The sequence below is a fragment of the Arthrobacter sp. SRS-W-1-2016 genome (assembly GCF_002009585.1).
Taxonomy (GTDB): domain Bacteria; phylum Actinomycetota; class Actinomycetes; order Actinomycetales; family Micrococcaceae; genus Arthrobacter; species Arthrobacter bambusae_A.
The window spans coordinates 1-55759 of record NZ_MTPV01000051.1; the positions used below are offsets into that span (position 1 = coordinate 1).

General features: G+C 64.6%; 54 protein-coding genes, 1 pseudogene and 2 riboswitches (1 of these 57 cut by a window edge). Of the genes and pseudogenes, 33 read left to right on the forward strand and 22 right to left on the reverse strand.

Annotated elements, in window-relative coordinates; translation table 11 throughout:
• Positions 1-231: 231 nt before the first annotated feature.
• A riboswitch (glycine riboswitch) is annotated at positions 232-331 on the reverse strand.
• Between the two features lie 153 nt (positions 332-484).
• Positions 485-1243 (reverse strand): IclR family transcriptional regulator, encoded by a 759-nt coding sequence (locus tag BMF89_RS12480; protein ID WP_078107429.1) that lies wholly within the window; start codon positions 1241-1243, stop codon positions 485-487.
• A 171-nt stretch (positions 1244-1414) separates the two neighbouring features.
• Between BMF89_RS12480 and BMF89_RS12485 the strand changes: the two genes are divergently transcribed.
• From BMF89_RS12485 to BMF89_RS12510, 6 genes are all read left to right on the forward strand, one after another.
• A complete protein-coding gene (locus BMF89_RS12485) occupies positions 1415-2170 on the forward strand; it encodes an MIP/aquaporin family protein (RefSeq protein ID WP_078107430.1) in 756 nt (251 codons plus the stop codon).
• Positions 2167-3159 carry a dihydroxyacetone kinase subunit DhaK gene (gene dhaK, locus BMF89_RS12490; RefSeq protein ID WP_078107431.1) on the forward strand — a complete coding sequence of 331 codons (993 nt, stop codon included), beginning with the start codon at positions 2167-2169 and terminating at the stop codon, positions 3157-3159. The genes BMF89_RS12485 and dhaK overlap by 4 nt, the downstream gene beginning before the upstream one ends.
• A 1-nt stretch (position 3160) precedes the next feature.
• A complete protein-coding gene (dhaL, locus tag BMF89_RS12495) occupies positions 3161-3808 on the forward strand; it encodes a dihydroxyacetone kinase subunit DhaL (protein WP_078107432.1) in 648 nt (215 codons plus the stop codon).
• Positions 3805-4524 carry an HPr family phosphocarrier protein gene (locus BMF89_RS12500; RefSeq protein ID WP_078107433.1) on the forward strand — a complete coding sequence of 240 codons (720 nt, stop codon included), beginning with the start codon at positions 3805-3807 and terminating at the stop codon, positions 4522-4524. Before dhaL ends, BMF89_RS12500 begins: the two co-directional genes overlap by 4 nt.
• Before the next feature lie 65 nt (positions 4525-4589).
• Positions 4590-5597 carry a dihydroxyacetone kinase subunit DhaK gene (locus BMF89_RS12505; RefSeq protein WP_078107434.1) on the forward strand — a complete coding sequence of 336 codons (1008 nt, stop codon included), beginning with the start codon at positions 4590-4592 and terminating at the stop codon, positions 5595-5597.
• A gap of 25 nt (positions 5598-5622) precedes the next feature.
• A complete protein-coding gene (locus tag BMF89_RS12510) occupies positions 5623-6270 on the forward strand; it encodes a DAK2 domain-containing protein (protein ID WP_078107435.1) in 648 nt (215 codons plus the stop codon).
• A 44-nt stretch (positions 6271-6314) separates the two neighbouring features.
• Here the strand turns inward: BMF89_RS12510 and trmB are convergent, their stop codons facing one another.
• On the reverse strand, positions 6315-7238 hold the full coding sequence (gene trmB / locus BMF89_RS12515; protein WP_078107436.1) for a tRNA (guanosine(46)-N7)-methyltransferase TrmB: 924 nt from the start codon (positions 7236-7238) through the stop codon (positions 6315-6317).
• Between the two features lie 102 nt (positions 7239-7340).
• Here trmB and BMF89_RS12520 point away from each other — a divergent pair, with 102 nt between their 5' ends.
• From BMF89_RS12520 to BMF89_RS12550, 7 genes are all read left to right on the forward strand, one after another.
• Positions 7341-8627, forward strand: a complete 1287-nt coding sequence (locus BMF89_RS12520; RefSeq protein WP_078107505.1) for an MFS transporter — start codon at positions 7341-7343, stop codon at positions 8625-8627.
• A 99-nt stretch (positions 8628-8726) separates the two neighbouring features.
• Positions 8727-9698: an Lrp/AsnC family transcriptional regulator gene (locus BMF89_RS12525; protein ID WP_078107437.1), complete on the forward strand. Its 972-nt coding sequence runs from the start codon at positions 8727-8729 to the stop codon at positions 9696-9698.
• Between the two features lie 214 nt (positions 9699-9912).
• Positions 9913-11343, forward strand: coding sequence for an amidase family protein (locus BMF89_RS12530; RefSeq protein ID WP_078107438.1), 1431 nt, complete (start codon positions 9913-9915; stop codon positions 11341-11343).
• On the forward strand, positions 11340-11654 hold the full coding sequence (locus tag BMF89_RS12535) for a hypothetical protein (RefSeq protein ID WP_078107439.1): 315 nt from the start codon (positions 11340-11342) through the stop codon (positions 11652-11654). Before BMF89_RS12530 ends, BMF89_RS12535 begins: the two co-directional genes overlap by 4 nt.
• Entirely contained in the window at positions 11654-13132 is a 1479-nt protein-coding gene (locus tag BMF89_RS12540; protein ID WP_253190807.1) for a sodium:solute symporter family protein, read from the forward strand. Before BMF89_RS12535 ends, BMF89_RS12540 begins: the two co-directional genes overlap by 1 nt.
• Positions 13129-14373: a CoA transferase gene (locus tag BMF89_RS12545; RefSeq protein ID WP_078107441.1), complete on the forward strand. Its 1245-nt coding sequence runs from the start codon at positions 13129-13131 to the stop codon at positions 14371-14373. Before BMF89_RS12540 ends, BMF89_RS12545 begins: the two co-directional genes overlap by 4 nt.
• Positions 14370-15839: a carboxyl transferase domain-containing protein gene (locus BMF89_RS12550; protein WP_078107442.1), complete on the forward strand. Its 1470-nt coding sequence runs from the start codon at positions 14370-14372 to the stop codon at positions 15837-15839. Before BMF89_RS12545 ends, BMF89_RS12550 begins: the two co-directional genes overlap by 4 nt.
• Before the next feature lie 82 nt (positions 15840-15921).
• On the opposite strand, the gene BMF89_RS12555 is transcribed toward BMF89_RS12550, so the two are convergent.
• Positions 15922-17214 carry an MFS transporter gene (locus BMF89_RS12555; protein WP_078107443.1) on the reverse strand — a complete coding sequence of 431 codons (1293 nt, stop codon included), beginning with the start codon at positions 17212-17214 and terminating at the stop codon, positions 15922-15924.
• A 27-nt stretch (positions 17215-17241) separates the two neighbouring features.
• A complete protein-coding gene (locus BMF89_RS12560; RefSeq protein WP_078107444.1) occupies positions 17242-18462 on the reverse strand; it encodes a M20 family metallopeptidase in 1221 nt (406 codons plus the stop codon).
• A 143-nt stretch (positions 18463-18605) separates the two neighbouring features.
• On the opposite strand from BMF89_RS12560, the gene BMF89_RS12565 reads away from it, so the two are divergent.
• The gene (locus tag BMF89_RS12565) at positions 18606-19652 is read left to right on the forward strand and encodes an Lrp/AsnC family transcriptional regulator (protein WP_078107445.1); all 1047 of its coding nucleotides are present in this window, start codon (positions 18606-18608) and stop codon (positions 19650-19652) included.
• Here BMF89_RS12565 and BMF89_RS12570 read toward each other — a convergent pair.
• On the reverse strand, positions 19649-20800 hold the full coding sequence (locus tag BMF89_RS12570; protein WP_078107446.1) for an alkaline phosphatase family protein: 1152 nt from the start codon (positions 20798-20800) through the stop codon (positions 19649-19651). The two genes, BMF89_RS12565 and BMF89_RS12570, sit on opposite strands and share 4 nt — an antisense overlap.
• Positions 20797-22062: an alkaline phosphatase family protein gene (locus BMF89_RS12575; protein ID WP_078107447.1), complete on the reverse strand. Its 1266-nt coding sequence runs from the start codon at positions 22060-22062 to the stop codon at positions 20797-20799. Before BMF89_RS12575 ends, BMF89_RS12570 begins: the two co-directional genes overlap by 4 nt.
• Before the next feature lie 152 nt (positions 22063-22214).
• On the opposite strand from BMF89_RS12575, the gene BMF89_RS12580 reads away from it, so the two are divergent.
• Positions 22215-23729 carry an MFS transporter gene (locus BMF89_RS12580; protein WP_078107506.1) on the forward strand — a complete coding sequence of 505 codons (1515 nt, stop codon included), beginning with the start codon at positions 22215-22217 and terminating at the stop codon, positions 23727-23729.
• Here the strand turns inward: BMF89_RS12580 and BMF89_RS12585 are convergent.
• Positions 23726-24448, reverse strand: coding sequence for a class I SAM-dependent methyltransferase (locus tag BMF89_RS12585; protein WP_078107448.1), 723 nt, complete (start codon positions 24446-24448; stop codon positions 23726-23728). The genes BMF89_RS12580 and BMF89_RS12585 overlap by 4 nt on opposite strands.
• A gap of 417 nt (positions 24449-24865) precedes the next feature.
• On the opposite strand from BMF89_RS12585, the gene BMF89_RS12590 reads away from it, so the two are divergent.
• Positions 24866-26599 (forward strand): DEAD/DEAH box helicase, encoded by a 1734-nt coding sequence (locus BMF89_RS12590; RefSeq protein WP_078107449.1) that lies wholly within the window; start codon positions 24866-24868, stop codon positions 26597-26599.
• 159 nt (positions 26600-26758) lie between these two features.
• Here the strand turns inward: BMF89_RS12590 and BMF89_RS12595 are convergent, their stop codons facing one another.
• The 5 genes from BMF89_RS12595 to BMF89_RS12615 all read right to left on the reverse strand — a co-directional run bounded on the left by BMF89_RS12595 (position 26759) and on the right by BMF89_RS12615 (position 30151).
• Positions 26759-27409, reverse strand: coding sequence for an MBL fold metallo-hydrolase (locus BMF89_RS12595; protein WP_078107450.1), 651 nt, complete (start codon positions 27407-27409; stop codon positions 26759-26761).
• A 36-nt stretch (positions 27410-27445) separates the two neighbouring features.
• Positions 27446-28465 carry an aldo/keto reductase gene (locus tag BMF89_RS12600; RefSeq protein WP_078107451.1) on the reverse strand — a complete coding sequence of 340 codons (1020 nt, stop codon included), beginning with the start codon at positions 28463-28465 and terminating at the stop codon, positions 27446-27448.
• A gap of 69 nt (positions 28466-28534) precedes the next feature.
• Positions 28535-28900 (reverse strand): multidrug efflux SMR transporter, encoded by a 366-nt coding sequence (locus tag BMF89_RS12605; RefSeq protein ID WP_078107452.1) that lies wholly within the window; start codon positions 28898-28900, stop codon positions 28535-28537.
• Positions 28901-28902: 2 nt separating this feature from the next.
• Positions 28903-29217: a multidrug efflux SMR transporter gene (locus BMF89_RS12610; protein WP_078107453.1), complete on the reverse strand. Its 315-nt coding sequence runs from the start codon at positions 29215-29217 to the stop codon at positions 28903-28905.
• Positions 29218-29226: 9 nt separating this feature from the next.
• A riboswitch (guanidine-III (ykkC-III) riboswitch) is annotated at positions 29227-29292 on the reverse strand.
• Positions 29293-29491: 199 nt separating this feature from the next.
• Positions 29492-30151, reverse strand: a complete 660-nt coding sequence (locus tag BMF89_RS12615; RefSeq protein ID WP_078107454.1) for a HutD family protein — start codon at positions 30149-30151, stop codon at positions 29492-29494.
• 133 nt (positions 30152-30284) lie between these two features.
• On the opposite strand from BMF89_RS12615, the gene BMF89_RS12620 reads away from it, so the two are divergent.
• From BMF89_RS12620 to poxB, 7 genes are all read left to right on the forward strand, one after another.
• Entirely contained in the window at positions 30285-30881 is a 597-nt protein-coding gene (locus BMF89_RS12620) for a phosphoribosylanthranilate isomerase (protein WP_078107455.1), read from the forward strand.
• Between the two features lie 102 nt (positions 30882-30983).
• Entirely contained in the window at positions 30984-31334 is a 351-nt protein-coding gene (locus BMF89_RS12625) for a metalloregulator ArsR/SmtB family transcription factor (protein ID WP_078107456.1), read from the forward strand.
• The gene (locus tag BMF89_RS12630) at positions 31331-31792 is read left to right on the forward strand and encodes an SRPBCC domain-containing protein (RefSeq protein WP_078107457.1); all 462 of its coding nucleotides are present in this window, start codon (positions 31331-31333) and stop codon (positions 31790-31792) included. The genes BMF89_RS12625 and BMF89_RS12630 overlap by 4 nt, the downstream gene beginning before the upstream one ends.
• A gap of 138 nt (positions 31793-31930) precedes the next feature.
• Complete coding sequence (locus BMF89_RS12635; RefSeq protein ID WP_253190808.1) at positions 31931-32407, forward strand: hypothetical protein; 477 nt, start codon at positions 31931-31933, stop codon at positions 32405-32407.
• A 65-nt stretch (positions 32408-32472) separates the two neighbouring features.
• Entirely contained in the window at positions 32473-33549 is a 1077-nt protein-coding gene (locus tag BMF89_RS12640; protein ID WP_078107459.1) for an ATP-dependent DNA ligase, read from the forward strand.
• Between the two features lie 64 nt (positions 33550-33613).
• On the forward strand, positions 33614-34015 hold the full coding sequence (locus tag BMF89_RS12645; RefSeq protein WP_078107460.1) for a YccF domain-containing protein: 402 nt from the start codon (positions 33614-33616) through the stop codon (positions 34013-34015).
• Between the two features lie 102 nt (positions 34016-34117).
• Positions 34118-35854 (forward strand): ubiquinone-dependent pyruvate dehydrogenase, encoded by a 1737-nt coding sequence (gene poxB / locus BMF89_RS12650; RefSeq protein WP_078107461.1) that lies wholly within the window; start codon positions 34118-34120, stop codon positions 35852-35854.
• A gap of 16 nt (positions 35855-35870) precedes the next feature.
• Here poxB and BMF89_RS12655 read toward each other — a convergent pair whose 3' ends face one another.
• The 5 genes and pseudogenes from BMF89_RS12655 to BMF89_RS12675 all read right to left on the reverse strand — a co-directional run bounded on the left by BMF89_RS12655 (position 35871) and on the right by BMF89_RS12675 (position 39985).
• On the reverse strand, positions 35871-37583 hold the full coding sequence (locus tag BMF89_RS12655; protein ID WP_078107462.1) for a sialidase family protein: 1713 nt from the start codon (positions 37581-37583) through the stop codon (positions 35871-35873).
• Positions 37584-37626: 43 nt separating this feature from the next.
• Positions 37627-37761, reverse strand: a pseudogene (locus BMF89_RS12660) (ATP-binding cassette domain-containing protein); the annotation flags it as partial.
• 94 nt (positions 37762-37855) lie between these two features.
• Entirely contained in the window at positions 37856-38635 is a 780-nt protein-coding gene (locus BMF89_RS12665; protein ID WP_078107463.1) for a 2-phosphosulfolactate phosphatase, read from the reverse strand.
• Positions 38632-39501 carry a DUF4031 domain-containing protein gene (locus tag BMF89_RS12670; protein WP_078107464.1) on the reverse strand — a complete coding sequence of 290 codons (870 nt, stop codon included), beginning with the start codon at positions 39499-39501 and terminating at the stop codon, positions 38632-38634. The genes BMF89_RS12665 and BMF89_RS12670 overlap by 4 nt, the downstream gene beginning before the upstream one ends.
• 16 nt (positions 39502-39517) lie before the next feature.
• The gene (locus BMF89_RS12675) at positions 39518-39985 is read right to left on the reverse strand and encodes an SRPBCC family protein (protein ID WP_078107465.1); all 468 of its coding nucleotides are present in this window, start codon (positions 39983-39985) and stop codon (positions 39518-39520) included.
• A 242-nt stretch (positions 39986-40227) separates the two neighbouring features.
• On the opposite strand from BMF89_RS12675, the gene clpB reads away from it, so the two are divergent.
• Complete coding sequence (gene clpB, locus BMF89_RS12680) at positions 40228-42897, forward strand: ATP-dependent chaperone ClpB (protein WP_078107466.1); 2670 nt, start codon at positions 40228-40230, stop codon at positions 42895-42897.
• Here clpB and BMF89_RS12685 read toward each other — a convergent pair whose 3' ends face one another.
• Positions 42898-43518 carry a septum formation family protein gene (locus BMF89_RS12685; protein WP_078107467.1) on the reverse strand — a complete coding sequence of 207 codons (621 nt, stop codon included), beginning with the start codon at positions 43516-43518 and terminating at the stop codon, positions 42898-42900.
• Positions 43519-43739: 221 nt separating this feature from the next.
• Here BMF89_RS12685 and BMF89_RS12690 point away from each other — a divergent pair, with 221 nt between their 5' ends.
• Entirely contained in the window at positions 43740-43973 is a 234-nt protein-coding gene (locus tag BMF89_RS12690; RefSeq protein WP_028265518.1) for a DUF3073 domain-containing protein, read from the forward strand.
• A gap of 155 nt (positions 43974-44128) precedes the next feature.
• Here BMF89_RS12690 and BMF89_RS12695 read toward each other — a convergent pair whose 3' ends face one another.
• Entirely contained in the window at positions 44129-44755 is a 627-nt protein-coding gene (locus BMF89_RS12695) for a GntR family transcriptional regulator (protein WP_171983477.1), read from the reverse strand.
• A 112-nt stretch (positions 44756-44867) separates the two neighbouring features.
• On the opposite strand from BMF89_RS12695, the gene BMF89_RS12700 reads away from it, so the two are divergent.
• The 7 genes from BMF89_RS12700 to BMF89_RS12730 all read left to right on the forward strand — a co-directional run bounded on the left by BMF89_RS12700 (position 44868) and on the right by BMF89_RS12730 (position 50875).
• The gene (locus BMF89_RS12700; protein WP_078107469.1) at positions 44868-45902 is read left to right on the forward strand and encodes a succinylglutamate desuccinylase/aspartoacylase family protein; all 1035 of its coding nucleotides are present in this window, start codon (positions 44868-44870) and stop codon (positions 45900-45902) included.
• Positions 45874-46833: an ABC transporter substrate-binding protein gene (locus tag BMF89_RS12705; RefSeq protein ID WP_078107470.1), complete on the forward strand. Its 960-nt coding sequence runs from the start codon at positions 45874-45876 to the stop codon at positions 46831-46833. The genes BMF89_RS12700 and BMF89_RS12705 overlap by 29 nt, the downstream gene beginning before the upstream one ends.
• Complete coding sequence (locus BMF89_RS12710; protein WP_078107471.1) at positions 46830-47786, forward strand: amino acid ABC transporter permease; 957 nt, start codon at positions 46830-46832, stop codon at positions 47784-47786. Before BMF89_RS12705 ends, BMF89_RS12710 begins: the two co-directional genes overlap by 4 nt.
• Positions 47783-48583 carry an amino acid ABC transporter ATP-binding protein gene (locus tag BMF89_RS12715; RefSeq protein ID WP_078107472.1) on the forward strand — a complete coding sequence of 267 codons (801 nt, stop codon included), beginning with the start codon at positions 47783-47785 and terminating at the stop codon, positions 48581-48583. Before BMF89_RS12710 ends, BMF89_RS12715 begins: the two co-directional genes overlap by 4 nt.
• Positions 48584-48647: 64 nt before the next feature.
• The gene (locus tag BMF89_RS12720; protein ID WP_078107473.1) at positions 48648-48977 is read left to right on the forward strand and encodes a metalloregulator ArsR/SmtB family transcription factor; all 330 of its coding nucleotides are present in this window, start codon (positions 48648-48650) and stop codon (positions 48975-48977) included.
• Positions 48974-49954, forward strand: a complete 981-nt coding sequence (locus BMF89_RS12725; RefSeq protein ID WP_078107474.1) for a TIGR03086 family metal-binding protein — start codon at positions 48974-48976, stop codon at positions 49952-49954. Before BMF89_RS12720 ends, BMF89_RS12725 begins: the two co-directional genes overlap by 4 nt.
• Before the next feature lie 135 nt (positions 49955-50089).
• Entirely contained in the window at positions 50090-50875 is a 786-nt protein-coding gene (locus BMF89_RS12730) for a VOC family protein (RefSeq protein ID WP_171983478.1), read from the forward strand.
• 71 nt (positions 50876-50946) lie between these two features.
• Here BMF89_RS12730 and purM read toward each other — a convergent pair whose 3' ends face one another.
• The 3 genes from purM to BMF89_RS12745 all read right to left on the reverse strand — a co-directional run bounded on the left by purM (position 50947) and on the right by BMF89_RS12745 (position 54169).
• Positions 50947-52107, reverse strand: a complete 1161-nt coding sequence (purM, locus tag BMF89_RS12735; protein ID WP_078107475.1) for a phosphoribosylformylglycinamidine cyclo-ligase — start codon at positions 52105-52107, stop codon at positions 50947-50949.
• On the reverse strand, positions 52104-53723 hold the full coding sequence (gene purF / locus BMF89_RS12740; RefSeq protein ID WP_078107476.1) for an amidophosphoribosyltransferase: 1620 nt from the start codon (positions 53721-53723) through the stop codon (positions 52104-52106). Before purF ends, purM begins: the two co-directional genes overlap by 4 nt.
• A 62-nt stretch (positions 53724-53785) precedes the next feature.
• On the reverse strand, positions 53786-54169 hold the full coding sequence (locus BMF89_RS12745; RefSeq protein ID WP_253190809.1) for a hypothetical protein: 384 nt from the start codon (positions 54167-54169) through the stop codon (positions 53786-53788).
• 136 nt (positions 54170-54305) lie between these two features.
• Here BMF89_RS12745 and BMF89_RS12750 point away from each other — a divergent pair, with 136 nt between their 5' ends.
• Positions 54306-55759, forward strand: partial view of an amino acid permease gene (locus BMF89_RS12750; protein WP_078107477.1) — the 5' portion only. The gene runs 91 nt beyond the window's last position; the window shows 1454 of its 1545 coding nt (coding positions 1-1454); the start codon lies at positions 54306-54308; its stop codon lies off the right edge, out of view.

Here is a 55759-nt window from a genome sequence, read left to right on the forward strand (position 1 = left end):
GGGCTTGCGTTCGACCGGGACGGCTTTGTTGCGCTGTTCAACGCGCAGCAGCTTACGGCCTTCAGGTGCCAGGGTCATGAGGAACTCCATAATTCAGGTGGCGCGGACGCACCACGATGATTCGGTTCCTCCCCGCTCTGTATTGGACCTGAGAGTTTCCGCGTCCCGCCTCGCGGCTGGACGCTTGCACCGTCGGTGAGCCCGGTTGCCCGGACTGCTTTCCAGAGTCGCCTTGCCGCGGCGGTACATGGGCCTGAGAGATTCCTGGGGAGGATTTGCTCCTACGGCGCCTGCTGAAAATGTACCGGCAGGGCTCTCCCGCCGCAGATCATAAGCACATGCCGCCTTTCGGTGACACGTCTCACATGGTATCCGGTGCCTGTGCGGTGCGCAAAGGGCGGCTGTCGCAACTGTCGTGGGCTCCGCTGCGGCCCTCTGGCCCGGACCGCGGCTTTTCATACGGAACTCGGCTCCTGCGCAACGTCTAGCGGACACCCTGGGAGGACCACACGGAAGCCCCGAGTTCCCGTGAAATTGTCCACGCGGCGTCGCGGAGTTCGCGGACGGTGGCCTCGCTTGCTGGCCACTCGCTCGCGGAGAGCACTACCGACAAAACGGCGATGACGGACCCGCTTTCATCGTAGACGGGGGCCGCGATGGACGCCTCGCCAATCACCGCTTCCTCGTATTCCAATCCGAGCGCGTTCTTGCGCACTTCCTCAAGCTGGGATCGGAGGACGGCGGGGTCGGTGATCGTTTCGCCGGTAAATTCGGCCAGGGGCTTGCTGAGCACGTCATTTTCGAACTCGGGGTTGTAGGCGAGCAGTACTTTTCCGAGAGCAGAGGCGTGGGCGGGTAGGTTGAGTCCTGTTTCCGGCATTTGCTCTGTGCCATCGGGGCGGCGGTCGTGATGAATGATCAAAACCTCGCCGAGAAGGTTCACGCCCAGTCGCGTCGCGTAACCGGTCCGTCGAGACAACTCGTGCATCCACCGCATCGCGCGAGCCCGGACGTCAAGGGTATCGAGGTAGACGCTGGAAAGTTTCAGCAGCGCGGGCCCGAGCATGTAGCGGTTTCCGGAGCTTTCCTGGGCGACCAGCCCGTGTGCCTGTAGCGATTTCACGAGTCCGTGGACTGTGGAAGGCGGAAGTTCCAACGCGGCGGCCAGTTCGGAGATTCCAAGGCGTCTGGCGCCTTGAAGGAGCCCGAGGATTTTGGCCGCTCGGTCAATCGACTGGATCACAGCTCCACCACTCTCGCATCATCGGTTGCCTTGTCGGGCCAACAAGTTAATTTAGCCCCTTGACAGTCGGGAACCCTAAACGGCATGATTCGATATTAACGAACGTAAGTCGACAATGTCGAATCTGATCGTCGTCCAATATCACCCCACCGTTCAAAGGAGAACTTCGTTATGGACGAAAACCGCATGTGGCAGCGGCTTGCTGCCGAGTTCCTGGGGACCGCGTTCCTCGTGTTCGTAGGCGTAGGATCCGTGCCCGCCCTCGCCATGGCCCGCGGCACTGCGCCGTTCACCGGCTCCGAGCTGGGCGTCATCTCGCTGTCGTTTGGCGCAGTTGTCATTGGTACCGTCTACGTCTTCGGTTACATATCCGGAAATCACATCAACCCCGCAGTGACAGTGGCGCTTGCCGCAACAGGAAAGTTCCCGTGGCGCGATGTGCCGGGATATCTCGCAGCCCAGGTAATCGGCGCCGTTGCAGGCTCATTCGCCATCATCGGTGTACTCGGCCAGCGCGCCAGCGAACTGGGCCTCGGAGTGGCCTCTTATGGCGAGATTCCCGTCTGGCAGGCCTTCACTGCTGAGTTCATCGGTACTTTCCTGCTCGTCTTCACGGTATTCGGCGTGATCCACCGCAAGGCAGCACCGGGCTTTGCCGGGATTGTCATCGGATTCATCGTGTTCGCCGCGATCATCCCCGTCGCGCCCGCCACGGGGGCATCGATCAACCCCGCTAGGACCACAGGGCCGATGCTCGTGCAGTTCCTAATGGGCGGAACCATTCACTGGGAGCAATGGCCTGTTTATGTTGCCGCGGAACTTGCAGCAGGCATCGCCGCGGGAGCATTGTTCGGGCTCATCTCGCGCACGCAGGCTGACCGCACCTCGCTGACCGTTGCTCTGACCGAACAGGAAACCCGGGCATGAAGAAGCTGATGAACTCCCCGCAGACCCTGCTGGCGGACGCACTGCGCGGTGTCGCCGCCGCGCACGGCCAACTGTCAGTGGACTTCGAGAACCGCATCGTTTTCAGCACCGAACCACGGGAGGGACGCGTCGCACTGGTCTCCGGAGGTGGCTCGGGCCATGAACCGCTGCACAGCGGGTTCGTAGGCCCAGGAATGCTGGATGCCGCGTGTGCCGGTGAGATCTTTACATCACCGACTCCAGACCAGATTCTGGCAGCCGCCACCAGGGTGAACACAGGGGCTGGTGTGCTCTTCGTGGTCAAAAACTACACCGGCGACCTGCTCAACTTTGAAATGGCGGCCGAACTTGCCCGGGAGCAGGGGATCGACGTTGCTTCGGTTGTCGTCGCCGACGACGTAGCGGTTGAGGACTCGACGTGGACAGCGGGCCGACGTGGCGTGGGCACCACGCTGATACTGGAAAAGGTTGCCGGTGCCGCCGCGGCCCGCGGCTGGTCGCTTGAGAAGGTACATGCGCTCGCCAAACGGATCGCCGACGCGGGACGTTCCATGGGAGCGGCGCTTACCAGCTGCATTGTTCCTGCCGTAGGCAAGCCCAGCTTCGATCTCCCCGAGGACGAAATGGAACTTGGCGTCGGTATCCACGGCGAGCCAGGACGCAAGCGTGTACCGATGATGTCGGCCGCGGAGCTGTCCCACGCGTTTGTCGAGTCGATCACCACCGACTATGACTTCAGCGGCAAACCGGTCATCGCTCTGCTGACCGGCCTGGGAGGAACCCCGCTGATCGAACTCTACGCAATGTTCGCCGAGGTCTCCGACCGCCTTAACGAGCTCAACATCACGATAGCCCGTTCATTGGTTGGCAATTACGTCACCAGCCTCGACATGCGGGGCTGTTCCCTGACTCTGGTCGGTGCAGACAACGAAATTCTCGACCTCTGGGACGCGCCGGTGAACACCCCCGCCCTTCGCTGGAACGATTGACATGCCAGAAACGCTCACGATCGATGCGCTGCAGAAGTGGCTGCACCGCTTCGCGTCCGAAATCACAAGAGAAGCGGACTGGCTGACCGAACTGGACTCGGCGATTGGAGATGCCGACCACGGGACCAACATGGTCCGAGGCACAGCCGCAGTGGTCACCAAGCTCGATGGCGGTATGACAGGCACCGTACAGGAACTGCTTAAGGCCGTCGGCATGACCCTGGTATCCACCGTGGGTGGAGCCAGCGGATCCCTGTACGGCACCTTCTTCATTGAAATGGCCCGAAACAGCCCCTCGGATGCGCAATTGAACGGATCTGAATTGGAGAGCGCGCTGCATGCCGGCGTCAACGGCATCATTGCACGGGGACACGCAACGGTTGGCGACAAGACCATGATTGACGCCCTCGAACCGGCCGTCACGGCACTGTCCGAGTCCTTGGCTGACGGCCAGCAACTGCAGTGCTCAATTGCGGCCGCCGCCGCTGCGGCGACGACCGGCCGGGATTCCACCAAACCGCTCGTCGCACGCAAAGGCCGGGCGTCCTACCTCGGTGAGCGCAGCGCCGGACACATCGATCCGGGAGCCGCGTCAGCGGCCATCCTGCTTGCAACGCTGGCCGCCAGCATCGGGGAAGGAACCCCATGATCGGCATCGTACTCGTCTCACACAGTGAAGCCCTCGCAAATGCCGCGATGGATCTCGCCCTGCAAATGGTTCACGGCGTGCAACCTCCCATCCGGATCGCCGCGGGCGTGGCCGGAGGCTTCGGCACCGACGCAACAGCAATCGCGTCCGCAATCGATGACCTCGCCACTACTGAGGGTGTGCTCGTGATCACCGACCTCGGATCAGCGATCCTTAGCTCATCCCTGGCATTGGAGATCCGCAGCAGCACCTACGAGGTCTTGATCAGCGACGGCCCCTTCGTCGAAGCAACTACGGTGGCAGTGGTCAGCGCAACGGCAGGCAGTTCGCTGGCCGACGTTGCCGCTGAAGCGAGCAACGCCCTCGGCGCAAAGAAGACCCAGACCGCGACCGGAGCAGGCGCTTCAGTCGCGGAAGACACCGATCCGGAGAACCCCGCCGCCAGCGCAGAGGAACGTCTGATTAATCCGATGGGCCTGCACACCCGCCCGGCAGCCCTGCTCGTGCAGACGGCCGGGGAGTTCAGTGCCGACATCGAACTCACAAACACCACCGCCGGGCGGGGACCGGTCAGCGCATCCAGTGTGATCGGTCTCCTGTCCCTCGCAGCGAGCAAGAACGATCAGCTCCGCATTGATGCCAACGGCCCCGACGCCAGCCGGGCCGTGAACGCCGTAAAGCAGCTCGTCCTCCAAGGGTTCGGCGAGCTTTCCTAGCCTCCATCCCCAACGCTTTCATCCCCCTCTTTCCGCTGTCCTATCTACAGAACCGGAGTACTTCCATGCCCACAGCCGTGCGTCGACACATCATCAATAACCCCCACCGCGTCATCGACGAAGCCCTGGACGGTTTCGCCCTGACCTATACGGATCTCGTGACATTCAACAACGAACACAACCTGATCTCCCGCAAAACCCTGACACCCGGCAAGGCCGGAATTGTCTCAGGAGGAGGCTCCGGCCACGAGCCACTGCACGCCGGATTCGTCGGAAGCGGCATGCTCGACGTGGCCGTCTGCGGCGCGGTGTTTGCCAGCCCCACCGCAGACCAGGTGCATGCGGGCACCAAGCTCGCCAACACAGGCGCGGGCGTCGTGCAAATCGTCAAGAACTACACCGGTGATGTACTCAACTTCCAGATCGCCGCATCCTTGGCCGATGACGACGGCGTCCCTGTAGAGCAGGTCCTGGTTGACGACGACCTTGCCTCCGACAACGGCAACGACGGCCCCGGACGCCGCGGCACCGCCGCAGTGGTCACCGTCGAGAAGGTATGCGGCGCCCTTGCCGAGCGGGGCGCCGGTGTTTCCACGATCGCCACACGCGGCCGCGACGTCGTAGCGCGTTCCCGCAGCCTGGCGATCGCCCTGGATGCGGGTACGCACCCCGGGGAGTCCGTTGCAGCGTTTGAGCTGGAACCACACGAGGTGGAATACGGGGTGGGCATCCATGGCGAACGCGGCACCGGCCGCATCGCCTATGCACCCGCCGACGATCTGGTCGAACAGCTCGTGACCCCGCTGGTTTCCAGCCTGCAGGTCAAACGCGGCCAGTCGGTGATCGCAATCGTGAACGGCCTCGGCGGGGCGCACCCGCTCGAGCTATCCATCGCAGCCCGCAACGTACACAACCTTCTGAACAGTCGTGGCATCAGCATCGCGCGTTCCTTGGTCGGCACGTACGTGTCTTCCCTGAACATGCACGGCCTGTCCGTCACCCTGACCGTCGCCGATGACGAGCTGATCGGCCTGTGGGACGCCGCAGTCCGCACGCCGGCCCTCTCTTGGTAACAACACAACAACCGAAGGAAAGACCATGACCAACCTCATCGACGGCAGCACCGCACTGGCGTGGTTCACCGCGTTCAGCGAACGATTTTCCTCGACTCAGGCTTATCTGACGGAGCTTGACCGCCTCGCCGGTGATGGCGACTTCGGCGTGAACATCGGCGCCGCCCTGGAACGCACGCAAGCGCGTTTGCCTCCCGCCGCGGAAGCGACCTGCACCAGTGTGTTCGAGGCCGCAAGCCGTGGCTTTATGGCCACCGGCGGCACCAGCGGACCGCTGTTCGGGATGTGGTTCCGTGACATTGCGAAAGGCACCAAGAATGACGCGGCAGCAGTCATTGACATCGCCCAAAGCATCGCCGCGGGCCTGTCGACCATCAAGAAACTCGGCGGCGCTCGGGTCGGTGACAACACAATGATCGACGCATTGGAACCGGCCTCCATTGCCCTCACCGCAGGGGCCGAGCTCGGCAGTACGCTAGGCGAGGCGCTTCTTGAAGCAGCCCTGGCTGCCCGGGCCGGTGCCGAGTCCACCGCCAACCTCATCGCCGCGCGCGGCAGGGCCACTTACGTGGGCGAACTCGCGCGAGGGGTGCTCGACCCCGGCGCGGTCACCATCGCACTGTTCTTTGAGGCCGGCGCGGACACCATCGGCGCCGGCCGGGCCACCAGCTAACCATCGCCGGGATGCTATGCACACGATGTGTGGAGGAGATGCTGCTAGATCCTGCGATAGCTAAGGTCGAAGATCATGCGTCCGGCCTCGTGGGCCTTGTTCTCGAAGCTGGTGCGGATGCGGCCATCGAAGCGCGGAGCCCATCCGCCCACGTGATCCACTCCCTCGTTGGGGCCGGTGTGCTCGGTGCTGACCGGTGCCCGTCCTTCCTTGACTGGTGCCCCGCCAACCATGGATTCGACTCCCGATTCCCACACTTGGGTGAGGGGGCTCTCTGCGCCGGTTCGCTCGCCGTCGTGCACGTTCTCAAACTCGGTAGAGCCGGCAAGGACCTCGCGGACGTGGATGGCGTAGTTGGACCAATCTGTGGCGATCCGCCACAGGCCACCCTTCTCGAGGGACCGCGCAGCGAGTTCGGCGAACGCGGGCTGGATAAGGCGGCGTTTGTGGTGCCGGGATTTGTGCCACGGGTCCGGGAAGAAGACCCAGAGCTCGCTGACTGAGCCTGCGGGGAGCATGGTGGCCAGGACCTCGGGGGCGTTGGCCTCCACGACGCGGACGTTGCTGAGTCCGCGGCTGTTGATCTTGATCATGGTGTTGGCCAGCCCGGGGGTATAGACCTCAACGGCGAGGAAGTCCTTGTCCGGGTTCTCCTCCGCGGCGTGGCATACGGCATCGCCGAGTCCCGAACCGATTTCGACGATCAGCGGCGCCTTGCGCCCGAACTCCGCTTCGGCGTCGAACACGTAGTCCGGGTGCACTGAAGTGTTGGCAACGTGCCGCGGAACCTGGATGGCCCAGCGGTCCGAGTGTTCCTCCCACGCGGCCTGGCGGCGGCCCTGAAGCCGCGTCCCGCGGCGCACGAAACTGACCGGCCGGCCGCCGTACGTGCCGAAGGAGGCCTGGCTGCCGGGGGTCACGGGGCGCGAAGACTGCGGTGTTTCAGGGGTTTCTGGGGTTTCACTCATCTCCTCCAGAATACCGTTGCGGCACCTAACGTCCGCGGCGGACCCTGGGTGCGCTCCCGTCATGAGCCGCCCCGGTATGAGCATGACTGCCAGAATGGGTTGGTGACCCCCGCTTCAAGCGCCCCCAAGAACACCAAGCCGCACCCCGGCGTCCCCGAGATCCTGATCGACGCCGAGATCGACGAGCTTCCCGCGCCCGAGCCCACTCTCGTCAAGACGCGGGGCGGACTCGTCTTCCTGGGGATCTGCCTGGTGCTCATCGGCCTGAATCTGCGGACGGTTTTTTCGAGTTTTTCGGCAGTCCTTCCGGAAGTCACCGCCGACGCCGGGTTGCCGGGCTGGGCGGTGGTTGTCCTCACCACTGTGCCGGTGACATTGCTGGGTGTCTTCGCGCCGCTGGCGCCGATCCTGGCCCGCCGGTTCGGTGCCGAGAGGGTGTTGCTCGGCGCGATGGTAGTGCTCACGGCGGGACTGCTGATCCGTCCCGTGGATCTCGCCGGCGCCGGGCACTTGCCGGCCCTCCTTGCCGGTACCGCGGCGTGCGGCGCCGCGATCGCGCTCTGCAACGTGCTGCTGCCCGGCGTGGTCAAGCGTGATTTCCCGCACCGGCTCGGGCTCATGGGCGGTCTGTATACGACGGCGATTTGCGCGTCAGCAGCGCTTGGCGCCGGTTTCACCTATCCCGTCTTCACGGCGACCGGCAACTGGACCTCGGCGCTGTGGTTCTGGGCGCTGCCCGCCGCCGTCGTACTTTTGCTTTTCCTCCCTCTGGCGATCCGCCAGCATCCCGTCCGGCACAACGCCGCCGACGGCGGTGCGAACGTCTGGCGTTCCGCCGTCGCCTGGCAAGTCACCATCTTCATGGCGTTGCAGGCGATGATGTCCTTCAGCGTGTTCGCCTGGCTGGCGCCCATTCTGCGTGATCGCGGGATCGACGGCGGGACGGCCGGCCTGATCGTGTCCGTGTCGATCGTGTTGCAGATGCTTGGTTCGTTCATCGCTCCGGGGCTCGCAGCCCGGTTCAAGGATCAGCGCGTCATCAACACCGTGGTGGCGCTCATGACCGGCGGCGGCTTCGCCTTGAGCATCTTCGGACCGACGGACCTGATTTGGGTGTGGACCGGACTGCTGGGCCTGGGCCAGGGGAGCCTCACGGCTGTGGCGTTGACCATGATCATGTTGCGGACCCGTGATTCGCATACCGCGGCGCACCTTTCGGGCATGATGCAGGGCGTCGGCTATGGCTTGGGCTCCACGGGAACCCTGATGGTCGGCCAGTTGCACCAAGCGACCGGTGGCTTCGCGGCTGCCGGCATCCTATTCCTCGTGGTGGGATCCCTGGCGGCCTTCTTCGGCTTTCGCGCGGGCCGGAACCGCTACGTCGGCTAGCCCAACTGACTCGCAGTTGTTGTCGTTTTCGGGCCTCTAAACGACAACAACTGCGAGTTCGTTGGGGAGGGAACGCAGCGAGGCGGCATAATCGGGTACATGGTCATGCTGGCACCCTCGCGCGAGCTGGACGGGCTCGATCGGCGGATTGTCGGCGCTCTCCAGGTCAACGGCCGCGCTTCCTGGCGGCGCATCGCCGAAGTCCTGGGCGAACCCTTCAGCACCGTGACCCGCCGTGGCATCGCATTGTTGGATTCGAGCATCGTGCGCGTGGCCGGCCTGGTGACGCTCGGCCCGACCCACCTTGTCGAGGTTCACTGTGAGCCCTCGCGGTTGGTCGCCATCGCGGAGGAGCTTTCCCGCGACCTGGACGCCATCTTCGTCTATGCGCTCACCGGTCCCACCCGGCTCCTGTTCGAAGTACAGGCCCGTCCGGGACGCCTCTCGAGCCTTGTACTGGAGGAACTACCAGCCCTCGACGGCGTGGTGCAAGTGAGCGCTTCGCCCGTCATGGAGTATTTCCGCACGGTGGCTGAATGGCACCCGGGCCCGGTCACCGCCGAGGAAACTGCCGCACTCCAGGAAATGCCGCCTCCACCGTCCCGGCCGAGTGCGAGTGGAGCGCTCGACGACGTCGACTCCCACCTTGTGCGGATCCTCGTGGCTGACGGTCGCGTTCCAGTCACCGAGCTGGGGGAGGCCGTAGGACTTTCCGCGCCTGCCGTGCGCCGACGGCTCAACACCCTTCTCGAGGAGGGCACGCTGAGTGTCCGGGCGATCGTTGAGCCCTCGGACATCGGCCTTCCGATCGAAGCCGTGGTCTGGGTCCGCACCGCCCCGTCCGACGCCGTCGAGGTTGGCCGACTGCTCGCTGAAGCGCCCGGGGTCCGCTACGCGGTCATGGCAATGGGCGAATTCCAGCTCATGGCCAACGTCACGCTCGCCAGCTTGAACGAACTGCGCGATTTCCTCACGTCATCTCCGTGGGCTGCGCGTGCCCTGGCCGTGCGCAGTTCGCTCGTGGTGCGAGCGTACAAGCGCGGTGGCGTGCGCATGCCCGCCCTCGGGTAAGGCTTCCTGAGGCTTTCCAGGGATTTCCCGGCCGTTTGTTCCTTTGGCGCGCCCATTCCCGGTTACCTCCTGCCCTGGTCCGGGTTTCGTGCACGCCAAGAAACTTTGCGCACACCCCTAGTCAAATGTGATCCATCGCACTATCGTGGTTCATTAATTCCACTTGAGGCAAAGAAATGACTCAAAAGGAAACTAGATGAAAGCAAGATGAATCATGACAAACGATTTGATTTACCGTGGAGCCGTGGAGCTCGCTGGGCTCCTGCGCTCGCGGCAGGTGTCCGCCACCGAGGTCCTCGAGGCGCACCTGGACCAGATCGACAAGCTCAACCCGCTGATCAACGCAGTGGTGACCCTCGATGAAGAGGACGCCAGGGCGGCGGCCGCGGAAGCCGATCGGAAGATTGTGGCCGGAGAGCCGGTGGGGCCGCTCCACGGGCTGCCCATTAGCTTCAAGGACGCGGCGAACACCGCGGGGATGCGCACCACCTTCGGCCACCCGCAATTCCGGGACCACGTTCCGACAGAAAACGATCTGCACGTCCAGCGCATCCTCGACGCCGGAGCCGTTCGGGTGGGCAAGACCAATGTCCCCGAGTTCGCCGCCGGATCCCACACCTTCAACCGTGTCTTCGGTGCAACGCGCAATCCCTACGACCCCGGCAAGTCCGCCGGCGGCAGCAGCGGCGGTGCCGCGGCGGCCCTGGCAGCGGGCTTCCAGCCGATCGCCGACGGAAGCGACATGGGCGGCTCCCTCCGCAACCCGGCGTCGTTCTGCAATGTCGTAGGCCTTCGCCCAACGCCCGGCATGGTCCCCAATGCGGATGGCAACAACGTCTTTTTCCCGCTCGGTGTGGCCGGACCCATGGGCCGCACGGCGGCAGACGCTGCGCTCCTGTTTGAAGTCATGACCGGCGTGTCGTCAGCGGATCCGCACTCGGTGTTCTTGCCGGATCCCGAATGCCCTTCGACCGAACCGTCCCCCACGGATTTCGCCGGCCTGCGTATCGCGTTCGCCCCGAGCCTCGGCGGCCGGATTCCGGTGAGCCGGGAGGTACTCGACGTCATTGAACCGCAAGCGGCCGTCCTCGCTGCCCTCGGTGCCCATGTCGAACTGGACTGCCCGGACCTCGACGGTTCCGAGCAAGTGTTCCGCGTACTGCGTGCGGCCTCTTTCGATTCGATGTGGGGCGAACAGCTTGCCGCGGAACCCGATGCCTTCAACCATTTCCTCGCCGGCAACATCCGCGAAGGTGCCCTGCTCACAGGCCGCGACGTAGTCCGCGCGGAGGAAGGAATGACCCGCCTGATTCGCAAGGCGGCCGGATTCTTTGAGCGTTACGACCTGGTTATTGCCCCTGCGTCCCAGGTTGTCCCGTTCGACGTCGATCTCGAATACCCCACCGAGATCGAGGGGCAACGGCTCCAGAACTATCTCGACTGGATGCGTGCCCCGTACCTGTTCACCCCGCTGGGCCTCCCTGCCCTGTCGGTTCCGGCCGGATTCACCCCGGCCGGACTTCCCGTAGGCCTCCAGATGGTCGGAGCGCGTGGCAGCGACGCCCGCCTCCTCCACCTGGCTTCCGCTTTCGAGAAGATCTCTTCCTGCTCATCCGTTCGCCCCCAAGGAGCTGCAGTTCTATGAGCACTACCCTGGCATCCCCCAAGAGACTGACCATTGCCTCCGTCCCCATCGTGGGCATGATCATCACACCGTTCCTCCCCTTCGTATCCACACCAACGCTCTGGCTTGGCCTTCCGTCGGCGATCGTCTGGATGGGCCTCATGATCGTCGCTACGATCGTCGCCCTGCAGATTATCGAGCGCACGTACCTTCGCGAAGGCGGTGCCGAACTCGATCGGCTCGAGGCTGAGCGAAGCGCCTTTGAATTCGCTGCCGTGACGAACAGCGCTACCAACAGCCCGGCCACCATCACCGAAAGGCAGGGCCACTGATGCTTACAGTCGCCATCATCATCGGAATTGTCGGCATCGGCGCGCTCGGTATCGTAGGCCGCCGGCGCCAGACTGAACTCTCCAGTTGGACCGTCGGCAAGCGGGATTTGCCCCGTTGGACCAGCTGGTTCCTCCAGGCAGGCGAGTCGCTGACCACCTTCAGCTTCCTCGGCCTCGCCGGAATCGCTTTCGGAGGCGGCGTTGCCGCGCTCTTCGCTGTCGCCTACCTGACCATCAACTGCATCGTCCAATATTTCGTGATTCCCCGGCAGCGGGAGCTCGGCGCAAACCGCGGCTACCTGACCATGGCGGACTTCTTCAAGGACCGGTTCAACAGCAAGGCCTTGGGCAAAACCGTGGCCCTCGTCGGAGCGGTCTTCCTCATCCCGTACCTGCAACTGCAGATCACCGGGCTCGGTTTGATCGTCCAGCTCGCGACGGGCAGTGAATCGGCCCGCGGCTACAGCATGGCCGTGGCAAGCGCGCTGGTGGTGGTCTTCGTGATCTGGGCGGGGATCCGTGGGCTGGCCAAGGTGGCTGTTTTCAAGGACTTCGCCATGCTGGCTGCCCTGGTCATCGTGTTGGCCGGTGTGGTGGCCGGGATTGGCGGCATCCCGGATATCTTCGCCAAGGTCATGGATACCGCCCCGAGCTACCTCACCATCAGCCGTCCGGGATTCGACGCGACCTTCTGGGTGACCTCGGTCATCGTGACCAGCATCGGCGCCGGGCTCAACACCTTCCCGCACTTGTGGCCGCCGGTCCTCGCCGCGAAAAGCGGTGCCGTGCTGCGGGACAACGTCAAATGGCTTGCGGTCTACCAGTTTCTCCTGCTCATCCCGATCACCGCCGGAATTGCCGCCACCTTGGTCCTCGATCCGAAGACCAAGAGCAACTTTGTCCTCTTGGGCATCGCCCAGCACACCTTGCCAGAGCCCCTGATCGCGATCATTGCCATCGGCGGCGCGGCGGCCGCCATGGTTCCCGCAGGCGCGATCGCCATGGGCATTTCCTCGCTTGTCTCGAACAACCTGCTGTTCGTGAAGAACCCCAAGCTGCGGTTCCGGATCAATCACGTGGTGGTCGCGATCGCCGTCGGACTGGCGCTGGCCTTCGGGCTCGCCAAATCGGACATCGGAGCGCTGCTCCTGCTCACGTACGGCGGCCTCACCCAGCTCGCACCCGCCGTCGCCATCGCGATCGGCCGCAAAGTGCGCATCGGTGCCGTTCCGGTCAACTTGGGGATCATCGTCGGCACGCTCACGGTAGCCGTCATTACCTTCGGCAACATCCCTACGGGCGGCGTGGATTCCGGCCTTATTTCCCTCGCCCCGAACCTTGCGGTGCTTGCCGTCGCTGAACTTATCCGCCGTCGTCGCGTTCCGCAGGCAACAGCCCAGCCAGCGGAGAACACGGGGCAACCCTCGGCGGAGCAACAGCCGGTAGCGGGGCACAGCACCGTAGGAGCCGAAGCATGACGCGGGCCGAGCTCCCCCACCACAAGGAACACCACCAGGGACCGCTGGCCGGCACGCTCGTCGTCGACCTCTCCCGCGCCCTTGCCGGTCCGCACGCCGGCATGATGCTCGGTGACCTCGGCGCCCGCGTCATCAAGGTGGAGAATCCCGACGGCGGAGATGACACCCGCGGCTGGGGGCCGCCGTTCGTCGACACCCCTGAGGGTCGCGAGTCCACGTACTTCCTTTCGTGCAACCGGAATAAGGAGTCCATCCGGCTCGACCTCAAGTCGGCGGAAGGCAAGGCTGCGTTGCGGGAACTGCTGCGGCGGGCGGACGTCCTCGTGGAGAACTTCCGACCGGGAACCCTGGACCGCCTGGGCTTCGACCCGGCGAGCCTCGAAGAGTTGAATCCGCGGCTGGTGGTTCTCGCCATCAGTGGCTTCGGCCACGACGGGCCGGAGGGGCATCGGGCCGGTTACGACCAGATTGCCCAAGGCGAAGCAGGGCTGATGTCCCTGACAGGGGCAGGTCCGGGGGACCCACAGCGGGTAGGCGTGCCGATTGGGGATGTCCTGGCGGGAATCCATGGAGCCTACGGTGTGCTGGCGGCTCTGTTGGAACGCGAGCGGACGGGCCGAGGCCAAATAGTACGCACCTCGCTGTTGTCCTCGATCGTCAGCGTGCTCGCTTTCCAAGGCACGCGCTGGACAGTGGGTGGCGAGGTTCCGCAAGCCCAAGGCAACCATCACCCGTCGATCGCGCCGTATGGCTTGTTCCGCTGCATGGGAGGCTCGGTGCAGATTGCCGTGGGATCCGAAGGCTTGTGGCGGCGTTTCGCGGAGGAGTTCGGCTTCAGCACCGAGGACGAACGCTGGCGGGACAACCAGTCCCGCGTTGCCCACAGGGCCGCGCTGATCGAAGCCATCGAATCCGCGTTCTCAGGGTCCGACGCCGAAGAGCTGCTCGCGCGGCTTGAAGCGGCCGGGGTGCCGGGAGGCAAGGTCCGCTCCCTCGACGAAGTCTTTGCCTGGGAACAGGCTCGAAGCCAGCACTTGGCGGTTGAACTCCAGCACCCCACGCTGGGACGTATCGAGGTCCCCGGATCGCCGCTGCGCTTCTTCCGGCCGGACGGCACCGAGACCACCAGGTTGCGGCACTCTGCGCCGCCGAGGCTCGGAGAGCACGACGACGCCGTCCGCGCATGGCTTGACGGGGCCGCGTTGCTCGGCGCGGCATCAATTGGCTCGGGGGCGTCATGACGGCGGTGACTGAGGCCGCCCGGCCCTCGGAGCCGGGCACCGTTGGAACGCGGCAGCGCCGCCTTGGCGGGGCGGAGTTCCTCAACCAGTTCCTCGACGTGGGGAGTTTCCGCAGTTGGGACCGGCCGGTCCCTGCGCCGCCGGGGGCGGATTCTGCCTACCTCGCTGACCTGGCCCGGGCCCGGGAGCGCAGCGGCGCCGACGAGTCCGTGCTCACGGGCGAAGGGACGCTGGATGGGCAGCCCGTGGCCGTCCTGGCCAGCGAGTTCGCCTTCCTCGGCGGCTCGATCGGGCGGTCCGCCGCCAAGCGGATCGTCGCAGCAATTGAAGAAGCAGGCCGACGTCGGCTGCCCCTCGTGGTCGCACCGGCGTCTGGGGGCACCCGCATGCAGGAGGGCACCCTGGCTTTCCTGCAGATGGTGCGGATCACCGAGGCGCTCACGGCGTACAAGCGTCTCGGACTGCCCTATCTGGCCTATCTCCGGCACCCGACCACTGGCGGCGTCTTCGCCTCGTGGGGATCGTTGGGGCACGTGACTGTGGCGGAACCGGATGGGCTGGTTGGCTTCCTGGGCCCTAAGGTCTACGCCGGACTCACCGGGCAGGCGTTCCCGGAAGGCATCCAGAGGAGTGAACACCTCTTCGCCCATGGGACGGTCGACGCCGTGTTGGACCCACGGGGATTCAGGAACCTTGCCGCTGAGGTTGTGGGGATTCTCGCGGGCCGGGGGTCGTGGATGGACGCCGGGAGATCGCCGGGTCAAGCCGCGTCCAGCGGTGACGCTTCCGCATGGGATTCGGTCCTGCGGACTCGTAACGCCGGACGTCCCGGTCTGGCCGAACTGCTCGACAACGGGTTCGGACGCCTCGTGCGCTTGCACGGCACCGGCCGTGGGGCAGCTTCGGCGAGTACCGCCGTCGTGCTGGCCGAACTCGAGGGCCGGCCCGTCGTCGTCGTGGGCCAGGACCGCGCAGCCCAGCGGGCCGGGAGCGTCCTCGACGCGGCGGGTTTGGCGCAGGCCCGCCGGGGAATGCGCCTCGCAGAGGAACTGGGGCTGCCGCTCGTGACGGTGGTGGATACTCCGGGGGCCGAGCTTTCGGCGCGAGCCGAGGAGTCCGCAATCGCGGGCGGGATCGCCGATTGCATCGCGGGAATGCTCGGACTTACTGTGCCGAGCGTTGCCGTGCTCCTCGGCGAGGGGACTGGTGGCGGTGCGCTCGCTCTTGCGGCTGCCCGCCGCACGGTGGCGGCAGAGAACGCCTGGCTCGCTCCGCTGCCCCCCGAAGGTGCCAGCATCATCGTGCACGGTGACACCTCGTTGGCGGCCGAGCTGAGTGAGCGGCAACGGATCGGAGCACGCGCACTCCTCGAGGATGGTGCCGTGGACGAGGTGGTAGGCGAGGGCGGGGGTTTCATCAAGCGCCTCGCGGAAGCCGCCTCCCGGCAGATCGCCGCGCAGCTTTAGCCCAACTGACTCGCAGTTGTTGTCGTTTTCAAGCCTCTAAACGACATTAACTGCGAGTCAGTTGGGTCCACACGGGGGGAGTTTAGTGTGTCAGGTCCTTGCCCTTGGTTTCCGGGATCATGAAGGCGAACGCGATGCCGATGGCCAAAAGGATCACGGCATAGACGTTGAACATGTTGGCCTGGCCGATGCTGCCGAGCCACGTCTGCAGGTACGGGGCCGTCCCGCCGAAGACCGCAACGCAGATGGAATACGGGACGCCGACACCCACGGTGCGGATCTTGGTCGGGAACAGCTCCGCGTACACGGCAGGGACAATCGAGGCGCTGCCGGCAATGAAGAACAACATGACAGACATCGAAACAGCCAGCTGCCACGGGGAGTCCTTGAGGAGCCAGGTCATCGGGAAGTGCAGCAACGCCGCCCCCGCGGAACTTACGATCAGCACGGGCTTGCGGCCGATGCGGTCGGACAGCTTGCCCCAGAACGGCAGCGACGCAATGAAAGCGATGTTGCCGATAACCCCGGCCCACAAGGCTGCTCCACGATCCATCTTGAGCGAGCTGGCCGCGTAGCTCGGAGCCACGACGCCCCAGATGTAGTAGACAACAGTGAGGCCAACGGTCAGCCCGATCACCTGCAGGGCTTGCTTGCGGTACTTGACGATCTGCGGCCACATGGGCTCGCGCTTTTCCTTCGGTACCTCGGCTTCGAACGCCTCGGTCTCCTTCATCTTGGCCCGCATGACCAAGGCATAGATTCCCAAGGCACCGCCCACCAGGAACGGCACACGCCAGCCCCAGGCGTTCATGTCTGCCTTGCTCAGCACCCCGGTCAGGATGGCACCCAGCAGGGTCCCGGCAAGGATGCCGGCGGTGCCGGACGTGTAGATGAGCGTTGCCCAGAAGCCCCGCTTTTCCTTGGGCGCCATTTCGGACAGGTACGTTTGCGACGACGGCAGCTCGCCACCGTGGGCGAGGCCCTGGATGAGGCGGGCCACCAACAGCATGACGGATGCCAAGGCTCCAACAGCTTGGAATGTCGGGGCGATACCGATCAGCAGGCTGCCGAGGGCCGCGAGACCGACGGCGAACGTCATGGAGGTCTTGCGGCCGATCCTGTCGCCGATCCAGCCGAAGACGAAGCCGCCGAACGGTCGGGCCACGAATCCGACGGCGAAGATCGCCAGGGTGGAGAGGACCGCGGAGGTGGCGTCGGCACTGCTGAACAACGCGCTGGCGATGAAAGGCGAAAACGTGGCGTAGATTGCCCAGTCGTACCATTCGACGGCGTTGCCGATGCCGGTGCCGATGAGGGTCCGCAGGTGGGACTTGTGAACCTGCACTGTGGCTGAAGCGCCTACGGTTGCGGTCATGTCTTGCTCCAAGGTCTTGGGTGGTGGTTAGTTGCCGGCGGCGAGGGTGGCGATGCGGGAGACCGCGAGCTCTGCGTAGAGCGCCGCACCATCGGATAGGACGCCGTCGTCGAACGTGGCGTAAGGGGAGTGGTTGAACGCTGAGGTGGTGTGGTCCACGCCCCGCGGCACGGCGCTGAGGCCCACGAAGGTTCCGGGAACTTCGGCCAGGACCCGGGAGAAATCCTCCGAGCCACTGATCGGCGTGGCCCAGCGGGAGAGCCGGGAACCGCCGAACATGTCCGAGATGACGTTCTCGGCGGTGTGGGTCTCGTCCTCGTCAGTGACGGTCATGGGGTATTCGCCGCGGTAGTCGACGTCCACCTCCAGGCCGTGCGCGGAGGCAATGCCCTTGAGCAGCTGCGGAATCGCAGTCATCATCCGCTCGCGGGAGGCTTCCGAGAACGTGCGGATGGTCGCTTCGAAACGAGCGGATTCGGGGATGACGTTGCGCTTGGTACCTGCCTGCAGGACGCCCACGGTCAGGACTACGGGATCGAACATGTTGAACTGCCGGGTGATCATGACCTGCAGCGCCGTCACCATTTCCGCGGCCGCCGTGACGGGGTCCTTGGCCGCATGCGGCGCCGAGCCGTGACCGCCGGCCCCGAGGACCGTGACGAAGAGCCCGTCCGAGGCGCTCATCATCACGCCAGGTTTGGTGCAGAACCGGCCATATGGCTCCAGGGAGGAGAAGACATGCATGCCGTAGGCGGCGTCAACGCGGCGGCCAGCGGCGTCCAGGACGCCTTCGCGGATCATGTGGCCCGCGCCGTCGAAGCCTTCTTCGCCCGGTTGGAACATCAGGACGACGTCGCCGGCCAGCTGATCGCGTCGCTCGGCCAGCAGGGTTGCGGCTCCGGCGAGCATGGAGGTGTGGAGGTCGTGGCCGCAGGCGTGCATGGCGCCGTCGATCTTCGAGGAGAACTCGACGCCGGTGCGCTCCTGGACAGGAAGGCCGTCCATGTCGGCGCGGAGCAACACTGCCGGCTTCCGGGCTGAAGCGTGTGCCGCGCCGCCGCGCAAGACCGCGGTGACCGACGTCGTGCTCTCGCCAAGGGTGATTTCGTACGAGAGTCCGTCGAGCGCCTTGAGCACCTTTTCCTGGGTGCGCGGGAGGTCCAGGCCGATTTCCGGTTCCTGGTGGAGCTCGTGACGGAACCGGGCGATTTCTCCCTGCATCTCTTTGGCGTCTGAGGCGATCGACATCTGTTCTCCTGTTTCCTGAACGTTTGGTAGGTATCCATAGCCATTGTGGAGTGACTAGCCTCACAATCTTCAAAAGCCATGAAAAAATTCAGGATCATGCCAGAATTAACAGGAATCGCGCATCATCTACGGAAGGATCGCTGATGGAACTCAGTGAAGAGGACCTGCGGCTGATCAATGCCCTCCAGATCTCGCCGCGGATCAGTTGGTCCGACGCCGCTGAGGTCCTGGACGTCCACGCAACCACTTTGGCCTCCCGATGGGACCGCCTGCGCGAGTCCGGAGCGGCCTGGACCACGGCGCACCTCATGGGCGACCCCAAGCATGCCTGCCTCGCCCTGCTGGACGTGGACTGCGAAATGCACCTCAGGCCCGAGGTGACGGCCGCGCTCGCGGCGATTCCGGAAATCATCACGGTTGAGGAGGCGGCCAGTAACCGCGACCTCATGCTCACGGTCATTACCCAAGACCTGGGCGAGTTCAGCACCCGGCTCTTGCCCCAGCTCAAGGAAATCCGGGGGCTCACCAAGTACCGGACCTCGCTTTGCACCCGGATCCACACGAGCGGCTATGCATGGCGGCTCAACGTCCTGAGCCGGGCGGAGCAGCAGGCGCTGCGCGCCCTCGCCGGGCCGGAAGCGCTCAATCCGTCGGCCCCCTACGCGCAGGTCACCCCGCTGCCGGAGAGCCATATGGCGCTCTTTCCCTTCCTCGCCCGGGACGGAAGGGCCTCCGCCGCGGAGATCGCACGTGCCCTCGGACGGCACCCTGCCACGGTGCAGCGGCAGCTCGGCCGCGTGCTCGCGAGCCGGATGCTGTCCTTCCGTTGCGAGATCGCCCAGCAATTCTCCGGCTATCCCATGACGTGCCAGTGGTTCGCGAATGTTCCAGCAGGCCAGCACGAAGCCGCGGCCGCAGAGCTACGGGCCGTCAGGAACGTCAGGTTCACCGCCTCCACCACCGGCAGCACCAACTTTGTGATCATCATGTGGCTGCGCTCGCTGGCCGAGGTCATGGAGATGGAACTCGCCATCCAGCAACGCATTCCCGGGATCGAACTCGTCGAAAGCGTCGTGATGCTGAGCACGGCCAAGCGGGTCGGGTGGATGCTGAACCCGGACTCGACGGCGACCGGCGCTGTCGTGCCGACCGCCGCCGTCGTCCCGCCCACCGCTGCCAGCCTGGCCTAGAGGCCAGCGTTGTAGACGTCGAGTCCGAAGCGGTTCAGTCCGGGGGTGCCTGCGTAGCCGAGGTAGGGGAGGCCGAAGGTGTCTTCAATGCTGGCCAGCAGGCTGTAGTGGTTGTAGGGCGTGGTGGACCACGTGCCGCCCTTGGTGAAGGGGGAGATAACCAAAGCGCCGACCCGGCCGCCGCCTTGTCCGACAATTCCGGGAAGCGGGGAGTTGGGTCCGGGGCCCTCGCCGCAGCATGCGGACGCGTCCGATTGGGGGCTGTCGGATTCGTCGAAGGTGATCACCAGGAGACCGTCCTGGCGGAACGCGGGGGACGAGGTGATCATCGGAACGTACTGCTTCAGCCATGCATCCGCGCTGGTCAGGCCTCCAGGCTGTCCGTCCACACAGGGGGAGTCGTGTCCGTCGTGGCAAAGGTTCGGCGTGATCATGGAAAGGTTCGGCGTAGTCGCGACCGACGCAAGATCTGTGCTCAGGGCCCCGAGGTCTACATCGTTTTTGGCACAGTCCGGTGATCCCGTGATCCCCGCGAAGTAGACGAAGGGATTGTGTCGGGCGGCGTACTGGTCCCCGACCTTCGCCTTCTGGGTGTCATCGGCTGCGCCGAGGGCCGGGTGGCGGCACGGTGTGCCCATGTCCTCCATGTAGCCTTTCCAGGTCTTCCCGGCCGCCGTCAATTGGCCGGCCACGGTGGGCACGTCGGCAGGGAAGACGCAGCCATCTCCAACGGCTTGGCCGGGCGCTGCCGTTCCGGTCTTCACGAACGGAGAGTAGGTCTGGCAATCGGCCTGCATCTGCGGGTTGGGGCCTTGACCGGAAATCTGCGCAACGTAGTTCGGCTGCGAGTTGTGTGCCGTGCCGAAGTACTGGTTCAGCAGGACGCCTTGGTTCCGCAGTGTGGTGGAAAGGTACGGCGCCGCCGAACCCGGTCCCCACGTCGTGTCGTACCCCTTGTTTTCGAGGTTGATCACGAACACGTGCTTCGCTCCCGGGAGATACCCGGAGCTCTGCGCGGTTTGGGGTTCGCTTGCCTGTGCTTCCGTCTGCTGCAATCCGAAGACGATGCAGGAGGCGCCCAGCAGGACAACGAGCAGCGCAGCGAATCCGAGCCGCATTTTGGAAATGGTGAAGTTTTTGAAGGTCATGGCAAGATCCATCCGTCCGCAAGTGCTTTCTGTTTCAAGCCGGTCCACTCTTCCTCCGCCGGCGGCCCGACCGGGGAGCATGCCGGTCCGGCGGCATAAGGCGGCACGAGGTACGTCGGGGCGGCCAGATTGGGTGCCGACTGGAAATCGAGCACTTCGGCGATATTGAGGGCGGCGTTGTCCCGCGGGGTCAGGGGTTGAAGCCCCCAGCGCCACTCGATGGCCTTCAGGACTGAGGTGTGGTCGTAGGTGTCATGTGCCACGAATTGCCTGCGGGCGCGTGGGGAAATGACCATGGACGGGACGCGGAAGCCGCGCTGGGCGGTATCCGGATTGCTGTCCGGTGCGGTTTGCGGTGGCACGTGGTCGTAGAACCCGCCCCATTCGTCGTAGTTGACCACCAACATCGTGTTCGCCCAGTTGGGACTCTTGGTCACGGCGTTGTAGACCTCCGCCAGGAAAAGCTCGCCGGAGCGGATGTCGGCGTGCGGGTGGTCGTCGCCGGAGGTTCCGCTGGACTCGTCCGTGAAGCGGGGATCCACGAAGGACACCGAGGGCAGCTTGCCGGAACTGCAGTCGCTGAGGAATTCGGCGTAGGGCCTGGAGATGCCGACGTACTTGGTTCCCCAGAGGGCGGTGAACGGAATGTCGCCGTAGTAGTACTTTCCCTGCACGCCGGCGGCCGCCAAGCGGTCCCAGATCGTGGGCATGGTGCTGGTGACGGTCGAGTTGTGGAGCCTGTCCGTGGCCGCGGAGTGCTGGTAGAAGCGGTTCGGATACGTTTCGGCGAGGGTGGCTGCGAAATAACGGTCGCAGACAGTCCAGTCGGGACCAGCTTGGCGCCAGAAATCGAGATCGCTCGAATCGTAGTATCCGACCGCGAATTCATCGTTCTCGCCTGCCCGCAACCAGCCGTCGTTCTTGCCGTTGTTGAACTGGATCCGGCCGCCCTCGTAGGAATGGTCAGGGTCCGGATGCCCGCAGCCCTGGAAATCCGTCAGGTGGTGCGTTGTATGGGGGATCCCGTAGCGGTCAATGTAGCTCAATCCGGCCTGTTTTCCATCCGCGCCAGGCATCCAGCCAAGGAAATGGTCGAACGAGCGGTTCTCCATCATCACCACAATGATGTGGTCGATCCCGGAAGCACCGGGTGGGGGGAGGGTGGCCGCGGTAGGCGCAGTCCTCACGGTGGCGCCGCTGACAAGCGTCGCAGCCGTGGCAGATCCGGCAACTGACAGGAAATTGCGTCTTGTGAAGTTCACGCCCAGCAGTTGATCACGGAATGATTACGGGAACAACCGATAGTCGGCTATTTAGTACAGTGTTTGCCCAGAGTTAATTTCAGGTGAACGTTAATCACTTGAATGGATTTTAACGGCTCCCCCAAACCCGCTTGGCCTTCTAGGCTGGGATGATGACAAGCCACGACGCAACAGCAGGCATACTGCAACGCCCTTATCTCCTGGCGACGGCGGGTGCCTGCGCGTTGGTCTTCCTGGCAGCTTTCGAATCCATGGCTGTCACCACCATCATGCCGCTCGTGAGCCGCGATCTGGACGGCGCCGGACTCTATGCGTTGGCGTTCGCGGGTCCGCTGGCCACGGGCGTGATCGGCATGGTGGCCGCAGGGAACTGGGCGGACCGGCGTGGTCCCGCCGCCCCGCTCTACGCATCCGTGGCGCTGTTCGCGGCTGGGCTGCTCATCGCCGGTACCGCGGTTTCCATGCCGATGCTCGTGGCCGGCAGGCTCGTCCAAGGCCTCGGCGGCGGCGCGATGACCGTGGCGCTGTATGTGGTGATCGCCCGGGTCTACCCCGCCAGGTTGCATGCCCAGGTCTTCGCCGCGTTCTCGGCGTCCTGGGTCATTCCCTCAATGATCGGTCCCTTCGCCGCAGGCGTGGTTGCCGAGTTGAGCAGCTGGCACTGGGTATTTCTCGGCGTCGTGGGCCTCGTGGTTCCGGCTGTGGCGATGATCCTTCCCGCCATGCGGGGCGTACGTTCCGCGCCGGACGCGCGGAAGACAGGCTCCCCGGACGCGGGCTCACCCGACGCGGGCTCACCGGACGCCGGCTTTCCGGAGATGGCTTCCGGTGAGGCAAAGCCCGGACGCGCCGTCGTTCCCTGGGCGTTCGGCCGCATGGGGTGGGCCGCGCTCGCAGCCCTTGCCGTTCTCGGCCTGAACCTGTCCGGGCAGGTGCCCGGCGTCGGTTGGGTGATTGCCGCCGTCGCGCTCGTCACGGCCATGCTTGCAGTACGGCCGCTGGTCCCGCGCGGCACCCTCGGTGCGCACCGCGGACTGCCGAGCGTCATCCTCATGCGCGGAGTCGCCTCCGCAGCCTTCTTCGGCACCGAGGTTTACGTGCCGTACCTCCTCACCGAGCGATACTCGTTCGCCCCGGCATTTGCCGGACTCGCGCTGACCGGATCGGCGATTGCCTGGGCAGCGGCGTCCGCCGTCCAAGGCCGCATGGGTTCCCGGCTTGGCAATGCCTTGGCGGTCAAGATCGGGTCTGCGCTGGTGCTCGGTTCGGTGGTCATCGTCCTCGTGACCACGGTGTTTTCGTGGTCCGCAGCAGTGGCGATTGCGGGCTGGCTGTTCGCGGGCGCGGGGATGGGCCTGATGTACCCGCGGCTGAGTGTCATGACCCTGGCACTCTCCAAGCCCGAGGACCAAGGCTTCAACAGTTCTGCGATGTCCATTTCCGACTCCCTTGGTGGCGCCCTCTCGCTCGCGGTGACGGGACTCGTCTTCGGTGCCCTCACGACGACGGGGGGCTCCTTCGCGGGGGTGTTCGTCCTGACGTCGGCCATAGCCGTTGTCGGGCTCATCATTGCGCCGCGGGTCGCCTCCCGCCGGCCTTTGGGTGCTGAACGTGCGGGGGACGCCGAGGCGCGCAGCGCCGCCGAAGCGGACGACGTGCGGGCCTAGTCCTTCGCGCCCTGGCCCGTCCGGGTGGCGCGGAGCACGCTGTCGATGGTGGTGGCGTGTTGGCCCTCCGGGCCCGTCACCGCGCGTTCCCGGGAATCGGCAACGTTGATCCGCCACGAGCCCGGGCCGCTCGTGAGCGCGTCCACCACGTCCTCGGGCGTGAAGAACTTGTCCTTCATGTCCTTGTGCCCGCTCCACGGAGTCAGTCCATCCGGATGATGCCCGACAACCAGCAAGGCGCCGCCGGGAGCCACGGCCGCCGCGGCCGAGGCCAGAGAATCGCGCCACGGAAGGAGCGGTGAATGAAGGAACTGGGAGGACACGAGGTCGAAGCCCTCGTCGGGGCGCCACGAGCCGAAGTTCCGCTGCAGCCACGTGATCCGGTCAGGTAGCCCGACGTCGGCGGCATGGGCTTCTGCCCGTTCAAGAGCGACGGCGGAGACATCCACCGCTGTCACCGTCCACCCATGCTGGGCGAGCCAGATCGCGTCCGCGCCTTCTCCGCAGCCGAGATCCAGGGCGGTCCCGGGAGCCAGTCCCTTGGCTTCGGCGATCAGCTGCGGATTGGGATTCCCGCTCCACCTCTTTGGCTTTTCCCGGTACACCTCGTCCCAGAACTGCGCCGGGTCGGCGTCGCGGTCAGGGTTGCTGTGAAGGTGGGCTCCGCTGTCGTGGATTTCGCCGTTCAGGTGGGTTCCGCCGTCGTGCTGGTGCGTCATGGCTCAAGCCTGCCCCGAGGTGCCCCCGCGAGGCAACGCCTGTCCCCACCCAACTGGCTCGCAGTTGTTGTCGTTATGAGCCGTCAAAACGACAACAACTGCGAGCCAGTTGGGTGGAACGAAGCCCGGGTGAAGGTGCCATGTGGGAGGGCCGGCTGTTCGCGGATGCTAGAATGGGTTTACTTGATGTGCAGTGATGCCCGCTTAGTCCCCGAATTTGGCTTGGTTCCAAACTTGGGAAGTGGGCTTTTTTCATGTGAGAGGCACATCCTGCGTCGATGAACGCGTTTTCTCTGGTCCCGGCCACGGCTTATTGCCTACCGGTCGATCACTGACTTTTTCCTCGGCGAACCCTTGGCCCAACCGGCGTCGGGGGACGATGTCCGTTGGACACCGCCAGAAAGACCTTTGAAACACATGACTACTTTTGCTGCCCTTGGCACGCCCAAGGCCATCGCCGAGTCCCTCGCTGCAGATGGCATCGAAGAAGCTTTCCCCATCCAGGTCAAGACCCTCCCGGATACGCTCGCAGGCCGCGACGTCCTCGGCCGTGGCCGCACCGGCTCCGGCAAGACCATCGCTTTCGCTATCCCGCTTGTGGCACGTCTCGCCGAGCGCGAAGCCAAGCACTTCCGCAAGCCCGGCCGCCCGATGGGTCTGGTCCTTGCGCCGACCCGCGAGTTGGCCACCCAGATCAACGCCACCATCGAGCCGCTGGCGAAGGCCATGGGCCTGAACACCACGGTCATCTACGGTGGCATCTCCCAGGCCCGCCAGGAAAAGGCGCTGCGCGCCGGCGTCGACATTGTCATCGCCTGCCCGGGCCGGTTGGAGGACCTCATCCGCCAGCGCATCCTGACTCTCGAAGCCGTCGAGATCACCGTCCTGGACGAGGCCGACCACATGGCCGACCTCGGCTTCCTCCCGGTGGTCAAGAAGCTCATGGACATGACTCCTACCCAGGGTCAGCGCCTGCTCTTCTCCGCGACGTTGGATAACGGTGTTGACAAATTGGTCAACCGTTACCTGTCCAACCCGCTGACCCACTCGGTGGACGACCCCCAGGCCGCCGTCACCACCATGGAACACCACGTCCTCGTGGTCAACGACCAGACCGTCAAGAAGCAGCTGATCGTGGAGCTGGCCTCCGGCGCCGGCCGCCGCGTCCTCTTCATGCGGACCAAGCACCACGCCCGCAAGCTTGCCAAGACCCTGACCGACTGCGGCATCCCCGCTGTCGACCTTCACGGCAACCTGTCGCAGAATGCCCGTGACCGCAACCTGGCCGAGTTCTCCAGCGGCGAGGTCCGGGTCCTGGTCGCCACCGACGTCGCGGCCCGCGGCGTGCACGTGGACGACGTCGAACTCGTCATCCACGTCGACCCGCCCACGGAGCACAAGGCTTACCTGCACCGCTCCGGCCGTACGGCCCGCGCAGGTTCCGACGGCACCGTGGTCACGCTGACGCTCCCCGAGCAGCAGTCCGACGTCAAGAAGCTGATGAAGGCTGCCGGCGTCGACGTCTCGTTCGAACGAGTCACGGCCAACTCTCCCCTGATTGCCGAGCTCGTGGGCCAGGTCGCCGACAAGGTTGACCCGCGCACTCGCGCCGCCTTGCTCGCAGCGAAGACCCAGCAGCCGGGCGGCGGAACCTCCACCGGTGCCAACGCCCAGCGCAAGCGCAACCGTCGCACCACCCAGGCTGCACCCACTGCGGGTGGCCGTGGTGGTCGCGGGGGCCGCGGCAAGGTTGCGAGCGAGCCCGTGCGCACCGACATCAACCGCGCTGAGCGTCGCGCAGCAGCGAACGACGACGTCGCCCGCAGCTCGCGTGGACGCGGCAACGCTGCTTCTGCTCACCGCAATGACGTTCCTGCTGCTCGTGGCCAAGGTGCTCAGGGTGGTCGCAGCGGCCGTCCGGCGACAGGTCAGCGTGCTGCCGCGGGCAACCGCTCGGCTTCTGCACCGCGCACGGAATCCGCAACCTCAACGCGCACCGGTGGCAACAAGGCCGTCTGGTCCTCGAACACGGGCGGCAACTCCGGTGGCTCCTACGGCTCGGGCTCAGGCAACTCGGGTTCCGGCCGTCCGGCCCGCAGCGGCCCGCGCCGTGCTTCGGCTCCGGCGTCGAACGAACGCCGCGGCCGCTAAGCCCGTTTGCCCTGGGAACTCCCGCTCAGTAACTTAGCCGCTAGGTAATTTGCTTCGCTAGGCCACCACGGCGGGACATGCTCATCGTGGGCCGCAGGGAATGGACACATTCCTGATATGTCCACTTCTTGGCTCGAAGGCTGAGCATGTCCCTGGGGATTACCACCCGCGCTCGCGCCATTCCGCAAGGTGTGGCCGCTCCGCACCGAGCGTGGTCGGATCTCCATGGCCCGGATGCACCACGGTGTCGTCGGGGTAGGCCTCGAACAGCCGTTCGCTCACGTCATTCAACAGCGACGTGAAGCGGGCAGCATCGTTCTGCGTGTTGCCAACTCCTCCGGGGAACAACGAGTCGCCGCTGAAAATGTGCGCGGGCCCTTCCGGGTCCAGGTACACATAGGCAATCGAACCCGGAGTGTGGCCGCGCAAGTGCACCGCGGTGATGTCGAAACCGTCGAACTTTCCTACATCGCCATGGTGCAGTTGCACGTCCACCGGCACGGGCAGCGCATCGGCGTCGTCCACTCCGGCCGAAGTCTTCGCGCCCGTGGCTTCCACCAACCCGGGAAGCGCGCGGACGTGATCCCAGTGCTGGTGCGTCGTGGCAATGAGGGCCAGCGCCGGTGCAGCGGTGGTGTCCGCGGCCGAGTCTTCGATCATCTGTTGGATGGCCGGAAGGTCGTCCGCGGCGTCGATCAGGAGCTGTGCACCGCTGGCCTTGGCGGTGAGCAGATACACGTTGTTGTTCATCTCGCTGACCGAGATTCGCCGGATGGTGATGTCACGCAGTGAATGAATGAGTGAGTCCATTCGACCACTCTACGGAAGCCGCGTGCGGCTCGCCGACTACTCGCGGCCCTGCGAAACCCAGGTGGGATCCGCGGACCGTGAGCCGACGACGGCGTCCGCGGCGCCGTCGAGCACGTCCAGTTGAGCGGCACTCAACTCGAGCGACAAGGCGCCCAGGTTCTCATCGATCCGGTGCGCTTTGCGTGTGCCGGGGATGGGGACCACGCTGAGCTCAAGGCGGCGGCCCTGCGCGAAAAGCCAGGCCAAAGCCACCTGGGCGGGAGTTGCATCCCGGCCGGTACTCTCGGACAGCTCGGCGGCCACGGCACGCACCGCGGCAACAACTGCCTGGTTGGCGTCGAGCGCGCCGTCCGCGAAACGGGGGATGCGGTGCCGGAAGTCGTTCTCACCGAGTTGCTCGGCGCTGACCGTTCCGGTGAGGAATCCCCGGCCAAGCGGCGAATAGGGTACGAAGCCGACACCCAGCTCTGCCGCAGCCGGGGCGACGTTGCGCTCAACGTCCCGGCTCCAGATCGACCACTCGCTCTGCACCGCTGCGATCGGGTGCACGGCGTTGGCTTCCCTCAGCTCCTCGGCTGTCACTTCCGACAGGCCAAGGTGCCGGACTTTGCCAGCCCGGACAAGCTCTGCCATGGCCTCCACGGTTTCCACAATCGGAACGCGGAGGTCGCGGCGGTGCATGTAGTAGAGGTCGATGACGTCGGTGCCCAGGCGGCGGAGGCTTGCTTCCGCCGCCTGGCCCACGTATGCGGTATCTCCCCGGACGTCGGTGTAGCCGTCGCGCGGGTTGCCTACGATGCCGAACTTGGTGGCCAACTGGACCTCGTCGCGTCGGTCCTCCAGCAGCTTCGCGATCAGTTCTTCGTTGTCGCCCGCGCCGTAGATATCGGCGGTGTCAATGAAGCTGATGCCGGCATCCACGGCGTGGTGCAGCGTCTTGAGGGATTCGGCGGGATCCACCTCGCCGTAAACGGGGGTCAAGGCCATCCCGCCGAAACCGAGGGGGCTCACGGTCAGGCCATCACCGAGTTGTACATTCGTGGTTTCCGGGCTCATGGTAGTTCTCCTTCGCCGAGTGTTCGTCTCACTGCTGCCAACTCCATGGGCAGGGGGAGTATTCCGCGCTTACCGCTGGGCCGGCTCAGTCACTTCTTCACGCTTCTCCGTGGGGAGGGCCTTCAACCCGGCCGCGCATCCAACGATTCCGGCAATGAACAGCAGCTTGAGCGGGCTGGCCGGTTCGACGCCGGTGGCCATCGCCCAGCCAACCGTCAGCGCAGCGCCGATCCCGACCCAGACGGCGTAGGCCGTGCCCAGAGGAATCCGCTTCACTGCGATGCCGAGTCCGATCATGCTAAGAGTCGCGGTGACGGCGAAGACAATAATGGGGAGGGCTTGGCTGAAGCCGTCCGACAGCCCGAGGGCTGTCGCCCACACAGCTTCGAGCACGGCGGAGGCCAGCAGAATAGCCCATGCGAACTTGGCGGTCATGGCTACGCCACCACCTTCAAGCCGACCACGCACACGCCGATTCCGGCGAGCAGGAGCAGCCGGGCCGCCGTCGGGCGCTCAACTTTGGTGATCATCGCGTAAGCCGCCGTGAGGACGACGCCGACTCCAACCCACACCGCATACGCGGTCCCGGTGGGGATGGATTGCATTACGAACGCCAGTCCGGCGGTGCTCGCGGTCACGCTGACGAGGAAGACAGCGGAGGGCAATGGCCGGCGGAAGCCTTTGGAGCGGTGGAGCGCTGCGGCCCAAACGGCTTCGAGCGCGCCGGACAGAATGAGGATTAACCACGACATGACGGATCCTTTGGCCAGTCTTGTCGCGTGCCGGGTACTGAACCGTCGTCCGGAGGTCCCTGTGCGGGCCTTCCTTCGAGGCTAGCAAAGCCCGACGCCGGGTGGCCAGCTTTGGTGGCGAGTCTCACCAAGGGACATGCGCAGTTGAGGGCTTTACCTAGGGACATGTCCAGTGCTGGGCTGGGGGAGTGGGCATGCCGCCGACGCCGCGAGGGACATGTCCAGTCTTCGGCTCAGCGAATGGGCATGTTGGCATTATGTCCAGTGCTGGGACCTAGGAGGGCGCATGCTCCACGCGGTCGATCGAGATGACGGCGAGGAATCCACGGCCCAGGATTTCCGGGCTGCGGGTGTCGGAACCTACTACTGCGTCGTAGCGGCCGAGTTCGACGGACCCGGTAGGTACGTCAGCGGCGGTTCCATGGGCTGAGCCGTTGGAGCCGGCCGAGCCTTCCGCAGACACATCCGAAGGCTCCGCGCCGGGACTAACAGAAGCCTTGCCCTCCAAAAGAACAGCCAGCTGGCCTTCGAATACCGGGTGTGCGCGCTTCTTGGAGAGCTCGATAATGGACGTGTACCCCTTGAATTCGCCGGCCCGGGCGATCACGTTGAGGTCCCGGATGTCGCCGGTGGGGAGTGCGCTGGTCGAAGCAGCCTCGCCCGAAAACCGGAATGGCCGGTACTTTTCCAACGGGTGCTCTTCGCCGTCCACCGCGAGCAGCAGCAATTCGCCGTCGATCACAGTAATGACTCGCTCCATGCCAGGGAACGTCGAGAATTCGCCGGCCGATCGGACGTCCGCGATGCTGACCCGCCAGTCCCACGCTCCGTCTTGCGCCGACGCCGCTTTCGGATGGCTGGCGATTTCGCGGGTCACCCCGCCTCCGTTGCGCCACGGTTCGGGTTTGAGCTCGGCAAAGCGGATGATCTCCATGAGCTCCAGCCTAGCCCGAGCGCATCGGCGGCCTGCTGAACGCCCGCGTAACATCCGTGCAACCTTGGTGCGGTTCAACAATCCCGGAGGCCCTTGCTAACGTCGTAGGGAGGTCAACGGTTGGAGGCGCGGAATGTTCGTCAAAGTGTGCGGTTTGAGCACGCCTGAATCCGTCCACGCTGCCGTCGAGTCCGGCGCGGACGCCGTGGGTTTCGTGCTGACGAAGAGCCCGCGCGAGGTATCGCCAAGCCGTGCCCGGGATTTGCTGGCGCATGTACCGGAAGGTGTTGCCGCCGTCGGAGTCTTCCGCCACGAAACAGCGGCCGACGCCCTCGCAACCGCGCGCGAGGCCGGCCTCGAGTGGGTCCAGCTCCACGGCAGCCGCTCGCCGGAAGACGTGGAAACCGTGCGCGACGCCGGCATGCGCCTCATCCGGGCCGTCACCATGGGTGCCGCTCAGGACGAGTTCGAGGAGTGGGGAGAGGACCTTCTCCTGATCGACGCCGCCGTGCCGGGTTCGGGTGAGGCGTGGGACTATTCCTCGGTCCGAAAGCTTGGCTTGGGCTCACGCCATTGGTTGTTGGCCGGAGGGTTGACCCCGTCCAATGTCGGAGCCGCCGCGCTCGAAGCCGAGGCTTGGGGCGTCGACGTGTCGAGCGGCGTGGAGTCCTCTCGCGGTGTCAAGGACCTCGACCTCGTTCGCGCCTTTGTCCAGGCCGCAAAAGCCTGACGCCCCCACCAAACGCACGAAACCCTTGACAGCCGCCGTCCGGCGTCGCATATTTAATGCATCGGTTAATTAGCCGATCAGTTAAATACGAAGGCACCAGTGATGTCCACCGACCGCCTCAGTCTCATCTTCTCGGCACTTGCCGACCCCACCCGTAGGGCCATTCTGGCCCGGCTTTCGGAGGGTGAGGCCACCGTGAACGAGCTTGCCGAACCGTTCGACATCAGCCTTCCCGCCGTCTCCCGGCATCTCAAGGTCCTGGAAAATGCGGGACTGATCAGCCGGAGCCGGAATGCGCAATGGCGGTCTTCCAAGTTGGAAGCGGAACCGCTGCGCGAAGCCACCGAATGGATGGACGGATACAGGCGCTTCTGGGATGCCAGTTTCATCCGCCTCGACGCCCACCTACGCAAAATTCAGCACGATTCACAGGATCCAGGAGTCAAGCAATGAACACGGAACAGCACATCCTCACCATGACCCGCGAATTCGAGGCCCCGCGCGAGCTCGTCTTCCAAGCTTTCGTGGACCCCGATCAGCTTGCCGCATGGTTCGGGCCGGTCGGCGTCGATTCGCCCCGCGAGCGGATCGCCGTCGACCCCCGGGTGGGCGGAGTCTGGCAACTCGTCATGACGTGGGACGAGAACGGCGTCGCCAAGGAATCACCCATCGACGCGGTCATCACCGCGTACGATCCGCCCGCCCTACTGGTCGCCACCCAGAAAGCCGAGCCCGACGCCGGGATCACACTTTTGCTGGAAATGCGCCTTGAGTTCGAGGTGCTGGATGGCGGCCGTACGCGACTTCATCTCACCCAAGGTCCCTTCGACTCCGACGAATGGGTGGACATGACCCGCGAGGGATGGGGCACCTCGTTCACCAAACTGGACACATTGCTGGCGCGGGAATAGGGAAGCCGTCCAAAAGACGGCCGAAGTCAACTTGGAAGGTCCAGGCCCATTCGGGCTACACTCCACGGCGGGGACAGAATGCCATTGCTCCGGCGGCCGAACGGTTCCGGAGACAGACGATCAAGCAGAATGCGACCTTTGAAAATCCTTCCCAAAGCCCTTAATAGCCCTCTTCGATACCTGACAGTCGCGCTCTTCGCCGCACTGGCGCTGTCCGGCTGCTCCACCCAGGGAGGGGGCTCCGCCGCGGCGGCAACGCCGTCGTCCTCTTCGGCGGGCGACACCGCACCCGCAAGTGCCAGCCCAACTCCATCATCAGGTCCATTCGGAGGCTTCGCATCGGCAGCCGACATGTGTTCCACCATCTCTCAGGAGGCCACGGGAGCTTCGTTGCTGCCGATGTCGGCGGCGCAGGGAAAGACCGCCGAGCTGGAGCAATACAAGACCGAGCTTGCCGCCACGGCGGATCGCGTCCCGGATGCGCTCAAGGCTGATTTCACCAATCTCAAGGACATCGCAATCGCGGGCTTGAAAGACCAAACCGTCTACTCGAGTGGCAAGTTCGAAAAGGCGATGGCTCCCGTCACCGCCTGGCTGAGCGCCAACTGCAAGTAATCCTTTTATCCACTTAAGCGAATGAACGGGTAGCGCGGTCCCGGTGCCGCGGCAAGAATGGCTTCATGCAACTGCCAGTCATGCCCCCTGTCGCGCCCATGCTTGCCAAGGCGGTCGGCGCCGTCCCCGACGGCGCCATGAGTTACGAGCCTAAATGGGATGGTTTCCGCTCCATCGTTTTTCGTGACGGTGACAACGTTGAAATCGGTAGTCGCAACGAGAAGTCCATGAACCGGTACTTCCCGGAGCTCATCGAGGCGTTGAAGGCAAACCTGCCGGAACGCTGCGTCCTCGACGGCGAGATCATTTTGGTGGACAAATCCGGTGACCGCCTTGACTTTGAAGCCCTCCAGCAACGCATCCATCCGGCAGCCAGCAGGGTCAAGCTGTTGTCCGAGCAGACGCCGGCGAAATTCGTGGCCTTTGACCTGCTCGCCCTTGGCGATGAGGACTTCACGGGACGGCCCTTCGCCGAGCGGCGGGCAGCGCTTGAACAAGCACTCGCAGACGCCGCGGCTCCCATCCACCTCACTGCGGCAACGCGGGACAAGGGCACGGCGGAGCAGTGGTTCAAGCAGTTCGAGGGCGCAGGCCTCGACGGCCTGCTCGCCAAGCCGCTGGATGGTACCTACCAACCGGACAAGCGCGTGATGTTCAAGGTCAAACACCAGCGGACCGCCGACTGCGTTGTGGCCGGCTACCGCGTTCATAAGACCGGTGATGACCTTATTGGTTCGCTCTTGTTGGGGCTTTATGACGACGGCGGCCGGCTGTCCAACGTGGGCGTGGTGGGATCCTTCTCGATGCAAAGACGCAAGGAACTGTTCGACGAACTCCAACCCCTCGTGACCGGGTTCGATGGGCATCCCTGGGCGCGGGCCGAGCAGGAGGAAGGCAGTCGGACCCCCCGGAACGCAGAAGGCAGCCGTTGGAGCGCAGGGAAGGACCTGTCGTTCACGCCCCTGCGGCCCGAACTCGTTGTGGAAGTGGCTTACGACCATATGGAAGGGGAGCGGTTCAGGCACACCACGCAGTTCGTGCGGTGGCGGCCGGACAGGGAGCCGGAGTCGTGCACCTATGAGCAGCTTGAGGAACCCGTAAAGTTCGATTTGTCAGCGGTCCTGGATACAGGAAAACCGTAAATCAGGGGGATTTCAGGGCGAACCCCTAGGCCCAGGCCGCATCCAGCAAGGGACAATGGAAGATATGAAAACGCTGCTCAACATCATCTGGCTTGTTTGTGGTGGCTTCGTTCTGGCCTTGGGATACTTCATGGCCGGAATCGTCTGCTGCTTGTTGATCGTCACCATCCCGTGGGGCATTGCGTCGTTCCGGATTGCCTCCTACACGCTGTGGCCGTTTGGTCGCATGGTCGTGGACAAGCCCGGGAGCGCGGGCGTCTTTACCCTCTTGGGCAACGTCATCTGGTTGCTGGTTGCAGGCATTTGGATCGCGATCGGGCACGTGGTCACGGCCTTCGCCATGGCTATCACTATCGTCGGGATCCCGCTGGCCATCGCCAACCTGAAGCTCATCCCGGTATCGCTTATGCCGCTGGGCAAGCAGATCGTGCCTAGCAACCGCCCGTTCGTCAGCACTTACCACTAGCCCTGCGGCGCCGGCCACCCGGCGTCGCGCGTCAGGCGCCATGGACCGTTCCGGAGTAGCGTAGGCCCTGTCTGCGCTGCCTCCCCTCGAAAGGAACAGTCCATGTCCGCCGCCAGGAACACTGTTGCCAGGAACATCGTCGCCACCCTCAAAGCGAACAACGTCCAGCGCGTCTACGGGATCCCAGGGGATTCCCTGAACGGATTCACGGACGCGCTGAGGGAGGAAGAGGGCATCCGCTGGGTGCACGTCCGCCATGAGGAAGCCGCCGCGTTGGCAGCCGCAGCCGAGGCGGGCCTCACGGATGAACTCGCGGTGTGCGCCGGATCCTGCGGCCCCGGCAACCTGCACCTGATCAACGGCCTCTATGACGCCAACAAGTCAAGGGTTCCCGTGCTGGCCATCGCCGCCCACATTCCGAGCGAAGAGATCGGCAGCCAGTACTTCCAGGAGACACATCCCCAGGAGTTGTTCCGGGAGTGCAGCGTCTATGTCGAACACGTCGCCCATCCTTCCCAGATGCCCAGGGTCTTGGAAATCGCGATGCGGACGGCGGTCGAGAAGCGGGGCGTCGCCGTCGTCGTGATTCCCGGCGACGTGGCCCTCGCGGAGGCGCAGAGCGACCGGACCGCCGTGATCCGGGCCGCCCGGCCGGAGATCCGGCCCAACCCCCGGGAACTCGCCGAGGCGGCGGGCATTCTCAACTCGGCCGGCAAAGTCACCATCCTGGCCGGTGCCGGCACCGCGGGCGCGCACGCCGAGGTCATGGCTCTGGCCGACGCACTGGGGGCGCCGATTGTCCACGCGATGCGCGGCAAGGAGCACATCGAGTACGACAACCCGTTCGACGTCGGCATGACCGGCCTTCTGGGGTTCAGTTCCGGCTACCGCGCGATGGAGAGCTGCGAGGCCCTGCTCATGCTGGGCACCGATTTTCCGTACCAGCAGTTCTACCCGGAGAACGCAAAGATCATCCAGGTGGATATCAGGGGCGAACAGCTTGGCCGGCGGTCCCGGATCGATCTTGGCCTGGTGGGCACGGTCAAGGACACTGCGGCCTCGCTCCTGCCGCTGATTGAGCGCAAGGCGAAACGCACACACCTGAGTACCTCGCTCAAGCACTACGCCAAGTCGCGCGCCAAACTCGATGACCTGGCTTCTCCGGCCAAGGACGGCCAGCCGATCCACCCGCAATTCGTGGGCAGGCTCGTGGATGAGTTGGCGGCCCCGGACGCGGTTTTCACGTGCGACGTCGGGTCCCCCACCGTGTGGGCGGCCCGGTACCTGAGCATGAATGGCCGACGCCGGCTGCTCGGTTCGTTCAACCACGGAACCATGGCCAATGCGTTGTCGCACGGAATCGGTGCGGCGGCCGCGTACCCTGGACGCCAAGTGGTGGCCCTGGCCGGCGACGGCGGCCTGACCATGCTGTTGGGCGAACTGATCACCTTGGTGCAGAACAAGCTCCCGGTCAAAGTGGTGGTCTTCAACAACTCCTCGCTGAACTTCGTGGAGCTCGAAATGAAGGCCGCGGGCTTCGTCAATTTCGGCACGGACTTGGAGAACCCGGATTTCGCCAAACTCGCTGAATCCCTGGGAATCCGTGGCATCCGGGTGGACGACTCCTCCGGGCTGAAAGCGGGACTGGCTGAAGCCTTCGCCCACGACGGTCCAGCCCTCATTGACGTCCGCACGGCCCGGCAGGAACTGTCGATTCCGCCGGCGATCAGTGCCGAACAGGTTAAAGGCTTCACGCTCTACGCGATCCGGACGGTCCTCTCCGGCCGCGGCGACCAGCTCATCGACCTCGCCAAGACCAACATCCGCCAGATCTTCTGAACCGAACCCCGGAGTACTAGCTGGCCGTCACGGCTCCGGTGCGCAGATCGAAACTGAAGCTGCGCTCGGTGACGCGTGCCCCGCCGTCGTACGCCACCGCGAAAGTCAGCTCAAGCGAGTCCCGCGCCAGATCCTCCGTGGTGACCGTGTACACCGGCGTGAAGTACAGCGCTTCCGCGCCCGGTACAAGATCGGCGGGCGGGAAGTCCGCCGGGTTCGCATGCGGTCCCCGGAGTACGACGCCGGACGCCGCTTGGGTGCCGAGGTTGCGGGCGCGTCCGGTGAAGGCGAGGATGTCCCCGGCTTTGTAGCCCGGAATGATGGGTCCGTAGTTGAGGTCCTGGGCTTCGCGGGTTCCGAGGATCTGCGCCTGCTCCGCTGAGTAGCCTTGGCCGATTTCCTTCCAGGTCTGCACGTCCCAGTCACCGTCGTTGTCCGCGGCGATGACGTGGAACTCGCCGGCGTTCCGCCACACCGCGGGTCGGCCGGGGGTGATGGAGCGCAGTTCCATGTGAAACTCGAGGCCGTCGGGCCGGGTTTCAAGCGATCCCGTCGGGCCTACTGGGCCTGAAAGCTGTCCTGTCAGCTGCTCCACCGGCACGGAAACGAACACGATCTCGCGGTATCCCTGCCGCTCGTACAAGACGCCAACGTTGCCATCCGGGAGCCGCGCGGCCGTCGAGTACGCCGAGCTGCCCTCGCACAGGACCAGCTTGGCGGGCCAGCTGGCCCCGTTGTCCGTGGAGAGGCTGAGGACCGTATTGCGTCGCAAGGAAGTGTCCTGGTTGTTGCTCGCGAGCAACCAGGTGTTGGTGGCCGGGGTGGCGAGCGAAGCCACATTCGGCAGGCCATCGAAGCGGACAAGCGAGCCGTTGTCGCTCGGGTCGGGGAGGTCTTCGACCGGTTCCAGCTGGCTCCACGTCTCGCCGCCATCAGGGGAGATTGCCGCCAGCCGCCGGGGAGTGGCTCGCGAGTGCAGCAGGAGGCGGCCGTCGTCCAGGCAAGCGACCTTGTTCTCGTTGGGGCCGACCCAGCCCTGACCCTTTCCGATCAGCGATCCGAGCGTCCAGTTCTCACCGTGATCGTCGCTGTACGCCGAAGCCGCCATGATTTCGCCGTCCACGAGGACGACGAATTGTTGCACCAGGCGTCCGGCCAACGGACCGGCGTGCATCTGGATTCCCTGCCCGGCCGCGGCGAAGATCCCCGTGATGCCGCGGTCTGGGGCACCGGCGCGGGCGCCCGCAACACCGCCCGGCTTGAGCTGACCGGTGAGCCGCCGATGCTCCCAGGTGACGCCGTCGTCGTCGGAAAAGCTGACGTCGCAGTGCTGCACGTCGTCATCCGGTTCCAGCCCGGCCACCGCCTCAAAGAAGCCGGCATGCGTCCCGGCGGCGTGGAACATGAAAATCCGCCCGGTCACGGCGTCCACCAGGAGGCTCGGATCGCCGTATCCGTTGAGACCCGCGCCGCTGCGGACCACCTGCTGCTCCTCCCAACTGCGGCCATTGTCCGTGCTGCGCCGGAGCAGGAGGTCGATCGGATTGGGGAGGTCGTCCAGGTTTGGCCTGCCGTCATAGGCGGCGAGCACCGTCCCCGCCGTCGAGACGGCCAGCGCAGGGATGCGGTACTGGCGGTAGCCTCCCGTGCCGCGCACCGCCAGGACGTGCTCGACGTCGGGACGGGCTTGGGGTAGTGCGGCACCATTGCGCTGAAGGTAGGAGGTCACACCTCCATGATACGAGAGGACGCCTTCGGCCCCGCGCCTTCCGAGCAGAACCGGCGTCCGGGCTCAGTAGTGTGGACAGGATTTTCACCATCGTGGTCTTTCCTGCTCCGTTGGAGCCAAGAAGGGCGAAGATGGTGCCCGGTTCCACGTCGAAGTCCACGCCGCGGAGCACGCGCAGTTCCTTGTAGGACTTTTCGATGGCACGCACGCGGATCGGCGTTCCGTCCGCGGCGCTCTGTTCGAAGAGATCGGTGAGATCGCCGAGCAAGGACTCAAGGACGCCGGAACGCGCCGTCCCTCAACAGGGCCACGGTGGTCCCGGCGTCGAGTTCTGCGGCGATCTCGACGTCGTCCGCGTACCCTGCGCCGATCAACTCACGGCCGCTGGAGCAGCCTCGCAGAACGTCATGGAGCCTGGGTTCGGCAGCGTTGTAGACCGCCATCGCGGCCTCGGCCTCCGGAGCGAAGCCTTGCTTTCCGTCTTCCGGGGTGAAGCCGCCTCGCCCTGCGGCAGCGAGCCCGGCAATGAAGGCGCCGGCCCCGATCTGATCCTCCACGGCGGGCCGGAGCGAACGGCTGGGCCAGAGCTCGCCGGCCGCGATCACCGCCACCACCGCATCCGGGGGTAGTTCGGATGCCACCCAATCCGCGGTGGCCGCTGCGTTGCGAAGTGAGACGGCTGCGATGAGCGGGATTTCCCGGGCGAGACCATATGCGATGGAAGACCCGTTGGGTGAAGGCAGGACGACCCGGCTCAAGTTCCGCGCGTCCCGCAGGCTCGACGGCGAGAGGCTCAGTCCACCGCCGCCTCGCGGACCAGCCAGCTGGGCATCGTGGTGGGCGGCGAAATCTTCGGCCCCGGCGTCCTTCCACGGGTACGGGAAAACCACGGCACCACGATCGACGGCGACGCTGACACAGGTGGTGAAAGAAAGGATGTCAACCACGACGGCGAGGTCCGCCCCGGACGCAATGGAACGGGCGCCGTCGAACCCCCACTCAAACCTCACGGTGAACGGAAGCTGCCGGTGCACCGTCCCCGCCATGGTCATGACAGTTCGGCCTCCAGGTTGCGGCGGGCGGCGTCCAGCCACAGGCTCTTCGCTCGTTCGCTGTGGAAGAGCGGGTCCAGGGCAAGCAGTTGGCGGACGACGGCGGCCCGGCCTGCGGCGAAGTCGGCATCGCTGACGTGGGCGTAGTCCTCGCGGACGGCGGCCAGGTAGCGGGCGTATGCCGCGGGTTCGGCGCCGAGGACGGACAGATCGGCGTCGCACAAGAGGGCGCCGGCGTGGTCTCCCGGTTCGGGGCTGTGGGTGGAGGTCAGCCTGACCAGCCGGGCAACGTCATCGATCACTGGCCCGGGAAGGCCCGCAATGGCCAAGCGGTCCTCGGCCAGCCTGGCTGATTGCTCTTCGTCCTGCCCGGCGATTCCCTCGTAGACGGCGTCGTGGAACCAAGCGGCCAAAGTCACCGAGTGCGCAGGCGTTCTGGGTTCGCTGAGGAGGTCAAGGGCTTCCAGGACCGCCAGCAAATGCGTGCGGCTGTGGTACTTCCGATGGTCCTCGCCCCAGCGTTCGAGGAGCTCAAAACCCAGCTCCTCATGCCCCGGAAGCGTCGAATTCCAGCGCTCAAGCAAGGGCACTGTGAGCGACACGCTGCGTTGGCGGGCAGGAATCCGCAAGCCGCTCGCGATCAGTTTCCGCACAAGAATGCGCGCCTCCACAGGAATGGCGCCTGCGGACAAGAGGTCCTGGTAGCGGCGTTCCGGGACGTCGTAATGGTCGCCGTCAAAGGCGCGCTCGGGAATCCCCGCTGCGTCGGCGAAGGCATGCAGTTCCTCGAGCGACGTGTCCGAGACGAGGTGCGAAAACACGGTCCCGTGCGCGGGCCACAGAGGCGGATCGACGTAGACAGCCATGGCCGGCGCCTGGGAACTAGGAGTTTTTCCGGGTGGCTACCGCCGAGAGCGCGGCCAGGCCTTTTTCAAAGTCGCCGCCCACCATCTTTTCCATGTTCATGAACAGGGCGAAGATTTTGCCGAGGCCTTTGTTCTCACCGGCCATTGTCCAGGTGACGCGGGTACCGTCCCCTTCGGGCACGAACGTGAACCCCGTGGGGTTGACGGCCTTCATTGGCTTGGTGAATTCGAGGCGGATGTCGATCTTGCCTGGCTCCTCCGAGCCGACGATTTCCATGGTCCCGGTGCCGGCCTTGTTGTTGCCGCTCCAGGCATACTTGGCTCCGACGCCGGATTCGTTGCCCGAGTAGCTGCGGCTCAGCTGGGGGTCGACCGCCTCCCACGGAGACCATTTGGTCCACTCGTGGAAGTTGTTGACGAAGGGGAAGATGTCCGAGGGCGTGGCGGGGATCAGCGCATTGCGAGTGACTGTGAAGGGTGCCATGTGCATATCGTACGGCTTTGTCGGGAGCGTGGGTGCGGGCCGGGAGCTGCGTCCCGGCACGCAGCTCACGGCCCGGACCCGCGATTTCGACGCGGCGGGGGACGCCGCGCCGGAATAAGCGGGCGGGGCTATGGACAGGGGTTTCGCCGTCGGCAAACATGGAGCAGGAGGATGATTCGTCAAAGTTGAGCATAGTAGACTCAACTTTGAGAAACAGTCGTCTTCCCGAGAGGAGCTCTTCCATGGACGTCAAATTCACCACCAAGAGCCAGGAGGCTCTTTCTGCGGCGGCCATGAACGCCTCCACCGCCGGAAATCCGCAACTGGAGCCAGCCCACTTGCTCAAGGCGCTCATGGACCAGCGCGAGGGCGTCGCCGTGGCGCTTTTGCGCGCCACTGGAGCGGACCCGGATGCCGTGAGCGTACAGGCGAGTTCGGCCATCAAGGCCCTGCCGTCGTCGTCGGGCAGTTCCGTGCAGCAAGCGCAGCTTTCCCGTCCTTCCATGCAGGCCATCCAGGCCGCCCAGAACGAGGCCGAGAAACTCGGAGACTCGTTCGTGTCCACTGAGCACCTCCTCTTGGGTCTCTCTGCCGGGAGCGACGCCGTAGGGAAGCTACTGCGCGACGCCGGCGCCTCCCACGAAGCGCTCCTCGCCGCCCTGCCGGGTGTCCGTGGCGACCGGAAAGTCACCTCGCAGGACCCGGAAAACACCTTCCAAGCGCTCGAGAAATACGGCACGGACCTCACGGCGGTCGCGCGCTCCGGCAAGCTGGATCCCGTGATCGGGCGCGACAGCGAAATCCGGCGGGTCGTCCAGGTCCTGAGCCGCCGCACCAAGAACAACCCCGTGCTGATCGGTGAACCCGGCGTCGGCAAGACCGCCGTCGTGGAAGGGCTCGCCCAGCGCATCGTGGCAGGTGACGTGCCGGAAAGCCTGCGGGGCAAGACCCTCATCGCCTTGGACCTCGCATCCATGGTGGCCGGCGCGAAGTACCGCGGTGAATTCGAGGAACGGCTCAAGGCCGTGCTGGAGGAGATCAAGAACTCCAGCGGGCAGATCGTCACGTTCATCGACGAAATCCATACTGTGGTGGGAGCCGGTGCCACCGGTGAAAGCGCCATGGACGCAGGGAACATGCTCAAGCCCATGCTGGCCCGCGGCGAGTTGCGCCTCATCGGCGCCACCACGCTGGACGAGTACCGTGAGAATGTCGAGAAGGACCCCGCACTGGAACGCCGCTTTCAGCAGGTTTACGTCGGCGAACCGAGCGTCGAGGACACCATCGGCATCCTCCGCGGCCTCAAGGAACGCTACGAGGCCCACCACAAGGTAGCCATCGCGGACTCCGCCCTCGTGGCCGCGGCCACGCTCTCCAACCGCTACATCTCGGGCCGCCAGTTGCCGGACAAGGCGATCGACCTCGTGGACGAGGCCGCGTCCCGGCTGCGCATGGAAATCGACTCCGCTCCCGAGGAAATCGACCAGCTTCGCCGTGCCGTGGATCGTCTCACCATGGAGGAACTGGCCCTCGAACGCGAGACCGATGCGGCCTCCATCGAACGCCTCGCTGCGCTCCGTGCGGACAAGGCGGACAAGAAGGAAGCCCTTGGGGCGCTAAACGCCCGTTGGGAAGCCGAGAAGGCCGGGCTCAACCGTGTCGGCGACCTCAAGGCGAAAATCGACGAACTTCGTTCGGCCGCTGAAAAACACCAGCGTGAAGGCGACCTTGAGGCTGCCTCACGCATTCTCTATGGCGAACTACCCGCATTGGAGCGCGAGCTCAGTGCGGCAGCCGAGGAAGAGTCCGCCCGGGAAGCGCGCGGCGAAGCGAAGCCCGCCCTGATGGTCGCGGAGGAAGTCACGGCGGACGATATCGCCGAGGTCATTTCGGCCTGGACCGGAATCCCCGCCGGCCGCATGCTGCAGGGCGAATCCCAGAAGCTGCTGCACATGGAAGAGGAACTCGGAAAGCGGTTGATCGGCCAGTCCAAGGCGGTGGCCGCCGTCTCCGACGCCGTCCGCCGCGCCCGTGCGGGCATCAGCGACCCCAACCGTCCCACGGGTTCGTTCCTGTTCCTGGGCCCCACCGGCGTCGGTAAAACCGAGCTCGCCAAGGCACTTGCCGACTTCCTGTTCGACGACGAACGTGCGATGGTGCGGATCGACATGTCCGAGTACGGGGAGAAGCACTCCGTAGCCCGGCTGGTCGGCGCCCCTCCCGGATACGTGGGCTACGAGGAGGGCGGCCAGCTCACTGAAGCGGTCCGCCGTCGACCGTACTCCGTCATCCTGCTCGACGAGGTGGAGAAAGCCCACCCCGAGGTGTTCGACATCCTCCTGCAAGTGCTCGACGACGGCCGCCTCACGGACGGGCAGGGCCGCACCGTGGACTTCCGGAACACCATCCTGGTGTTGACCTCCAACTCGGGCAGCCAGTTCCTTGTGGATCCAACGCTGGACCCCACGGCGAAGCGAAACGCGGTCATGGCCGTGGTCAACTCGTCCTTCAAGCCGGAGTTCCTCAATAGGCTCGATGAGATTGTGCTGTTCGATCCGCTCAGCGTGGACGAGCTCGCCAGGATCGTCGAGCTGCACGTGGACGAGCTGACCAAGCGGCTGCACGACCGTCGGCTCACCCTCCAGGTCAGTGACGGCGCCCGTGCCTGGCTCGCGATGTCCGGTTACGATCCCGCGTACGGCGCCCGTCCATTGCGACGGCTGGTACAACGCGAGATCGGCGACCGCCTGGCCAGGGAGATCCTCGCCGGAGAGATCGCGGACGGCGACACGGTCCTGGTGGACACCGCGGCCGACTTCGACGAGCTCACCATCAAGGGGCTCGAAGCTTTGACGGGTCCCGACGGCGGAGCGCCAGTGGGCAGCGGCCTGACAGTGAGGCGGAAGGACTGACTACTTCTGCAGCACGGATTCCTTGAGCGTGTTTCCCGAGTTGACCACGATGAAGCAGTCCACGCGACGGTCACCGTTGTCCCAGCTGGTGGCGCTCGGGTACACGTTCTGCTGCAGGAGTGCGTACTTGGTGGAGGCTTCGTTGAGCATCACATCACGGCAGATTTCGCGGCCTTTGTCACGCAAGGCATTGGCGCCGGGGAAACTGTCCTCAGCCTTGTACCGGAAGATGGCACCCAGCTGGGCCGAATGGTCGGTGGTGCAGTCCACTACTTTGGACGTGGTGGCACTGGAGTCGAAATCAGCGAAGCAATCGCCCAGCTGGTAATCCTTTGCCTCGACGTCCGCCGGGAGGGGGCCGCGGCTGGTGGACGCTGCCGGTCCGGGGGTGGAAACGGCTGCCGGATGATTGGCCAGGACTCCAACGAGGATCCAGATCACCACGCCTATGAGGATCAGTACGCCCAGCACAATGCCGCCGATGATGAGCCGATACTTCGTGATGGAGTCCAGGGCGCTCCGCAGGGGGGAACCAGGGTCTGCCGACGACTCCTCGTCGCCTGTACCGTTGTTGCCCTGGTGGGTGTTGTCCTGGCCCATGTCTGAGTTTGCGCCTTTCATGCGTGCGGCCCGATATTAGGGCGACTCTACCCAAGTTTTTCATGCCAACGAACGGTGATGCTGCCAGGTGGAACGGTGGCGCCGCTTTCGCGACGGTCATGGCAAGCAGCAGCTCCCGAAAGCATGTAATCTAGACATACGACAAATTGACCAAACATTCCGGGGCCTCACCGATAGCCAAGGTGACCACCTCCGGTCCAAGTACAAAAGGGGGTCACGCCATGGGGCGCGGCCGTCAAAAGGCAAAAGCTACCAAGCAGGCTCGGGACATTAAGTACTACTCCCCGAACACTGACTATTCGGCCCTTCAGCGCGAGCTGACCGGGCCATCAAGTCGTGCGACGAGCCGATTCGCGGATGATCCGCCGGAGCCGGACTACTCGGCTTACGAGGACAAGTACGCACAGGACTTGGAAGACGATGACGACGAGGTAGACACCCGCCGTATCGGATAGCTGTAGCAACAATCAGGTGCCTTTCGGCATCGAGTTGCGTACCGCCGTCGTACACGAAGTCATTTGGCATCCCCGGATGCCACCCAAAACGATCGAGCCCGTAGGGCGCGCCTTGATTGGCGCGCCCTACGGGCTTTTTCGTTCCCTTTTGCTGGTCAGTCCTTCTCGTGGCACAGATCCAGCAAGGGAATCAGTGTTTCGAGGTCGTTGGCGCGCGCTGCGGCCAGGATCTTCCGGTGGGCGTCCGCCACGCGCCCAAGCTTGGCGTCGTCCAAGGGATACGAGCGGCTGATGAGCCGTTGAACGGGGTTGTCCCAGACCGATTCGAGCGTTTTCAGCAGGAATCCGTTGGGCGCGGGTGCCGCCAGGCCCAAATGGAACGCCCGCGTAGCGGTGAAGAGTTCCTCCGGGTCCGCGCTGGCCGAACCCTCGGCGATAAGCAACTCAAGCCGCGCAAGCTGAAGGTTGGTGTATTTTGCCCCACACTGCCTGATGGCCATGATCTCGAGGGCTTTGCGCACCTCATAGACCTCCTCGACGGCTGAACGGGTCAGCGTCGTCGCAAAATACCCGGAGCCCGGGACCAAAGTGGCGAGTCCTTCGTGCACTAAGCGGTTCAGGGCGTCGCGGACCGGCGTCCGGGACACGCCGTATTCTTCGGCCAGCTGTTCCTGGACCAGGGGAGCACCAGGCTCGACCACTCCGTTGACAATTTCATTGCTGATCCTGTCGTAGACGTGCTCGCTCAGCGGCCTCATCCCCTTGGCAGCTTGCGCGGCCATTCGCCTCATCCCCTTTTCGGTATCAAAACTCGCTCAATCCTACGTGCTTTACATCACAGGATTCACTGTATACAGTGAATCCAATCCTACCAACCTTTCTGAAAGTTGCCCTATGAGCCTGCACATTCCTCGCATACCCGGCATCGATTTTGCCGCCGTCGGCAAGCAGTTGGGTTACCTGGAAATCGAACATTCGGACAATGAGAATGACGCCGCTGTCATCCCTTCGCCGATCGCGGTCCTGAGTGGTGGGGACGGCCCAACGGTCCTCCTGATCGCCGGCACGCACGGTGACGAATATGAAGGCCAGATCCTGCTCCAGGAACTCATCCGCACCTTGAACCCCGATGAGGTGACCGGAAGACTGATCATCCTGCCTGCCCTCAACATCCCTGCTGTCCGGGAAGGAAGACGTGTTTCCAGCGTGGACCGGGTCAATCTCAACCGCGCCCTCCCGGGCCGCGCCGACGGCGGACCGGCACTGCAGATCGCTTCGATCGTGGCCCGGGAACTCATCCCCATGGCCGACTTTGTGATGGACATCCATTCCGGGGGGATCGCCTCGGAGTATGTGCCGTCTGCGTTCGTCTACCAAGGACCGACGCCGGAGCTATCGGCTGCGAAGGTGGCGGCGGTCACCGCGTTCAATGCCGCGTATTCCGTGGTGGTGAAGCCCATGCTCAAGGCGGGCTCCATCAGCGGCGCGGCCGATCAGGCCGGCGTGCCGATGATCTCGACCGAACTCGGTGGCAGGGGAACCGTATCCCTGCCGATCCTCAACAGGGCGAGGACCGGACTTCGTTCGCTGCTTGGCCACTGGGGCGTGTTCAAGGACCCCGGCCTTTCGGGCACAGGAGATCCGATCCAGTGGGTCGAACTCACGGCCCAGTCCGCCGTCCATTCCACGATGGCAGGCATCCTTGAACCGGTCGTGGAACTTGGCCAGAAGGTCATGGCCGGAGAGCTCGTGGCCCGCGTTCACTCAGTGGAAGAACTCGAGCGTCCGCCAAAAGACTTCATTTCACCCATTGACGGGGTGGTCGCAATCGTTCGGCATCCCGCCCTCGTCAATATCGGCACCACCGTGGTCAACATCGCCGTTGACCACGGAACAAGCTATGCGAAAGGCAATCATGAACCGTCGTAGATACATCTCCACACCCGCCCTGCTGCTGGCCGCCGCCGTCGGACTCAGCGGCTGCACCACAGCGTCACTCGACGCCGGCAAGGAAGCCGCCGCCAGTTCGATTCCCGGCAAGGACGCCGCGATTCCGGCGGCGCCTTTCAACCGCTCCGCCGCGAATCTCTTGCCCCCGGACGTGAAGGCCAAGGGAACGCTGGTGGTCGGCACCGACCCTACCTTCGCGCCTTATGAGTTCTATGCAGCTGACAGCAAGACGGTTGTCGGCTGGGACGCGGACTTTGCGAAAGCCGTCGGCGAGACATTGGGTCTCGAAGTCAAGATGGTTCCCGCGACCTTCGATACCATCCTCCCGGGCGTGAGCTCCAACAAGTACGACGTCGGGATCTCGGGTTTCAACGTCACGGCCGAGCGTAAGATGAATGCCGATTTCGCCTCCTACCAAAGCAGCGGCTCCGGCCTTGCCGTCAAGGCCGGCAACCCCAAGAAGCTGGCCCTCGATGCGATGAAGCTGTGCGGCACCAAAGTGGGTGGCGAAAAGGGAACCACGCAAGGGATAGAGACCCTTCCGGCGTTTTCGAAGCAGTGCGTTGACGCCGGCAGGGCGCCGATTGACATCCAGCTGTTTCCGTCCCAGAACGAAGCCAACCTGGCCCTCATCTCCGGCCGTGTGGACAGTGTCCTTTCGGGTCTCGTCGGCATGGGCTATGCGAGCAAGCTTTCCGGCGGCGCTTTCGAGCTCGCCGGCAACCAGGACTTCGAACCGACCCCGGTGGGTATCGCCATGCCCAAGGGCTCGCCGCTGACCAAGGCGATCGTCGCGGCCGTCAGGGCGCTGATCGCTGGCGACACGTACAAGGCGATCAATGCGAAGTACGGAATCCCGGACTCGGTGACCATCAGCGCGGATGCCGTGGACGCGAGTGGTGCGAAATGAGCAACGTGATCACCGTCCCCAAGATTGGAACAACGGACCGCGGACAGTTCACCGTGGTCTCGGCGAGGCACCCGTGGCGATGGGTCGCTGGCGCTGCGGTAGGCGCCGTCGTGATCTTGCTCCTTGTTTCCGCGGTGAGCAATCCCCGTTTCGGCTGGGACAAGGTGGCCTTGTATTTCCGCGACGTCGCGATCGTCAATGGAATCGGCATCACCCTGTTCCTCACGGTTGTCTGCATGGCAGCCGGGGTGGGGCTTGGCGTGGTGCTTGCGGTCATGCAGCTTTCGGCAAACCCCGTGGTCAAGGCTTCAGCAAGCGCTTACGTGACGATCTTCCGTGGCACGCCGGTCCTGGTGCAGCTGTTGTTCTGGTTCAACTTGTCGGCGCTGTATCCGGAGATCACCTTTGGTATCCCCGGCGTCAGCCTCGACGCCAACCAGATCATCACACCCCTCGCAGCGGCGATCCTTGGCCTGGGCCTCAACGAAGCTGCCTACATGTCGGAGATCGTCCGGGCAGGCATCCAGTCCATCGACCAAGGCCAAGGCGAAGCTGCGGGTGCCCTCGGCATGTCCCGCATCCAGACCCTCGCCCGGGTGATCCTGCCGCAAGCCATGCGCGTCATCATCCCGCCTACGGGCAATGAGTTCATCGGCATGCTCAAGATGACGTCGCTCGTCAGTGTCCTGGCCGTCCCCGAGCTCCTGTACTCCGCCCAGATCATCTACTCGAAGAACCTGCAGGTTGTTCCGCTGCTCTTGGTGGCCAGCATCTGGTACATCGTCGTCACCACGGTTTTCACGGTGGGCCAAGGCTACCTGGAGCGGCATTTCGCCCGGGGAACCTCCCGTTCCGTCCCGCCGACAGCCGCCGAGCGGTTGCGGAAGTTCTTCAGGGTTCACTCCACGCAGTCCTTCGGGAATAAAGGTGCAGGAAAGGGCAAGCAGTCATGACGATCGACACGAAGGAAAGCCGGAAGGCACCGGAGGCGCTTCCGCTGGTGCGCGCGGAAGGCGTCCGCAAGAGTTTCGGCGACAACGAGGTTCTCAAGGGAATCGATCTCCACGTCCAAAGCGGCGAAGTGGTCTGCCTGATCGGCGCCTCCGGCTCCGGGAAAAGTACCTTCCTGCGGTGCGTGAACCACTTGGAAAAGATCGACGGCGGGCTGTTGTGGGTAGGGGACAGGGCAGTGGGCTACCGGATCAAAGGAGACAAGCTCCACGAACAGTCCCATAACGAAATCTGCGCCGATCGCACTGATATCGGGATGGTCTTCCAGCACTTCAACCTCTTCCCGCACATGACCGTGCTGGAGAACCTGATGGAGGCCCCGCTCAGGGTGCTCAAGCAGCGCAAGGCGGATGTCCGCCGTCGGGCGTTGGATTTGCTGGAAAGAGTGGGCCTTTCGGAGAAGGCTGATGCGTATCCGCGGCACCTCTCGGGCGGGCAGCAACAGCGGGTGGCGATTGCCCGGGCCCTGTGCATGCAGCCGAAGCTGATGCTGTTTGACGAGCCGACGTCGGCGCTGGATCCGGAGCTGGTGGGGGAAGTCCTCAGGGTCATGAAGGACCTGGCCCGGACGGGAATGACCATGATTGTCGTGACGCACGAAATGGGCTTCGCCCGCGACGTGGCGGATCGCGTGGTGTTCATGCACGGCGGCCGGATCATCGAGGAGGGTCCCGCCGAAGAGGTCATCGGCAACCCGCAGCATGAGCGGACCAGGGCGTTCTTGTCCGCGGTTCTGTAAGCGTCGATAGTGCGCTCTCGAAAGCCGTTGACATAATGCGTTAGTGGCGGCTAACGTGTTAACCATGCTCGACCCACTGGAAGTTGCCGCGGAACCGAACAGGCGGCGTCTGTTGCACCTGCTTGCGGCGGGCGAGCGGACCGTGACGGAGCTGGCTGGCGAATTCACGGTAAGCAGATCCGCCGTCTCGCAGCATTTGTTGCTGCTGGAGCAGGTAGGCCTCGTTGCGGCCCGCAAAGAGGGACGCAACCGCTACTACCGCTTGGATCACGGCGGCATGAGAGAACTCCGGATGCTTTTTGAGCAGTTCTGGACCGCTGAGCTGGACATGCTCCTCGCGGACGCACAAAACTTCACCACCGACCGCCTTCAAACATCAGAGGAATCACCATGATTTACGACAAGACCGTTCTTCTTCCCCTCAACGTCGACCAGGCGTTCGAACTCATCACGCAGCCCGCACGCCTCCGCCGCTGGCAGACCGTTGCGGCACGCGTCGACCTGAAGGTAGGCGGCGAATACCGCTGGACCATCACCCCGGGTCACCACGCGGCCGGAACGTTCACCGAAATCGAGCCCGGCAAGCGCGTCGTCTTCACCTGGGCCTGGGAGCAGCCCGAAGCGCCGGCGGACAACGTCTCCACCGTAGCCATCACCCTTGAGCCGGCCGACGGCGGGACCACGGTGCGTCTGGTGCACGAAGGACTGCCGACGGCGGAAGCCCTTGCGGGCCACTCCGAGGGTTGGAACCACTACCTCGACCGTCTCCTCGCTGCCGCCTCCGCGGGCGACGCAGGTGCCGACGAATGGGCCGCAGCCCCCGCCGATCTCAACGAGCTCACCTCCGCGGACGCCACGCTTGCCATTGTGCAGCGCGTGCTGGCGCACGTCACGGAAACCGACGCGCAGACCCAGACCCCGTGCGCCGATTTCAACGTGTCGCAGTTGCTTGACCACCTCGCCGGATCGATTGCAGGCATCGCCAAGGCCCTGGGCGCCGAAGTAGCCGACGACGCCGGCAAGTCGCCTGAAGTGCGCATCGCCGACCTTGCGCAGCCCGCGCTCGAAGCCTTCTACCGCCGCGGCCTTGAAGGCACCATCGACATGGGCTTCGCCGAACTGCCGGCCACGATGGTCGCCTCGATCCTCAACCTCGAGTTCCTGGTCCACGCGTGGGACTTCTCCAAGGCCCTGGGCCTTGAGGTCTCGGTGGCAGATGAGCTGACCGATTACGTCGAGGTCCTCGCGCAGAACACCATCAGCGAGCAGGTCCGCGCGAGCGGCAGCTTCGCCCCGGCCCGGGAAGTCGCCGAGACGGCATCCAGCCTGGAGCGCCTGGTCGCGTTCACCGGCCGGACTGTTCACGCATAAGGGCCCCGCCAGAGCCGAAGGGGTCTGCCGTAAACGGGGATCCGCCGGCGCCGGCTGTTGTCAGTGTCGGACCCCCGTACTACTTTGAACGTGGTATCCGCCGGCGCAAGCCGGCTATTCAACGAAGGGATAGCAATGCCGCAGGTTGATAGCTACAAGCAGGGAACTCCGTGTTGGGTGGACCTGTCGTCGTCGGACATCGAGGCTTCCAAGGCCTTCTATGGAGATCTGTTCGGCTGGGAATTGGACTCGATGGATGCCGGCAACGGCATGACCTACTACATGGCCAAGCTGCAGGACCGCTACGTAGCGGGCATGATGCAGCAGATGCCGGACATGGCTGCGGCAGGGGCGCCGTCCTTTTGGGCCAACTACCTCGCCGTCGATTCGGTCGATGAGGCCGCTGAGCGCGTGACGGCGGCGGGCGGCAACGTCCTCTTCCCGCCGGACAGCGTCCCCAACGGGAGCGGGCGGATGTTCTTCGCCGCCGATCCCACGGGTGCGCAGATCGGCTTCTGGGAGGCCGGAAACCACCATGGCGCCGGGTTGGTCAATGAACCCGGCACGGTGGTCTGGAATGAACTGCAGACAAACGACGTCCCCAAGGCCGTGGCCTTCTATGAATCCGTGACGGGATGCGCCAGCGAGACGGCCGCGGCCGGAGATCTGCAGGAATACACCCAGTTCGTGGTGGACGGGAAGTCCGTAGGCGGCGCCATGAAGCAGCCTGTGGAGGGTATGCCGCCGTTCTGGATGACCTACTTCTATGTTGCGGACGTGAACGAATCCGTAGCGAAGGCCGTCGAGCTCGGGGCCCAGGTCTTCGCGCCGGCCTTCGATGTCCCCGGTGTCGGCCGCATGGCAGTCCTTGGCGATCCCGCCGGAGCCGCCTTCAGCGTCATGGCCGCAGAAAGCAACTAAGCCCTAAACAAGAGTGCCCACCCGACTGCCGGATCGGCAAGGGGGTGGGCACTCGTTTGCATTAAGAACCGTTATGCATAGGTGTTCACGAGGCGCACGGCGCCGCCGTCGACGCCCTTGGCGCCCTGGACGTAGTCCGGGCCGCTCTTGATAATCGAGTCGGAGTCCGCAGCCACGGTACCCATGACCCACGACGGCAAGCCGCGCTCATTGAGGCGCGCCACGGCGGCGTCGGCGATTTCGGGGGAAACGATGGCCACCATGCCGACGCCGAGGTTGAGCGTGCGCTCAAGGTCGGCCAGCGGCACATTGCCGAGCTCGGAGACCAGCTTGAAGATGGCCGGCAGTTCCCACGTGGCGCGGTCAACCGTGGCCACGAGGCCTTGAGGCAGGACGCGGGCAAGGTTGGCCGCGAGGCCGCCGCCGGTGACGTGGCTGAAGCCGTGCACGGCGCCGGGCGCAGTACCCAGGCCGCTGACCGGGAACGCGCGGGCGAGGTCCAGGCAGTCGGCGGCGTAGACGCGGGTGGGCTCCAGCAGTTCTTCGCCCAGGGTGCGGCCGAGTTCGGAGACCTGGCGATCGAGTGCCCAGCCGGCGTGGTTGATCACGCGGCGGACCAAGGAGTAGCCGTTGGAGTGCAGGCCGGAGGATGCCATGCCGATCACGACGTCGCCGGCGCGGACACGGTCCGGGCCAAGCAGGGCGTCGGCTTCGACAACACCGGTAGCTGCACCGGCGACGTCGTACTCGTGCTCACCCAGCAGGCCCGGGTGCTCAGCGGTTTCGCCGCCCACCAAGGCAGTGCCTGCCACGGAACAAGCGGCCGCGATGCCGCGGACGATGTCCGCGATGCGCTCGGGGACAACCTTGCCGCACGCGATGTAGTCGGTCATGAAGAGCGGCTCGGCGCCGACCACGACGATGTCGTCCACCACCATGCCGACCAGGTCGAAGCCGATGGTGTCGTGGATGTCCATGGCCTGGGCGATGGCAACCTTGGTGCCGACGCCGTCGGTGGACGTGGCGAGCAGCGGCTTCTTGTAGGTGAGCAGCTTCGAGACGTCGTACAGGCCGGCGAAACCGCCGACGCCGCCGAGCACTGAGCTGTTGTGGGTCGCCTTGACGGCGTCCTTCATGAGTTCGACGGCGCGGTCGCCCGCTTCGACGTCGACGCCGGCGGACGCGTAGGTGATGCCGGTTGTGTTCTCAGCGGCGGAGGATGCGGAGGTCATACAGACTCTTTCTTATCGGCGTCGGTCAGCAGGTTCTCAAACTCGGCGTCGGGTCCGGGGTCGCAGCCCGTGGCGCCGGGCTTGTTGGCCGGGTCGTCCGAGTCCGCGGTCGCGGCTTCGGCGGAGATGCCCGACGTCGGCAGCCCGCCGAGGTCGGTGCGCTCCAGGAGGTTCTTGCCCAGTTTGTCCGAACCCGGAAGTGCGATGGGGTACTGGCCGGTGAAGCAGGCGGTGCAGAGGCGTTCCCGCGGCTGCTGGGTGGCGCCGATCATGCCGTCTTCGGAAATGTAGGCCAGCGAATCCGCTCCAATGGCCTGGGAGATTTCCTCGATGGTGGCACCGTTGGCGATCAGTTCTGCGCGGGACGCGAAGTCGATGCCGTAGAAGCAGGGCCACTGGACGGGCGGGGAGGAGATCTTGATGTGGACGGCTGCCGCGCCGGCCTCGCGGAGCATCCGGACGATGGCGCGCTGGGTGTTGCCGCGGACGATCGAGTCATCCACTACCACCACACGCTTGCCGCGGATGACGGACTCAAGGGCGTTGAGTTTGAGCCGGATGCCGAGCTGGCGCAGGGTCTGGGAGGGCTGGATGAACGTGCGGCCCACATAGGAGTTCTTGACGAAGCCGTGCGCGAACGGGATGCCGGATTCCTCGGCGTAGCCCACTGCCGCCGGAGTTCCGGACTCAGGTACCGGGATGACGATGTCCGCTACCTGGGTGTTTTCGCGGGCCAACTGGCGGCCCATCTCCACGCGGGACTCGTACACGGAGCGTCCGGCAATCGAAGCGTCGGGGCGCGCAAGGTAGACGTACTCGAAAACGCAACCGGCCGGCGTCGCTTCCGCGAAACGCTGGGAACGGACGCCGTTCTCGTCGATGGCGATGAACTCGCCGGGCTCGATCTCGCGGATGAAACTCGCGCCGACGGTTGCCAAGGCCGACTGCTCCGAGGCGACAACCCAACCGCGCTCGAGGCGGCCAAGGCACAAGGGCCGGATGCCGAAGGTGTCCCGGGCAGCGTAGAGGGTGCCTTCGTCCATGAACACGAAGCAGAAGCCGCCCCGGATCTTGGGAAGCAGCTCAAGCGCGGTTTGTTCGAGGGTCTTGCCCTCTTCGCCTTCGAGGAGGGCGGTGACCAGGGCGGTGTCCGAGGTGTTGCCCTGCTTCATTTCGCCGGTCAGCTGACCGCCGTTGAGCTCGAGGATCATTTCCCGGAGCTCAGCGGTGTTAGTCAGGTTGCCGTTGTGCGCGAGGGCAACGGTGCCGGTGGCGGTTGCGCCCAGGGTGGGCTGCGCGTTTGCCCAGTGGCTTGCTCCGGTGGTGGAGTAGCGGCAGTGGCCGACGGCAAGGTGCCCGGTGAGGGTGTTCAGGGTTGTCTCGTCGAAGACCTGGGACACGAGGCCCATGTCCTTGTAGACATTGATGCGCTTGCCATCACTGGTAGCAATACCAGCCGATTCTTGTCCGCGGTGCTGCAACGCATACAGCCCGTAATAGGTGAGTTTTGCTACTTCTTCGCCCGGCGCCCAGACCCCGAAGACGCCACAAGCGTCCTGAGGTCCTTTTTCGTCGGGGAGAAGATCATGAGAAAGTTTTCCGTCGCCACGTGCCACTGGTCAATTGTCGCATGATGTTGGCGTGGTACTTTCCCTCACGCGGCATTGTGACCGGGATCCTATCCCTCGGCGTCGTCCTCTGTGCCGTCGGGTACGGACTCGACGACGGCGCGACGGGAACGCCGCACGCTGACCTTGTCGAGCACGAGGGCTGCGATGGCACCGAGCAGAACGCCTCCAGCGGCAAAAGAGACAAGGAAGAACCCGAAGACCGCCCCGGTGTCGAAACTCTCGTCGCCGGGGATCCCGTAGGCAACGAATGCGGCAACGATGATGCCGAGCACCCCGCCCAGGCCCATGAAGGGAACGAACTTCGGTGCGCGCCGGACCGTGATCCCGCGGCGTTCCGGAGTGCCGTTGTCTGCCGCGGCGTTGCGTGCCGGGCTGTTGCGTGACGTGCTGTTTTGCGATGTGCCGTCGGCGTTCGCGCCCTCAGAAACCATGCCTTCCAGCTTACCGTTCCGAGGAGGTTGGTTTGTGGTCTGAAGTCAGACCATTGACAGATTGGTGTGAAGTGGGTCACTATCGATGCGAGCGGTGTCGGCCCGTTCCCCCCTTCCGTTTAGAAAGAGAATAATCATGAGTGATCGTTCTACGGCAGCGAAGGTGCAGGCTGTGCAAGACGCAGATGCTGCGGCCCTCGCCGAGCTTGGCTACAAGCAAGAGCTACATCGCGGCATGTCCGGCTTCTCCAACTTCGCAGTCTCGTTTTCCATCATTTCGATCTTGGCTGGCTGCATTACCTCCTTCAGCATTGCGCTCAAGTCCGGCGGTCCGGCTGCCATCAATGTGGGTTGGCCGATCGTTGGCCTCCTGGTCCTGTGCGTGGCACTTTCCATGGCCGAGGTTTGTTCGCGATACCCGACCGCCGGTGGCCTCTATTTCTGGGCCGGCAGGCTCGCCAAACGCAACAAGCGGGCCTGGGCCTGGTACGTCGGTTGGTTCAATTTCCTCGGGGAAGTGGCCGTCACGGCGGCAATCGACTTTGGCTGCGCCACAACAATGATGGCTTTCGCGGCGCTCACCTTCGGCGTCGAGCCCACCGCTGGCGGTACGTTCGCGCTGTTCGTTGTCCTGATGATCATCCACGCCCTGCTCAACAGTTTCGGCGTCAAGATTGTCAGTTTCCTGTCCAATGTCTCCGCCTGGTGGCACATTGTGGGCGTCGCGATCATCGTGGCAGCGCTGTGGATCATGCCCACGAGCCACCAGTCCTTCGACTGGACGATGACGGCATGGCACAACGAAACCGGCTTCACCTTCGGACCGTACGTCTTCCTCATGGGCCTGCTCATGTCGCAGTACACCTACACCGGCTACGATGCTTCGGCCCACGTTGCCGAAGAGACCAAGAACGCAGCCATCGCTGCTCCCAAGGGGATTGTCATGAGCGTGGTCATCTCCATTATTGGCGGCTGGATTCTGCTCTACTCACTCGTCGCGGCGATCCCGAACGGCTCAGAGGAGGGTCTGACCACCCTAGGTGCCACGCCAACCGGCTTGCCGCCGGCACAGATTTTCCTGGATGCACTTGGCAACCCTGGCGTAGCGAAATTCCTGCTCGCCATCGTGGTGGGCGCGCAGTTCTTCTGTGGCATGGCGTCAGTGACCGCCAACTCACGCATGACCTACGCTTTCTCCCGCGACAATGCACTGCCAGGCTCCCGTATCTGGGCCAAAGTCAACGCCCGGAGCGGCACACCCACAAATTCCATCTGGCTCTGCGTGGGCTGCGCGATCGTGCTCGCTTCACCCGCACTGTTCAACACCACCGCGTACTTTGCCGTGACGAGCGTCGCCGTCATCGGCCTCTACATCGCGTACATCACCCCGGTGTTACTGCGCAGGCTCAACAAGAACTTCGTACCAGGCCCGTGGCACCTCGGAAAATGGAGTCCCATCATCAACTGGATAGCCATTGTGTGGGTCGCCGTCATCGTGATCCTCTTCGTTCTTCCGCCCGTCGCAGACATCACCATCGACACGTTCAACTACGCGCCGATCGCCGTCGTGGTCGTGTTCCTCCTTGCCAC

Excerpts from the sequence above, each read along its gene's own strand:
- BMF89_RS12530 (WP_078107438.1), top strand. The coding sequence starts at position 9,913 with ATGACAAACGATTTGATTTACCGTGGAGCCGTGGAGCTCGCTGGGCTC.
- BMF89_RS12610 (WP_078107453.1), bottom strand. The coding sequence starts at position 29,217 with ATGTCGTGGTTAATCCTCATTCTGTCCGGCGCGCTCGAAGCCGTTTGG.
- purM (WP_078107475.1), bottom strand. The coding sequence starts at position 52,107 with ATGACCTCCGCATCCTCCGCCGCTGAGAACACAACCGGCATCACCTAC.
- BMF89_RS12730 (WP_171983478.1), top strand. The coding sequence starts at position 50,090 with ATGCCGCAGGTTGATAGCTACAAGCAGGGAACTCCGTGTTGGGTGGAC.
- BMF89_RS12565 (WP_078107445.1), top strand. The coding sequence starts at position 18,606 with ATGGAACTCAGTGAAGAGGACCTGCGGCTGATCAATGCCCTCCAGATC.
- BMF89_RS12590 (WP_078107449.1), top strand. The coding sequence starts at position 24,866 with ATGACTACTTTTGCTGCCCTTGGCACGCCCAAGGCCATCGCCGAGTCC.
- BMF89_RS12505 (WP_078107434.1), top strand. The coding sequence starts at position 4,590 with ATGCCCACAGCCGTGCGTCGACACATCATCAATAACCCCCACCGCGTC.
- BMF89_RS12715 (WP_078107472.1), top strand. The coding sequence starts at position 47,783 with ATGACGATCGACACGAAGGAAAGCCGGAAGGCACCGGAGGCGCTTCCG.
- BMF89_RS12510 (WP_078107435.1), top strand. The coding sequence starts at position 5,623 with ATGACCAACCTCATCGACGGCAGCACCGCACTGGCGTGGTTCACCGCG.
- BMF89_RS12595 (WP_078107450.1), bottom strand. The coding sequence starts at position 27,409 with ATGGACTCACTCATTCATTCACTGCGTGACATCACCATCCGGCGAATC.
- BMF89_RS12500 (WP_078107433.1), top strand. The coding sequence starts at position 3,805 with ATGATCGGCATCGTACTCGTCTCACACAGTGAAGCCCTCGCAAATGCC.
- dhaK (WP_078107431.1), top strand. The coding sequence starts at position 2,167 with ATGAAGAAGCTGATGAACTCCCCGCAGACCCTGCTGGCGGACGCACTG.
- BMF89_RS12570 (WP_078107446.1), bottom strand. The coding sequence starts at position 20,800 with ATGACCTTCAAAAACTTCACCATTTCCAAAATGCGGCTCGGATTCGCT.
- BMF89_RS12685 (WP_078107467.1), bottom strand. The coding sequence starts at position 43,518 with ATGAAAGGCGCAAACTCAGACATGGGCCAGGACAACACCCACCAGGGC.
- BMF89_RS12670 (WP_078107464.1), bottom strand. The coding sequence starts at position 39,501 with ATGGCTGTCTACGTCGATCCGCCTCTGTGGCCCGCGCACGGGACCGTG.
- BMF89_RS12615 (WP_078107454.1), bottom strand. The coding sequence starts at position 30,151 with ATGGAGATCATCCGCTTTGCCGAGCTCAAACCCGAACCGTGGCGCAAC.
- BMF89_RS12580 (WP_078107506.1), top strand. The coding sequence starts at position 22,215 with ATGACAAGCCACGACGCAACAGCAGGCATACTGCAACGCCCTTATCTC.
- BMF89_RS12700 (WP_078107469.1), top strand. The coding sequence starts at position 44,868 with ATGAGCCTGCACATTCCTCGCATACCCGGCATCGATTTTGCCGCCGTC.
- BMF89_RS12725 (WP_078107474.1), top strand. The coding sequence starts at position 48,974 with ATGATTTACGACAAGACCGTTCTTCTTCCCCTCAACGTCGACCAGGCG.
- BMF89_RS12630 (WP_078107457.1), top strand. The coding sequence starts at position 31,331 with ATGAACACGGAACAGCACATCCTCACCATGACCCGCGAATTCGAGGCC.
- BMF89_RS12720 (WP_078107473.1), top strand. The coding sequence starts at position 48,648 with ATGCTCGACCCACTGGAAGTTGCCGCGGAACCGAACAGGCGGCGTCTG.
- BMF89_RS12620 (WP_078107455.1), top strand. The coding sequence starts at position 30,285 with ATGTTCGTCAAAGTGTGCGGTTTGAGCACGCCTGAATCCGTCCACGCT.
- BMF89_RS12535 (WP_078107439.1), top strand. The coding sequence starts at position 11,340 with ATGAGCACTACCCTGGCATCCCCCAAGAGACTGACCATTGCCTCCGTC.
- trmB (WP_078107436.1), bottom strand. The coding sequence starts at position 7,238 with ATGAGTGAAACCCCAGAAACCCCTGAAACACCGCAGTCTTCGCGCCCC.
- BMF89_RS12605 (WP_078107452.1), bottom strand. The coding sequence starts at position 28,900 with ATGACCGCCAAGTTCGCATGGGCTATTCTGCTGGCCTCCGCCGTGCTC.
- BMF89_RS12600 (WP_078107451.1), bottom strand. The coding sequence starts at position 28,465 with ATGAGCCCGGAAACCACGAATGTACAACTCGGTGATGGCCTGACCGTG.
- BMF89_RS12525 (WP_078107437.1), top strand. The coding sequence starts at position 8,727 with ATGGTCATGCTGGCACCCTCGCGCGAGCTGGACGGGCTCGATCGGCGG.
- BMF89_RS12695 (WP_171983477.1), bottom strand. The coding sequence starts at position 44,755 with ATGGCCGCGCAAGCTGCCAAGGGGATGAGGCCGCTGAGCGAGCACGTC.
- BMF89_RS12560 (WP_078107444.1), bottom strand. The coding sequence starts at position 18,462 with ATGTCGATCGCCTCAGACGCCAAAGAGATGCAGGGAGAAATCGCCCGG.
- dhaL (WP_078107432.1), top strand. The coding sequence starts at position 3,161 with ATGCCAGAAACGCTCACGATCGATGCGCTGCAGAAGTGGCTGCACCGC.
- BMF89_RS12625 (WP_078107456.1), top strand. The coding sequence starts at position 30,984 with ATGTCCACCGACCGCCTCAGTCTCATCTTCTCGGCACTTGCCGACCCC.
- BMF89_RS12585 (WP_078107448.1), bottom strand. The coding sequence starts at position 24,448 with ATGACGCACCAGCACGACGGCGGAACCCACCTGAACGGCGAAATCCAC.
- BMF89_RS12555 (WP_078107443.1), bottom strand. The coding sequence starts at position 17,214 with ATGACCGCAACCGTAGGCGCTTCAGCCACAGTGCAGGTTCACAAGTCC.
- BMF89_RS12710 (WP_078107471.1), top strand. The coding sequence starts at position 46,830 with ATGAGCAACGTGATCACCGTCCCCAAGATTGGAACAACGGACCGCGGA.
- BMF89_RS12540 (WP_253190807.1), top strand. The coding sequence starts at position 11,654 with ATGCTTACAGTCGCCATCATCATCGGAATTGTCGGCATCGGCGCGCTC.
- BMF89_RS12745 (WP_253190809.1), bottom strand. The coding sequence starts at position 54,169 with ATGGTTTCTGAGGGCGCGAACGCCGACGGCACATCGCAAAACAGCACG.
- BMF89_RS12690 (WP_028265518.1), top strand. The coding sequence starts at position 43,740 with ATGGGGCGCGGCCGTCAAAAGGCAAAAGCTACCAAGCAGGCTCGGGAC.
- BMF89_RS12675 (WP_078107465.1), bottom strand. The coding sequence starts at position 39,985 with ATGGCACCCTTCACAGTCACTCGCAATGCGCTGATCCCCGCCACGCCC.
- BMF89_RS12545 (WP_078107441.1), top strand. The coding sequence starts at position 13,129 with ATGACGCGGGCCGAGCTCCCCCACCACAAGGAACACCACCAGGGACCG.
- clpB (WP_078107466.1), top strand. The coding sequence starts at position 40,228 with ATGGACGTCAAATTCACCACCAAGAGCCAGGAGGCTCTTTCTGCGGCG.
- BMF89_RS12485 (WP_078107430.1), top strand. The coding sequence starts at position 1,415 with ATGGACGAAAACCGCATGTGGCAGCGGCTTGCTGCCGAGTTCCTGGGG.
- BMF89_RS12705 (WP_078107470.1), top strand. The coding sequence starts at position 45,874 with ATGCGAAAGGCAATCATGAACCGTCGTAGATACATCTCCACACCCGCC.
- poxB (WP_078107461.1), top strand. The coding sequence starts at position 34,118 with ATGTCCGCCGCCAGGAACACTGTTGCCAGGAACATCGTCGCCACCCTC.
- BMF89_RS12550 (WP_078107442.1), top strand. The coding sequence starts at position 14,370 with ATGACGGCGGTGACTGAGGCCGCCCGGCCCTCGGAGCCGGGCACCGTT.
- BMF89_RS12640 (WP_078107459.1), top strand. The coding sequence starts at position 32,473 with ATGCAACTGCCAGTCATGCCCCCTGTCGCGCCCATGCTTGCCAAGGCG.
- BMF89_RS12645 (WP_078107460.1), top strand. The coding sequence starts at position 33,614 with ATGAAAACGCTGCTCAACATCATCTGGCTTGTTTGTGGTGGCTTCGTT.
- BMF89_RS12665 (WP_078107463.1), bottom strand. The coding sequence starts at position 38,635 with ATGACCATGGCGGGGACGGTGCACCGGCAGCTTCCGTTCACCGTGAGG.